Genomic DNA, 55,881 nt, shown 5'->3' on the forward strand with positions numbered 1-55,881 from the left:
GACGATCATCCTATTGCGCCCCTCCCTTCCATGGTCGCAGCGCGCGGCTGACGCTTTTTCATTGCTCATTGTGCCGGCAGTGCCACCGGATCAGCCCCGCTTACGCGCTAGGAGCCCTTGGCACGGAACTATCTGAGACTCTAAAATATTGAATTTATAGTAAACAATCCATTATTAAGAATCGAAACTGCCAATAGCTTCCGCTGCTGCCCACGATTCAGGGTTGGTGTTTAAACCATCGATAATTATAGGTTATCGATGGTAGTTGATCTCGAGTCGCAAATCAGCGAAAGTCAGGGCCAAGCACGGCCGCGACGGCCACAAAACCGCTGTTTTGGACGCAGGAACGAAGATGGATGTGACGCTTCACCGTACAAGCTATCCCGGTCTCGATGATCGCATCACCGTCCTGCGGGCAGCCGACGAGGTCGATGCCGTCTTCGTCCGCACCGAACGGTTCAACGTGCTGGTCGATACCCTGGCCACACCCGCGCTGTGCCGGCAGGCTCTCGATCTGCTCGCCGGAGAGATGGCGCGCCGCCCCTTGCTGGTGATCAACTCGCATCTGGACTGGGATCACTTCTGGGGCAATGCCGCCCTCGACCGCCAGGTGCCGATTATCGCCCATAGCAAGGCCATCGATCGGCTTCGCGATCCAGCGGCCCAGAGGATCCTGACCGAGAAACAACAGGAGCCGCGGTTTCACGCGGCCGAACTGATTGCCCCCAGCATCACCTTCGACGGCGAGACCATGGCTCTGCATGGCGGCGATCTAACCCTCGAGCTCATTCATACCCCTGGACATACCCCGGACCACATTGCCGTCTGGATCCCGGAAATCCGTACCTGCCTGGCGGTCGATGCCGTCGAGCATCCGATCCCGGAAGTCTGGAGCAGCGACCCTAACGATCTCAGCGCCCTCATCGCATCCCTGAAACGGATTCGAGCCCTGCAGGCCGACTACGTCGTCCTCGCCCATGGCCAGACGGCTGACCCGGCGATCGTCGATGCCAACCTCGACTATTTTGCCACCTTGCACGACCGCACAGCCGGTCTCACAAACACGGAACTGAACGACGCCGGTCTTGCCGACCGAGACGGCCTGCGATTGCAGGACCTGGTGACCGTGCCGAAAGAAATGTACGCCGAGACGCGCGCCTTCTACGGACGGTGTCATCAATCAAACCTTGCCGCGATGCTCGCCGCACGCGACGCCGGGATCGATCCGTTCCGCGAGCCTACCAATGACTAGGAGACCGAACGGGGTTGAGGCCCGCGCCGAGCAGCTTGACACCATTGCCGCCGTACTGCCGATCGAGCGCCGCGATGAGCTCGCCGAGCTGCTGACCGACCACGATATCGAGACGCTGCGCCATCTCGTCAACGAAGGAATGGGCGACAACACGCTGCGCGCCATCACCTCGGATCTCGCCTATCTCGAAGCCTGGGGTCTGGCGGCGACCGGCACTGCCCTCCCCTGGCCGGCGCCGGAAGCACTGCTCTTAAAATTCGTCGCCCATCACCTCTGGGACCCGCAGCGACGGACGTCCGATCCCGATCATGGCATGCCGGCCGATGTCGATCACAGCCTTCGAAGCCAAGGCTTTCTCAAGGCCGTCGGTCCGCACGCCCCGGCAACCGTGCGCCGGCGGCTGGCCAGCTGGTCGACATTGACCCACTGGCGTGGCCTGGACGGCGCCTTCACCTCCCCTCCCCTGAAGGCGGCCATTCGCCTGGCGGTGCGGGCAGCACCGCGGCAACGACGTCGCAAGAGCGCCAAGGCGGTCACCGGGGATGTACTCGCCAAGCTGCTGGCGACCTGCGAGAGCGACAGTCTGCGCGATCGGCGCGACCGGGCCATCCTGATGGTGGCCTTCGCTTCGGGCGGCCGCCGGCGCAGCGAGATTGCCGCTCTTCGTGTCGAGCAGCTGACGATGGAGGCGCCGATCGAGCAGAAGGACGGCCCTCCACTCCCCTCGCTGGCCATTCATCTCGGCCGTACGAAGACGACCTCTGGCGAGCAGGACGACGTCGTCTATCTCACCGGCCGGCCAGTGGAGGCGCTACATGCCTGGATGACAGCGGCCAAAATCGACAAAGGCAGCGTCTTCAGGGGGATCGGACGCTGGGAAACGCTGTCGCGACGTCCGCTCGACCCGCAATCGATCAACGCCATCATCAAGCACCGCGCCGCTATGGCCGGATTGGACCCCGTAGAGTTCTCTGCGCACGGACTGCGATCCGGCTATTTGACGGAGGCCGCCAATCGTCGCATTCCCCTCGTCGAAGCAATGGAGCAATCGCGCCACCGGTCGGTGCAGCAGGCGTCGAGCTACTATAACGACGCCACCCGACGCACCGGCAATGCCGCGCGAATGCTATGAGACGATTCTGGGGCGGCTTCACGACTGGAGGGCGTAACTCGGTATCTCTCGTTGCGGGGATGAGCCGGCGTTGAAAAGCTGCCTTCGCTTTGGCACCGAGGTCGTATTCTCCGTAGAAAACAAGCGTCGCATTGCGCCAATGCAAGCTAACTCATTCGAAAGCTTAAAAATCCCACGGATTCACGAGGGCGAGACCTGTCGTTTCGAAATCCCTGATATTGCGCGTGGCCAAGCGGCCGCCGTTCACCCGCGCTATTGCAGCGATCATTGCATCGGGTACTGACATCGCCTGTCCCTGACGAACCGCCTGCCCCATGATTTCGCCGTAGGCGAGCGCGGCTTCTTCTGTCAGACCAAACATCCGATCGGCAAACCGGCGACGCCATTCCGTCAGCCCTTGCTCCAAACGCTCGGCCCGCTGGTCTGGTCTGATCTTCTGAATGCCGAAAGCAATCTCGGCGACTGTCACCGTCGGCAATGCCAATTCCGCGTCGAACCGAACCAGCCAGGCCATAACAGCCTCGTTAGAGTCCTTCCGCAGTGTCTCCGAGACGACGTTCGTATCCAGAAATATCAAAGCTCGATACCCTGGTGAGGACGACGGCTTTCGCGGATGATGGAATCCAGATCGATATCTGTAGCAGCTTGAGCGTTGACGCGCCGGTAGAAGCTTGCAGCTGGTTCGCGGCCCGCCTCGCGTGTCTCGTAGGCCTCAAGCGCACGTTCGACCACCTCCGCAATCGAACGATTCTCACGTCGAGCGAGCCGGTGAGCCAGATCCCTTGCCTTGGAGCTTCGGACAGAAAGTTGTGGTGCGGCCATTGCGAGATCTCCTTCGCAGCAGATATAGGCTTATAATGGTTTGCCATCAAGATGGCAGCGGCCATCTTGCTATCTCGGTCACGTGCGGTCTGGGCGCGCTAGCTCGAGACCGACCGAATTGGCTGGACGATTGTGAGAACGCCTGCCAACGCAAGCTCGCTAGGCCGGGCCGTCGCCATTCTTTCCGAGGCAAGTTGCGAGAAGAACTACATGTTTCGCGAAAAGGGTCATCGTCGCTCCGCTGAGCAATCCCGAGACCGGCCGGTGCAGCAGGCGACGAGCTACTATAACTACGCTACCCGACGGACCGGCAATGCCGCATGCTCGGCACAACGAATGGCGGCAAGGATGGAGATCGAAAGTGACAAGTCGCTCGGCTTGCTGTAGCACGGTGTCATGTCGATCGTTTGCGCCTACGTTTCCCGATTTTATTATTTCCGTGCCTCGGTGCGGAAGCGGGAAAGTGCGTAACTAAGAAAGACGCAATTTATCCCAACAACCGCTAGTCTACCTGGCGGTTTTTTGCGCGCCCGGTATGACCTCCTGGAGACCAATACCGTGACCAACCCGACTGACGATCTGCGCATCACCAATATCGTCGAACTCTCCTCGCCTGCACGCATCATCGACGAGCTGCCGCGTGACGAGACTGTGAGTAAGACGGTGATCGGCGCTCGCAGCGCCATCCATGACATTTTGACCAAGAAAGACGACAGGCTTCTCGTCGTTGTCGGCCCCTGCTCCATCCATGATCCGGTCGCCGCGATCGACTATGCCAAGCGGCTCAAGGAACAGCGCGACCGGCTGCAGGGCGACCTTGAAATCGTCATGCGCGTCTACTTCGAAAAGCCGCGGACGACCGTCGGTTGGAAGGGCCTGATCAACGATCCCGGCCTCGATGGCAGCTTCCGGATCGAGGATGGCCTGCGCATCGCCCGCAAGCTGCTGCTCGATGTGAACGACTTCGCGCTGCCGGCGGGCTGCGAATTCCTCGACACGATCACACCGCAATACATCGCCGACCTCGTCAGCTGGGGTGCCATCGGTGCGCGCACGACCGAAAGTCAGGTCCACAGGGAACTCGCTTCCGGCCTCTCCTCTGCGATCGGCTTCAAGAACGGCACCACCGGCGATGTGCGTATCGCCCTCGACGCCATCATGGCCGCCTCGCAGCCGCATCATTTTCCGGCGGTGACGAAGGACGGACGCGCGGCGGTCGCGTCGACAAGCGGTAACGAGGATTGCCACATCATTCTGCGCGGCGGCAAACAGCCGAACTATGATCGCGAAAGCGTTGCGGCAGCGATGGCCGCCGCTCGCGACGCGAAGCTCGACCCGCGCATCATGATCGACGCCAGCCATGCCAACAGCCGCAAGAACCCGGAGAACCAGCCCGCCGTCCTGCAGGACGTCGCGCAGCAGCTCGCCGACGGCAACGATGCGATCATCGGGGCGATGGTCGAGAGCAATATTGTCGGCGGCCGGCAAGACCTGATCCCCGGAAAGCCGCTGGTTTACGGCCAGAGCGTCACCGACGGCTGTATCGACTGGCCGACGACCGTTCGGACCCTGGAGACACTGGCATCGGGTGTGAAAGCACGCCGCGCGGCCAACAGGGCAAAGGTCTGAACGAACGGCGGAGCGTAGATCGATACGCTCCGCCTGCCGATCCCGGACTGCGACCTGACGGATGCCGCCAATCGCAGCAAGCGCCTTCTCAACGGACGGCAAAACGACGGCTTTCAAAACGCCGTCGGCGATCGCGTTGATGTGAGGTCATCGCCCGCCCTCACCCATTCGAGAGAAACGCATGCAGAGCGGCGCGCACGCGCTCCTATCGAAATACAATATTAACCACGTCGATCGCCTCGCTGCACGATCCGTCAGTAGAGCAACCGCGTTCTGATCGTGCCCGGTATCGCGCGCAGCGCCTGCAAGATTTCATCGGCCGTCTCCGACACGCCTTCGACCTCGATCACCACATAGCCCGTGTCGCCGTGAGTCTGCAGGAACTCGGCGACGATATTGAGCCCGCGCGAGGAGAAGATCTCGTTGAGCTTGATGAGCGTGCCGGGGCGGTTTTCGTGAACGTGAATAAAACGCGTTCCGTTCGGGCGCTCCGGCAATTGGACCTGGGGGAAGTTGACCGCGCCCATCGTCGAGCCGATATCGGAGTATTCCACCAGCTTCCTTGAGACTTCCCCGCCAATGCGCTCCTGAGCCTCCTCGGTGGAGCCACCGATGTGGGGTGTCAAAATGACGTTGCTCACGCCCTGTAGCGGCGTTTCAAAACGATCCTTGTTCGATGCGGGCTCCACAGGGAACACGTCAACGGCGGCTCCGGCGAGATGGCCTTCCTTCAGCACCTTCGCGAGCGCGTCGAGATCGACGACGGTCCCGCGGGAATTGTTGATGAAGATGGCGCCCTTCTTCATGCGCCGCAGTTCGGTCTCTGTGATCATGTTGTAGGTCGACGCCGTCTCGGGAACGTGCATCGTCACATAATCCGAAATTTCGAGGAGCTCACCGAGCGAAGCCATCGATTCCGAATTTCCCCGGCGCAGCCGGTCGGAAAGATCGAAATAGCGCACCACCATCCCCATGCTTTCCCCAAGAGCACTCAGCTGCGAGCCGATATTGCCGTAGCCGACGATTCCAAGCGTCTTTCCGCGCACTTCGCGGCTGCCAACAGCAGACTTCTCCCATCCGCCTAGATGCGCGGACGCCGATCGCGGGAAAATCTGTCGAGTGAGCATGATGATCTCGCCGATCACAAGCTCGGCCACCGAGCGCGTGTTCGAATAAGGGGCGTTGAAGACCGGAATGCCGCGACGGCGCGCGGCATCCAGATCGACTTGGTTCGTGCCGACAGAGAAACAGCCAACAGAAATCAACTTCTTGGCAGATTCGAGAATCTCTTCCGTCAGCTGCGTTCGGGATCGAATGCCGATGATGTGCGCATCGGCGATATGGCTTTTCAGATCCTTATCATCGAGCGCTTTCGGAAGATGAACGAGATTGGTGTATCCGCATGCCGCAAAGTAATCCACGGCACTCTGGCTGATACCTTCGAGCAGAAGGACCGAAATCCGGTCGCGGGAGAGGGAAAGCTGGCGAGTCATGACGAGACCTTCAGTTTCGATTGAAATTGGCCAAAATCGCTTCGGGGCCATCGCGGCACTTTACAACACGGCTTTGCGACCATCCGACAAACAGTGCAAGCGCAAAGACGATAATTCTCAGCTCCCCTAAGACCTCCCTCCCCGATGCTGATCAACTCCCGCGCAACCTTACGATTGCATCGGAACAAGGGCACCCATGCCTTTGACCTTACCTCCTCACCGACATTTGTTGCGTGTTGCCCGTGACATTAAATTGTCTTCGTGCTGTTACTCCCGGGATCGGAGCAAGGCGAAGTAATCGATGGCGAGACCCTGGACATCCAGTCGCGGGCCAATCGTGGCAAACGAAACGGATCTTTTGAAAGCGAAAGCGATCAATGCCCTTTTGTTGCAGCCGATCGATATCCTTCCCTCCACAATCGGTGATCCAATCAAGCCATTTGCTCTGGGACTTTGGAACGAAATCCGTCCGCTTCTCAGGGCTGATGCGAACGTGACCGCGCTGCGCCGAGCGACCGGGGCCTATCTGCATTCCAAACGCTACTACCTCGCTACCGCACAACCGGAATCGATGCGCTTCGATCTTCAGGGCCGCGCGACGGAGCCGGTCTCTGCCGCCGATCGCCTGGCCGCCCAGCAGCGCTACGAAAGCCTCTTACGAAGCAACGAGACCCTACCCCCTCCGCCAGAAGCACCCGCTGCCCCGGTCGGTCTCACCAAGAGCGAGCAAATTCGAGCCGCATTGCTAAGCCGCCGACCAACGGAAAGTGCCCGCCCGCGCGCTGATCACCCCGTTCGCGCCGCTGCCGCTCCGTTTGCGCGTAGCAGCGCCATCAGCATCGGGCCAAGCGAGAATTCACCCCGCTCCGTACGTCGCGTCAAATCACGCAGATAGCCGCCGGCCGAATTGATGTGGCCGCCCCGCTCCAGGATCGAGGCTATCGCTATCGCAGCGTTTTCAGACCCCATAACATCGCAGGCATCCTGATACGCCGACGGGCTGACCCCCAACATTGATCGGACGACCACACCTGCTGCCATCAGATCGCGCCAGCTGGAAATAGCTCCACCGGGTCCGTAAGCGGCAATATCCGGGCACGCCTTCAGCACCATGCCTAATGGGAAGGCACCCGTCCCCTCGTGCTTCGGTTGGGTCTTCTCACTCGGCGTCGCGCCCCGCTCGTTTTCGGAGCGAGGTTCAAGTTCATTGATGGATTCGGTATTTGAATTCTGGATGTGACGCTCATTGTGAGCGGCATTGGCGTTATTATTTTCATCTTTCTGCTGTGTTTCCAGCGCGTTGAGGATCTCGTCGCGAAGGAGCTCCATTTCCTCCAGGATCGCAGTGACCTCGGCAATGGTCGGCGTGCGGGTGATACGGGCGACGAGGCGGATATAAACATCTTCCATCATCGTCCAGTTGCCAGATGCACCCTCCTCGACGGCTGCTGAAATCAGCTTGCGGACATCGCGCCGACAGATCGTGAGGTTCTCTTTTGCGCGACGAAACGCTGCTCGTTCGGCTGCGACCTGCCGGGCCATAGCAGCAAGCTCCTCGGAGCGCATCAACAGCGGCGAGATATCGAATCCGAACGCATTCTCGATCTCTCCCGCCTTACCCTTTCGCGCGTAGCGCTTGCCGTTGGCGCTGTCCTTGCGCACGATCAGGCCTGCCTCAACCAGAAGCGCCAGATGTCTGCGCAGCGTCGCCCCGGCGATCCCATGAGCACGAAGCGTCAATTGGACGTTCGAAGGGAAAACGATCAGTTGCGCGTCCTGGCGCAGCTCGTTGTCCGAATAAAAACTCAACAGCGCATCCAAGACCGCCAGGCTGCGATCCTGCAAGCCGAGCAATTCGCGCGCTTCAGCCGCGTCTCGAAAGATCTTCCATTTGTCCGCCGACTTCCCTGGCCTGATCTCTGCCACGGCCATTTGCCGTTTAACGAGGGCAAGCGTCATCGGCCGCCGCCCAAAAGGCGTCGTCACATGTCCACCTTGCATTTTTCCTTCACCTTCCAGAAGGCAAAAGAAACCTGCTCACCAAAAACGGTGCCAAAGACTCTTGACTGTAATTCGGGGAAATGCGATTCTCAGGCTGCTTAGACCTTTGAGAGAGGCTTCCACGACGGCAACGTTTGGGGCCTTTTTCTTTTGCGGTTCAGTCTCCTTTAGATACCTCATCGAGGAACTGCGCATAGAGCGCGTCCCAATTCCTGGACAGAAAATCGCCAAAGCGCATGGCGTTCTTTGATTTCATAGAGATCGCGTAGCTCTTGCCGGAACTCTTCATCTCGACGAGAACGCCCTTGTCTCTTGGCTCCCATTTGTCTGTCGTTGTGGCCGGCTCCTTCTTCTTCACAGAGCGAGCCGATCTGTTCAGCGCAGCGTAGAGCGCCAGAAAGCGATCATCGGATGGGAGCACGTTGAACTGCACGTCGCTCACAATCTCGCGGACCTTTTCGCTGTTCGCGGACTTACCGACCAACAAGGAAAGTTCGACCCAGCGCTCGCGTCCAATTCCAGGCGCGTCGCCGATAGTTCGGATAACATCGGCAGGGATGCGCTCGCCCACCGACAACATTTTCGATACGGAGGCCGCGTTGGAAGCCAGCGCGGCGGAGATTACCTCGCGATCATAGCCCAGATCCTCCAGCCGCTTTGCAAACAATGCGCGTTCGATGAAAGTCAAGTTGGCGCGTGCCGAGTTCTCCTGACCCTGCGCTATGACGTGGGTACGGTCATCCAGAGATTTGACGACAGCCTTGACCTTGCGACCCAACTCACGCGCCGCGCGCAGGCGGCGGTGACCGAAGACGACCTGGAATCGTCCTTCCACGCTCGCGTTGGGTCGAACCAGAATCGGGGTGTCTTGTCCGCGGGTCCGAATTGCTTCGACAAGTTCGCGGAAGTCGTCATTGTCCTGCGCCAGCCTGTCCTGGACGAAGGATGCGTCAACGACATCAGGATCGATTTCGACCACGACCTCGCCTTCGAGATACTTGTCTGCCTGCTTTGCAAGCTCATCCAGTGAGCGGACGAGGGACTTTCCAGCTCCCCGCATAGGATATGAAACTACGCTCGGCTGATCGTCCTGGACGTCAGCCAATCCTTCGAGCAGGTTCTTTCTAGCCATTTTAGTCGCTCCGATATGCTCTAAAGATTTGAAAAATCGTCACAAAATGGCGATTTTGTCAGCCGACAACTTTTAACCTTGCCATGAACGGTGAATCAGCTCTGCGATTTCACTGTTCACGGCGTCCAGAGATTCCAATGCGCGGTCATAGGTTGCCCTGTTCATCGACGACCGATCGACTTCATAGAGCGTCTGTTTCGTGATGCCCGCATCAGACACGGCCGTCGATTTGAGCATCTGGTTCTTCAACATGAACTCGTGGAACATCGTCGACATGAACCCGACCATCTGCGCCTGCGGAACGTCCGTCGGCTCGTAACGCGTAATGAGATAGCGATACCAAGACAGATTGACTTCGGCCCCGGCGGCGCGAATTGGCTTGAGGATACCGCCCAGCATCAACAGGAATTGCCCCATCGACATGACGTCGAGCATCTGGGGATGAATCGTGATGAGAACACTCGTCGCCGCCGTCAACGCGGTCAGCGTCAGGTATCCAAGCTGCGGCGGGCAGTCGATCACGACAACGTCGTACCTGTCTTCCACCTGCGAGAGTGCGCGTGAAATTCGGGTGAAAAACGTCTTGCCCTCGTTCGACGACTTGTCGGACATGGCAAGCGGCGTGTCGTATTCGTACTCCTGCAGATCGAGGTTCGCCGGCACGATATCCAGCCCGGGAAAATTTGTCGGCCGGATGATGTCGGCAAGATCTTTCTTCTCGCCATCATATCGGATGGCATCATAGATCGAGGCCACCTGATCCACTTCAGGCTGGAACCCGTGAAGCGATGACAGTGATGCCTGAGGGTCGAGGTCAACGGCAAGGACGCGATGACCCGTCAGCGCCAGGTATTGCGCAAGGTGAGCTGCGGTGGTGGTCTTGCCCGAGCCCCCTTTGAAATTGACGACTGCTAGCACATGCAGTTTCTCCCCGGGGCGGCGGTGGGGAACATACATGCGGCTGTCCGAGCGGCCGTGCTGATCCAGGTACTGGCGAAGCTCAAGCATTTGATCTGCGGTGTACGATCGGCGGCCGGACGAAGATGTCTGAGGGGAGGGGCCCTTACCTTCAAGGTGAAGCTTCTTCAGCGTGCTCTGCGAGACACCGACATAGTTCGCCACTTCCGCCAGGCTAAAGGTCCTGAGGGTCTTTCTTGCATTCGGCGGGAATCGCTGCACGCTGAGCAAATGGAGTCTCTTTGAGATGAGATCCCCTTGCTCGAGGATCTGATCCTCAAAGTGGACGGCAGCGGGTCTTTGCGACAAGGCCGATTTAGCGTTCATAGTCGAGATGCTTTCAGATAACGATTTTCGGCCAAAAACGGCCTCTTAACCGTTATTATCTGCGATTCGAGAGATCCAACAAGTGCTTTAAGGTTAACAGCGGCTTAGCCACGGGGCCGGGCCACCCGAAAACAGTGTCCGCGATTTCTCGATTCCGTCAGTCAATTCAGATAGTTATGGCGAAATTACCTGCCATCTCGTTCGAGTTCCGTTCTGGGGTGAATCCTACAAAACCAAGTGGTGCGGAACCGGCCCGTCATAGCGCAGCTTTCTTTTTGATGCCGACTCACCAGGAAGGGCATTTGTAGGATCCTACAATTGCGGCCCGATTCGCAATCGTGCTGACTAGTCGTTGCCCCAACAACGACGGAGACGTTCATGCCAGTCATCGCGATCTCGAGGCCCGCAGCACAGCCAGATATGCGAGCCGCCAGGCGCGCCGCACCGCTTCTCCAGCGCTGGTCGCTAAGGAGAAGCATGTGACCCATCTTCGCTCTCATCCCCGGCTTGTTCGAAAGCTTCGGGAGGCACTTGGCGATCAGATTTGCGCAGCCCTTGAAGACAGCAATGTTGTCGAGGTCATGCTCAATCCCGACGGAAGGCTCTTTATCGAGCGCCTCGGCCACGGTATCGCGCCTGCCGGCGAGATGTCGTATGCGGCCGCGGAAGTGATCATCGGCACGGTCGCACATGCACTTCAATCCGAGGTCGATGCAGATCGACCGATCGTCTCGGGCGAGTTGCCGATCGGCGGTCACCGCTTCGAAGGCCTGCTTCCGCCCGTTGTCGCCGGGCCTGCCTTCACGATCCGGCGGCGTGCGTCGCGTCTTATCCCGCTCGACGAGTATGTCCGAAATGGCGCCATGACAGCCGGCCAGGCCGGCACCATCAGAAGCGCGATCGATTCACGGCTCAACATCATCATCTCCGGCGGAACCGGATCGGGAAAGACAACACTCGCCAACGCGGTCATCGACGAGATCGTCAAAACTGCGCCGGAGGATCGATTGGTGGTCCTTGAAGATACGGCCGAGATTCAGTGTGCAGGCGTGAACGCGATCCTTCTCCACACCAGCGACGCAGTCAATATGGCGCGCCTGCTTAAAAGCACCATGCGGTTGCGCCCTGATCGCATTGTCGTGGGAGAGGTCCGTGATGGTGCGGCTTTAACCCTGCTGAAGGCATGGAATACCGGCCATCCAGGAGGTGTGGCGACGATCCACTCAAACACCGCAACGTCGGCATTGAGACGTCTCGAGCAACTCACCGCCGAGGCTAGCTTGCACCCGATGCATGAGGTGATCGGCGAAGCTGTCGATCTGATCGTTTCCATCGAGCGCACACCGCATGGCCGTCGGGTGCGCGACGTCATCCACGTCGAATGCTTCTCGAATGGTCGGTACGAACTTCAATCCGATGGTCCCACCGAAGAACAGGAGGCACACGATGTCGCGTAAGTGCTATCTTCTCGCCACTGCCATCGTCGCAGGCTTCAGTCTTATCTCCATTTCGCCTGCGGTTGCGAGCTCCGGCGGCAGTCTGCCATGGGAAGGTCCACTTGAGCAGATTCAACAATCGATAACGGGTCCTGTCGCCGGCTATATCGCACTGGCCGCCGTGGCGATCGCCGGCGGCATGCTGATCTTCGGCGGCGAGCTCAACGATTTCGCGCGGCGGTTAATGTACGTCGTCCTTGTTGCCGGCATTCTGCTCGGAGCGACGACAATCGTCGGGCTTTTTGGTGCAACCGGAGCAACGGTCGGCATTTCGCAGGACTTCAGCTCTTCCCGCCAATTGAACGGGGCAGGGGAGGGGGCAAATGACTAACCCTCTATCCGGGCTGCAGCGGAGCCGGATCCATCGCGCACTGTCCCGGCCAAGCCTTCTCATTGGTGCCGACCGAGAGCTGGTACTCATAACGGGACTGGCGGCAGTCATTTTGATCTTCGTCGTCCTGACCGCTTACTCTGCGGTTTTCGGCGTCCTCATCTGGATTTTCGTTGTCGGTGTGCTCCGCGTAATGGCAAAGGCCGATCCGATGATGCGTCAGGTTTATATCCGGCATGTCTTCTACAGGGCCTACTACCAGCCGACCACTTCGCCATGGCGAAGGTTCTGAGGAGGAGGCGATGGCATCTCTCAAAAACTTTCGCAATGCCGGGCCGTCGTTCGCGGACCTAGTTCCCTACGCCGGCCTCGTCGACAACGGCGTCCTGCTTCTGAAAGACGGAAGCCTGATGGCAGGGTGGTACTTTGCAGGTCCTGATACGGAAAGTGCGACCGATGGTGAACGCAATGACCTCTCCCGACAAATAAATGCGATCCTTTCGCGACTTGGTAGCGGCTGGATGATCCAGGTCGAGGCTATCAGGGTGCCAACGACCGATTATCCCGGTGAGGATCGCTGCCACTTTCCGGATCCTGTGACCCGCGCGATCGATGCCGAGCGGCGTGCGCATTTCGCCCGTACGCAGGGACATTTCGAAAGCAAGCACGCCCTCATTTTAACTCACCGGCCTTTGGAATCCAAAAAGACCGCGCTCAGCAAGTACATGTACTCCGACCAAGAAAGCCGCAAGAAATCCTATGCCGACACAGCCCTGCTCATGTTCCAAAATGCCATCCGCGAAATCGAGCAATATCTCGCGAACACACTCACGATCGTTCGAATGGAAACGTGTGATGTCTCGGAAAGGGGAGGGGCAAGAACGGCTCGCTATGACGAGCTCCTCCAGTTCGTTCGCTTCTGTATCACCGGCGAGAGTCATCCAGTCCGGTTGCCGGACGTGCCTATGTACCTCGACTGGATTGCGACGGCCGAACTCGAACATGGTCTGACGCCAAAGGTTGAAAGCCGTTTTCTCGGCGTGGTCGCGATCGATGGATTGCCGGCCGAAAGCTGGCCCGGCATCTTGAATAGCCTTGACGTGATGCCGCTCACCTATCGGTGGTCGTCGCGCTTCATCTTCATGGATGCAGAGGAGGCCCGACGGAAGCTGGAGCGCACGCGCAAGAAATGGCAGCAAAAGGTTCGTCCGTTCTTCGACCAACTGTTCCAGACACAGAGCCGATCGGTCGATCAGGACGCCATGACGATGGTCGCCGAGGCCGAGGATGCGATCGCACAGGCGTCCTCGCAACTGGTAGCCTACGGCTATTACACGCCGGTGGTCATCCTTTTCGACGAAGATCGCGACGCCTTACAGGAGAAAGCTGAAGCAATCCGGCGCCTGGTTCAGGCTGAAGGCTTCGGCGCCAGGATTGAAACGCTGAACGCGACGGATGCGTTTCTCGGCAGCCTGCCTGGAAACTGGTACGCGAATATCCGCGAGCCACTGATCAATACGAACAACCTGTCCGATCTCATCCCGCTCAACTCGGTCTGGTCCGGCAATCCGATTGCTCCTTGCCCATTCTATCCGGCCAACTCTCCGCCACTGATGCAGGTTGCCAGTGGTTCCACGCCGTTTTGTCTGAACCTTCATGTCGACGACGTCGGGCATACGTTGATCTTCGGTCCCACCGGATCGGGAAAGTCGACGCTGCTGGCGCTGATCGCAGCGCAATTCAGGCGCTACGAATTCGCGCAGATCTTCGCCTTCGACAAAGGAAACTCGCTGCTACCGCTGACGTTGGCATCTGGCGGCGATCACTACGAAATCGGCGCTGACCACGAGGACGAGGGGAGGGCGCTATCATTCTGCCCGCTGTTCGACCTTTCAAGCGATGGCGACCGGGCATGGGCGAGCGAGTGGCTCGAAATGGTAGTCGCGCTGCAGGGCGTAACGATCACGCCCGACCATCGAAACGCCATTTCCCGTCAGATCGGTCTGATGGCAACAGCGCCTGGCCGGTCGCTGTCCGATTTCGTCAGCGGCGTGCAAATGCGGGAGATCAAGGACGCCCTGCATCATTACACCGTCGACGGACCAATGGGACAGTTACTCGACGCAGAAGAGGATGGCCTGACGCTCCGCGCATTTCAGTGCTTCGAGATTGAGCATCTTATGAACCTTGGTGAGCGCAGTCTGGTGCCGATACTGACCTATCTGTTCCGCCGGATCGAAAAGCGGCTCGACGGGTCTCCCAGCCTGATCCTTCTCGACGAGGCGTGGTTGATGCTCGGGCACCCTGTGTTTCGGAGCAAGATCCGCGAATGGCTTAAGGTCTTGCGTAAGGCAAACTGCGCCGTCGTGCTGGCGACCCAATCGATTTCAGACGCCGAGCGGTCAGGTATCATCGATGTTCTGAAGGAATCGTGCCCGACGAAGATCTGTCTGCCGAATGGTGCCGCGCATGAGACCGGAACTCGGGAGTTCTATGAGCGGATCGGATTCAACGAACGCCAGATCGAAATCGTCTCAAACGCCATCCCGAAGCGGGAGTACTACGTTGCAACCCCGGATGGCCGTCGCTTGTTCGACATGTCGCTCGGACCACTTGCGCTGAGCTTCGTTGGTGCGTCGGGGAAGGAAGATCTGAAACGCGTTCGAGCGCTGAAGGCGGAGCACGGTCATGAATGGCCGATCAGATGGCTTGAAACGAGAGGAGTTCCTGATGCCCGATCACTCAAGGATTTCGTCTAGGCTTGTCCTCGCTCTGATGGTGAGCGCAACGGCGGTGGCACCACCAACGCACGGTAGGGCTGGGGCGGCGACGGGGGCGGCAACCGAGTGGACGCAACTCGCCAACAACGCGCAGCTCATCGACCTCCTGAAGAGCTCAGGCCTCCAGGTCGACAATCAGCTAACGCAAATCAGCCAGCTCGCCGAGCAGATCGAAAACCAGCTGAGGATTTACGAGAACATGCTGCAGAACACGGCGCAGCTTCCCGATCACATCTGGGGGCAGGTTGAAGGTGACCTCAATCGCCTTCGTGACATCGTTGCTCAAGGTAAGAGCATTTCTTTCTCCATGGGAAATGCCGATGACATCCTGCAGCAGCGATTCAAGAGCTACGCCGATCTGGAGACCAAGCTTCCGAACGCCGAGAGCTACGCGTCGAGCTACCAGAACTGGTCAGACACGAACCGTGACACCATTGCCGGCACGCTAAGGGCCGCAAGCCTGACCGCCGATCAATTCGACAGCGAGGAAACGACCATGAGTTCCTTGCGAAGCATGTCGGAAACGTCGGACGGCCAGATGAAGGCACTGCAGGTCGGTCACGAGATCGCTGCCCAGCAAGTAGCCCAAATGCAGAAGCTGCGCGGGCTCGTGTCGCAGCAAATGACGATGGTGGGTACCTGGCTGCAATCGGAACAAACGGACAAGGATCTGGCGCAAAGACGGCGCGAAGAGTTCTTCAAGGCAACCGCCCCGTCGACCTCTGGCGGTGACAAGATGAAGGTCGAGTGGTGAGCTGGATGATACCACACCGCCCAACTCTGCAAACGCTTGCGGCGCTTACGGCCATTGTTGCCGTTGCGGCCCGGCCGGCCCTCGCCCAAGAGGGCTCAATACTGACCTCTCTACAAACTCAGATAACAAACACGGCGAAAGGGTGGGAAGAGACTGTCATGGACGCAGCGAAATCGCTGTTCTGGATCCTGGCGACGATCGAGATCGGCATTGCAGCAGTCTGGCTTGCCCTACAGGCTGCGTCTCTGGAAAGCTGGTTTTCGGAGCTGGTCAGGCGGATCATGTTCGTCGGCTTTTTTGCCTTCGTCCTGACGACGGGGCCCGCCTTCGCCAAGTCCGTTGTAGACAGCCTATTTGAGATCGGCGCAGGCGGCGGCACGGCGTCACCCGCGGACGTGTTCAACGCCGGGCTCGCAGTTGCAACGAAGATGTCCGAAAAGGTGAAGTTCGGCTTGTTCGAGGACAACGCGCTGGCCATATCGGCGGCCTTCGCGATGGTCGTGACCGTTATTGCTTTCTCCCTCGTCGCCGCAATCTTTGTATCGGTAATGGTTGAAATGTACCTGGGCTTGCTTGCCGGGATGATCATGCTCGGACTGGGCGGCTCGTCATTCACCAAGGATTTCGCAATCAGATATCTGGTCTACGCTTTTTCCGTGGGCATGAAACTCATGGCCCTCGTCATGATTTCCCGTATCGGCTCCGAGGTGTTGATCGGATTGGCCAATCAGCCCGATATCGGGGAGCAGTTTCAGACGGCGCTCGCAATTGCCGGCATAGCCGTCGTCGTATTCATCATTGCCATGTACGTCCCCAATATCATCCAGGGTGTCGTCCAGGGCGCGTCGGTCACCGGCGGCATGGAAACGATCCGCCATGCCTCACAAGCGGCGTCGTTTGCCGCGGGCGGCGCTGCGCTCTCAGTCGGCGCCGCTGGCGCCGGGGCAACAACTGCCCAGTCGGCTCGGGCCGGCGGTTCCTCCCCAGTCGGCGCCATGCTCCGCGGACTTGGAACGGCGGTTGGAAAAACAGCGGCGGCGGCGGGCTCGGCCGCCAAGGAAAAGGCGATTGGTTCGCCGGGCGCCTATTCCGGATCGCTTCTTGGCCTGGCCAACGCAAAGCTGGACGAAGCCCACGGGCGCGGGACTGCAAAAGCACCGCCTCCCGAACGCAATGACAATATCTAATGAGGGGAAAATCGAATGGCAGCCAATCGCGTGCCTGAAAATCCATACCTTGCCGCGCGCCAGGAATGGACCGAGAGATACGGCTCATATGTCCAGGCCGCTCGAGCATGGCGCATTGTCGGGATCATGGGTCTCGCCATGGCCGTCATCGGCTTCAGCTATGCCTTGTACGTGAGCACGCAGGTAAAGCTCGTACCCTATATCGTCGAGGTCGATAAGCTGGGCAGCTCTGTGACGGCAGGTTTCCCGCAGCGGATCGAGTATGCCGATCCACGAGTAATCAGGGCGACACTTGGCAACTTCGTCACGAGTTTCCGTTCGATCACCCCGGATGCGGTGGTCCAGAAGCAATACATCGATCGAACCTACGCTCTGCTTCGTAACTCCGATCCATCGACACAGAAGATCAATTCCTGGTTTCGCGCAAACTCCCCCTTCGAAAAGGCGAAGTCTTCCACGGTCGCCGTCGAGGTCAACAACATCGTGGCACTCTCCAACCAGACCTATCAGCTCGACTGGACGGAGTTCGAGCGTGATCGCAAAGGAAAGGAAACGGCAACACGCCGGTACCGGGGTATCGCGACAGTGGCGCTCATCGCTCCACAGGATGAGGCGACCATCCGCGTTAATCCTATCGGTCTCTACATCCAGGACCTCGATTGGACCGCACAGCTTTAACGGCAGGGGAGTTTACATGCACAGACTTGCATTCATCGCGGCCGCCGGCTGCCTAGGCGGACTCATGCTCGCAGATGTCGCGAGAGCGCAGACCATGACGGCAAACGAGGCAAAAGGGACCAGCATCTCGAGGAAATGGCGAGGCGCGGCTGGATTGGTGACAACCGGTTCCGACGGAAGAGTCATTTTTCTGTTCGGAGAAACACAGCCGTCCGTTGTTTGCTCACCGCTGCAAGTCTGCGATATCGAGCTCCAGGGCGGAGAGATCGTGCGTGACGTGCTGGTCGGCGATACCGTGAGGTGGAAGGTCGAACCCGCGACGTCCGGCGCCACCGCTGGCCAAGCGATCCATCTTGTTGTCAAACCTTCCGAAGCTGGCCTCGTGACCTCGATGGTCGTGACGACGTCGCGTCGTACCTATCACATCCAGCTTAAATCGCACCCAAGCCAATACATGGCGCGGGTGGGCTTCGAGTACCCAGAGGAAACGTCGGCTAAGCTTGCCGACATCAACGCGCGGCTAGAGACCGGCGGGATTCCCGGAAGCTCCCCCGACAAGCTCGACTTTTCGTACACCATGACCGGCAGCGCGCGCTGGAGGCCCAAGCGGGTCTACTCAGACGGGACCAAGACCTACATCCAGTTCGCGAGATCGATAGCCAGCCAGGACGCGCCAGTGCTCTTCGTCGTTAGCGGCGGACAGAACCGCATTGTCAATTATCGAATGAAGAACGACACGATGATCGTCGACTACGCCGTCGACAAAGCGATCCTGGTATCGGGGGTCGGCTGGCGCCAGCAGAAGATTACAATCCGACGGGGAGGGTGATCGATGCTCAAGATAATTGCCTTTGGTTTCATTTTAACACTGGTAGGCGCCTGTCAGAGCAGAGAGGACACGGTGACCGCGGTCTTGACGCCAGCCGCCGTGACCAAACCCACCGCCAGCGCTATTGCGGGCGACATGGCAGCCCGCCTTGCCGAAACGATCGGGCCGGCAGGAACCACGTTCATCCAGATGCAACGGGAAAAAACCGACTATTCGACGGCCCTTGAAGCTGCATTGAAGGGATGGGGCTACGAGGTCATGGCCGACGGGAAGCCTGCAGGAAAACAGAGGCCAGTCGAGCTCTCCTATTCCCTGGATAGTCTCGACGGCCAACTTCTGGCCCAGGTCGCAACACCATCAATCGCTCTCGCGCGCACATATGTGAGCACGAACACGGGCGCCACCGCGTCCAGCCCCCTTTCAATCATGCAGCGAAATTGAGGGTAACAAGAGATGACCCAATCGCTCCAACTCGGTGGCCCTCCCAACGCGGATAGCCGGCCGGGAATGCGCCGCTTGAACCGCCTGCCGATCATCATTGCGATCAGCATCGTCATTGTTTTCCTCGCCATCGTCGTGGTCGGTCTCTCCTGGCGTGGGTTGTCCTTCAATCGCGCCGATGATTTCGAGGGTGTGCCAGGCAAGTCGGCGGCGACCTTTGCAGACCAGCTCAAACGGGGTGTCACTGACGGAATCATCGGAGAGCCCGAAAAGCAGGATATTTTCCAGCCCACTCCAATCATTGTCCATCAGAACGAAAAGCGCGAGCCAGAAATTAGCCGCCAAGACACGCGACAGGATAGCCGCCCCAAGCTTGAGCCTGAGGACGCATGGAGAGCCAGACTGAAGCGAGAACAGGAAGAACAATATATCCGCGAAGCGCAGCGCCAGAGAATGGCGCGGCTGCAAGCTCGTTCGACTGCTTTGGACTCGCCATTGAAGGTTGATGTTTCCGAAGTCGCGGTATCGACGAAGGCCACGGGAAGTGCGCAACAACCTAACACCACGCCAAACAGCACCTCCGATCTTTATGCCGCTGCGATCAAGTCTGGCCTTGCAGGTGATCCGAACGGCCAGTCTTCAAAGGAAGATTTCTTCAATCAGGACATCAAGGATCTCGGCTATCTGCCCAATCGCGTCGTATCACAACTATCACCATTCGAGCTGAAACGTGGTTCTGTCATATCAGCGACCCTGATCACCGGCCTGAATTCCGATCTGCCGGGCAGAATAACCGCGCAGATCAGCCAGAACGTTTACGACAGCGCGACGGGACACCGCCTTCTGGTGCCGCAGGGCGCGAAGTTGTTCGGGCGCTACGATTCCAAGGTCTCGTTCGGCCAAGACCGTGTCCTCGTGGTATGGACCGACTTGATTTTCCCAAACGGTTCGACGCTGCAAATCGGCGGCATGGCAGGTTCCGACGCGCAGGGGTATGGGGGCTTTAAAGACAGGGTCGACCGCCATCTTTGGCGGACATTCGGCTCAGCAGCACTTGTCGCAGTGATCGGCACGGGGATCGATATGTCCATGCCGGAGAGTTCCACGCTCGCCACACAAGACACCGCATCCGATGCAGCGCGGCGAAACTTCGCGGAATCATTCGGTCGCGTTGCCGAACAGACGATCTCCAAAAACCTCCAGGTTCAGCCTACGATCAAGATCCGGCCCGGCTACAATTTCAACGTTCTTGTCGATCAGGATATCATTTTCCCTGCTGAATATCGTTGACCCCATTGCGCACAAGCGCGCGCTCCCTACTCACGACCTTTCCGGAACTCGCATCGAGCCCCCCGAACGCACACGGATCGAGAGATTAGTGCAATCGATATGTTACTTAAGGTTGATATTATTTCGATAGCCTGCTAATCAAGTAGCTATCCTGACAAATGGACAGGAAACGAGGTTCCTAAGTCAAGAATTAGGGGAATTGGCCATGGATGCAGACCTCCGCTCTCTCATAGATGCATTGGAAGCCGCTCAAAACGAACACTCGATCAAAACGGCGCTTCGAAGCTTTGCGGAAGCTTGGGGATATGATCGTTTTGCCTATGTGCAGACACAAGGTCTCGACATCAGGACGTTCAATTCATACCCCCAATCCTGGGAGCTTGCCTATCTCCGTCACCAATACTCTTGCATCGATCCTGTCATAACAGAGGCGAAGCGTAGAGGGGAGATGTTCTCCTGGAATGCGGACGACTGGTCGGCTCGTGGTTCTTCCCCGCTCCGGCGCTTCCGGGATGAGGCGATCGGCCACGGAATTCGCTGTGGCACTACAATCCCGGTGGCAGGCAGTTTTGACACGACGATGATGCTGACCTTTGCATCGCCTGAGAGAAAGCTCGGCAATTCAGGTGCGCTGGAGATTGCGAAAGCACTGCAAATCGTGCTGGCGGTGCACTATCGGCTGAAGATGATTTCCGCACCAACTGCGGTGACGCCGAGCCAGGCGCTTTCCCCTCGCGAAATGATATGCCTGATGTGGGCGATCAAGGGCAAGACGGCCGCCGAGACTTCGATGCTCACCGGCATCAATGCCCGAACGGTGCAGCACTATCTTGATAGCGCCAGGCGAAAGCTCAACGCCCGAACGATCCCGCAACTCGTGGCCATCGCCAAGGACGGTGGCCTGGTCTAGTCGTCGCGGTCCACTGCTGGGATGAAGCCCAGTGCATCCACTATGTCCGAAAGCGTTTGTTGTTGAAGAGCGGATTTCGCCTGCCGCGCCATGTACTCGTTCTTTAGCGCCTGTCGGATTGAGCCGGATACAAACGGATCGCTTTCCGCACGGGTCCACTCCTCGTAAACGAGCTGATCCGCTGCCAGGAGCTGCCGGTGCTCGAGGAGCGCTGACACAGCCATCGCCTCGAGCTCTGACCTGTCCATCGTCTCGAAGCGAGCGCTCGTCTCACTGCGGTTTTGCTCGGATCCCGAATCCGCGATCAATTTTTGCTCCGCTTCATTCATTGCCCCACCGACAGGGATCGTTCGCACACCCAGTGCGCGCATATCACAAGGCAGGTGGAATCAGTACTCGCATTTATCAAAGGATTATTCTTGACGGCCTATCAAATCCATTCTTGGCCGCTTCGTCTCGTCTCGCGCGCCGGCCAAGGTTCACCCATTGGCCACCCCACGTTAGCCGCCGAACGACTCGCAGATCTGCGGGTAGACCCCTGTCGGCGTGCCATGCAGGGTCTTGGCGACATTGATCCGCGAGAAGGGATTGAACCATGCAGGTGATTGCCATTCGCAGGCCCAGTACTTCCGGCGGCCTTCGTCTCCTCGAACAAATGCATCGCCTGCGTGCGCGCATCTTCGCGGGACGCCTCGGCTGGGCCGTGGATTGCACGGATGGCGAGGAACGCGACGAGTTTGACCAGCTGGAACCCACATACATTCTTGCGCTCGACGCTAACGGCGATGTCGTGGGGTGCGCGCGCCTTTTGCCTGCGACGGGCCCCACCATGCTTCAAAGCGTATTCCCACAATTGCTTCATGAAAGCCCGCTACGATCTCATTCGCACATGATCGAGAGTTCCCGCTTTTGTGTAGACACAGCAGCCAATCCAGAGCGTCGAGGGCGCCTGGTTCACGAGGCAACGCTCACGTTGTTCGCCGGGATTATCGAATGGTGTATTGTCAATCGATATACTGAAATCGCAACGGCAACGGACATCCGGCTCGAACGGCTCCTCAATCGCTCGGGCTGGCCATTCCGCCGGCTTGGCACCCCCGTCCTCATCAACGAGACACTCAGTGTAGGAGGTTTACTGGCGGCCGACCCATCGGTACTGGAGCGATTACGCTCGCCCGGATACATATCAGACTTCTATTGCAGCACGACACGCGCAGGGTGACCAGCCGCGCACCTTCGGGTATCTTACAGCTACGCGCACTACCAGCCTCAAGGCGAGCCATTCGAGGTCACGCGCGCCCCTCTGACTGCAAACCCGCGTCATATCAAACGCAGTTCCACGGCAAGGGCAAGTGCCTGCTTGATATTGCATACGTTCAGCTTGGCGCGTACGTTATCGAGGTCCCAACGGACCGTGTGGTATGTCAACCCTGCAATCTGCGCGACGTCGCGCATCGACTTTCCGGCCGCGATCCAGCGGAGACAAAGTACTTCCCGATCGGTGAGGCCAGGGCGCCTGCGCGTCGCTACCGATCCGCCTGCGGTGCCAAGGCGTGTGTGGAGGTAAGCAACCGCTGTCACGGCAATAGCGCATTCGCAATCTCGCAAGGCATTGGGACGCAAATTGTGTTCGGATGCAAAGGTCAACATCGCCACTTGCCCGCATGAGCCCCACACGGGGACAGTCAGGCCGGCCCTGATGCCAAAGGCGGACGCGGCATCCCAGAAGCCGCGTTCACTCGCCGTGCTGCGTCGCCTCTGCTCCTCTACGCTCCATTGGAATGACCGCATGACCCGCTTGGCCATGGTAACCACAGGATCAACTACCATGTAGGAACGACCGAAATATATGGACTGCCATTCGGCCGGATAGTTGGAAACTGCAAACGTCCTGGCGCTACTGCCGTCCAGACTTAAGTAGGCAAAGTGGTCGAATTCGTGCCTCGTGCCGGCGTCTGCAAGCGCATGCGTCAGCGTGTCTTCTGTGGAGATGGAAAGCGCCAAGTCAATGATTTCACCAAACAGGGTTCGTAAATGCATCAGCGCGTGCTCCCCCAAGCAAGTTCCACAGCTGTCCGGCAGCCATGGCGGCCTTTCGCGATTGGTTCGTCCTTGGCGATCGCCCTCGCAATCAAAGCTCGCAACCCGGCGGCGAGAACCAAAACCACTTAAGTATTCTAGGTTGGCGACATTCACGCCGCAATTGAAAGGGTGCGCCAGCAACAAAACTTAACAATGCCGAGCTCTGTCTAATCGACTAGGGTGCCGTCATGCCAAGGCGGGGACGGAATTCAGCGTGTGGTGACTTTTGCGGTCAACAGATATCCGCCGAGCCTTACGGTCTTGAGCAGCTTTGGCCGTTGCGGATCAATCTCGATTTTTCGACGAAGACGACTGATGTGGACGTCGATGCTTCGGGCGACTGGCCCCGCAACACCGACGTAGGTTGACGCCAGCAATTCATCTCGGCGCATGAGACGCCCGGGGTTGCGACAAAATGTAAGCATAAGATCAAACTCTGCAGCAGTGAGATTGATGATCTGGCCGTCGGGCCCCCGTAGCACGCGCTCGCCAGGATTGAGACGAAAACCCGAAAATCCAATCTCGGTGACCTGCTGAAGCAGCGCGTTGGCATATCCACTGCGCCGCAACAGGCTTTTTATCCGGGCTATGAACTCAGGAAGGGACACGGGTGCAGGCATGCAATCATCTGCGCCGACACTGAGGGCAGAGACCACGAGGTCGGGGCGATTTGGTGGAAGAAGCAGTAGTATCGGAACTGTTTCGGTGCTGCGGACCTGGCCGCAAAAACAGATGGCGTCTTCGGACGACAGAACGGCATCGACAACCAGGAGATTGTAACGTTGCCGGTAGAGCCGTCGGCGCAGCTGGAGCCGCGAGCTTGCAATCGTTGCGCTCATTCCTGCCTGCACTATGGCCTCGTGCAAAGCAAGCACATCGACACCACGCAGATCTGCTATGATCACTCGAGGACGAAAGACATCTTCTCTTCTATCAGGCAGCAAATCTGAATCGGACATTTAGTTAGCACGCTACTCATATTGGCAACCCATCTATAGTTGCAACGAATATGCTTCGTGCCAACTGTCATATCTGTTGGTTGGCCCACTATTCTGCCCTTCATCAATCAAACCGCGAGTTGGCAGAGATTTCCACTGGGGCCCCGTGTGCCCTTGACTGCCTACTGCGTTGTCCCTGGCTCGAGAAGCAACGTGCAAAATCGCAAGTCGCTCCCTCTGTTCGATTAGAACCCCGCCTGAGACGTCTCATTCGCGGATAGCTTTGTATCCTCGACGCCGACGTCCCCCGCCAGACGACGCGGGCAGGAGACACTACGGCATCTTAGGCAAACCGAGGGGATTGATGCCGCGTCGGCCGCGCCGTTGCGGGTCGCCGGGGCGACAGCCAGCGGGTTCGATGTTGTGAATTCTTGTGGCTTCGCGCACATGACGATCTCCAGATGGTGGACGGCTCGTCTGATGATTGCTGGAGGCGTAAGCGAATTGCCAATCCCATGACGGGTCCATTCATTCACGGTCGATATCAATGGACCGCCCCCGCGATGTCATCTCAATCATCGCCGGCGGTGTCGATCGCCGATGAAACATTTCTTAACCGTAGTACGCGATCGATCGCTTGATACGACGCGTTATGCGTGTAAGTGTAAGATCGAAAACACAACAAGAGCGGCATTTTCAACCATGAGACCGACGATCGTTATCGGATGCGGGGACGCGGACCTGTGCTTTATCTCGCGTCATATTGTTGAACACGCGGGATTCTCGGCAAGCCTGCAAGTACAACCCGATGACATTGTTTCCGGCTGCCGCGCGGAAGATGTCTGTGCCTTGCTGATCGACGGCAGAACACCCGCAGCACTTGCAATATGCGAACAGATCAATGGATTCCGATCGCACCGCGAAATTCGGATCGTCGCGTTGGTGGATGCGAAGGCTCACCGCCAGGCGCTGGCGCTTCTCAACGCCGGAGCCGATGAGGTCCTGATCCGGCCCGTGCCGCCCGTTCTCTTGCTGCATGCCTTGACATTTACAGGGGCCGCGGAGCGGCTCGTGCATGGAGACATCGAAATGGACGTGTCGGCGCGGCGCGTCTGGCGGGCCGGTTGCCCGATTTATCTTCCAAGGATTGAATTCGCGATCCTTCAGCAGCTCCTGTCAAACGTGGACAGGGTGTTCGGCCGTCGCGACATCATCAAGTGCTCTTGGCCCGCGGGCGTCTTCGTGGACATCAAGACAGTCAACGTCCATGTTGGACGACTACGACGGTTCCTTGCCATGGATGGAGCTACCGATCCCATCCGATGCGTTCGCGGCATCGGTTATGGCTTGCGCTCCGAAGATGAGCGGGAACCTGAAAATAGAACGCCATGAATCCGGACATTCTGATCACCAATGGACGCGTCGTGCCCGGCGACGGCGCGACCGTCCTTGACCCCGGCAGTGTGAGGATCCGTGGCGATCAGATCATCGAAGTCGGGGAAGGGCGCACGGAAAGCAGGGCCGAGACTTTCGTCATCGATGCGGCGGGGCACACTGTCATCCCAGGTATCATCAACGCGCATGCCCATGGTTGCGTCTTCGGTCCAAGCATGCCGAGCGGATCACCTCCGTTTACCGCCAATGATATTGAGTATTTTCGTAACCGCCATCTCATTTCCGGCACCACAACACTTCTGAACGTGTGCGGACTGGCTCTTCCTGCCGAGATCGATCGAAACCCGCCGGTCGGACATCCACTCGATATCCATGTCACGACCGCGCACACGCCGAGCAACATACAGGCGGCATTGGCGATTGACGGTAAAGGGTTGAGACAAAAGCACCGCTCCGCGGCGATGGAGACGATGATCGATCGCGGCGCCAAGGCACTCGGCGAGGCCGGTGGTGGTCAGACCCTTGGCGGAGGTGCCCAGGATTATCGTTTCATCCCGGAGGCCGTGTTTGCAGCGACCGGTACCAATCTCCCACCGAAATATGCTCGCGCGCTGAAAGAAGCCATCCTCGGAAGATCATTGACCGGAGAGGGGGCTAGACCCGACGACATACCCGCTTTGCTGGCCGATTGTGGACTGGCGGCAAGCATCCGCCCAGAAGAGATCATGCACCTGATTAAGAGGACGGTCATGCCGCCCGTCAAGTTGTCCTTGCAAGGTTTGGAGGAAATTGCCGCAGCCAGCGAGCGATATGACTTGCCTGGGATATTTCATCATGCGCTGCCGACTGCTCAGACCCTGATACGGTTGGCCGAAACCTATCCCAGAGCACGGATGGTGGCCGCGCATGCCAACCACCCGTCATTCGAACCAGAGGAGTGCGCTTCTTATGCCCGTCAACTGCGCGAGCACGGCACATTCATCGATGTCTCGACACTGGACTGCATTTCGACGCGTTGGCGCAACGACCCGACAAACTTCGATCGCCTGATCGAGGAAGGACTTGTTGACACGCTCTCGACAGACTTCGCCGGCGGTGACTGGGACAGCATCCTGGATGCGATCCAACGCATCGTGAAACGGCGAATGCTGGTACTCCCGCAGGCAATCGCGCTCGCAACGGGCAATGTTGCGCGAGTCTTTCCAGAACTCGCAGGCGATCGAGGGCGGTTAGAAAACGGGAAGCGAGCCGACCTTGCCATTGTCGAGAACCACAATCTGGCGCGAGTTCGGCACGTACTCATCCGAGGGCGGGTCGTCGTATTCAATGGTGCTAGAATAGGATCTTCGCACTTATCTGATTGTTCACAGACGGGTTGCGCCAACTAGATCTAAGCAGTGTGTTGGCCGCACCGAAACGGCGAAGCTCCGTTCAGCTATTGGCCCATCTCCGTTGCCGGGCACCCGACCAACTAGGTCGACGCGCCGTTGCGTTCGTCATACCACGCGGATAAAGTACTTTCGTAACACCAAGAGCGGGTATGCCATGACCGAGAAGAACATGTTTTGGGAACAGGATGGTATCGACCGTGGCTGGTACTATGCAAGGAACATCGGTTCCGTCCGCAGCGCTGTGAGCTGGAAACCCGGTGGGTGGTGGTTCCTCGCGGAATGGCTGCCCGACACCGAGGAACACGACATCGGGCCATTCAAGACAAAAGCTGCCGCGATGGCTGAAGCAGAACGCCTTGCTGCCCAGCACTGAGCAATGAAACCCTTCAAGCGCTGACAGCCGTAGAGTCAAAACGCCGCTAACAACTAGACTGAACCACCGGTATGCTTTGCCTGTTGTTGGCAAGTTCGCAAAAGAGGGGCTTCTCGTCTCCGGCTGCCAGCGTCAGGATGGCATCAAGCCACGCCTGTTGGTCGGAAACCGTCATTGTGGTTCTCGTCAGGCGCCGAAACTTGGCTTCGAGCCCATGCCAAAGTAACGGCATTCTGGGATCCCCGAGGGCACCACCCAAGTCGGACACGAGCGTGGTCTTTCTGGTTTCAATGACCACACGCGCTAGCGTCTCGGAGGGGAAGAGGTGATCAGCGTCACCGTGGACCGACAGCCTCACCTTAGCTGCGAGGTCAATCAGATCTGGTCGACGCAGGCAAGCGGTGGTTATCGGCAACAGCGCGTCGGCGCCATCAACGATGGCGATCGCGACGCAATAGGGAAGGCTATATTGGACCTCCACCAGGTTTTCGGGTTCAAGCCGATTTCCCAATCTCAGGGCCCACCCGAAGGTTTGAATGTCGATCGAGACAATATGACCAGGTTTGACGTGATGCCGTTCGACCAATTCCAGCAGGCGGTCGAGGGCGGGGTGAATATAACGGCAGCACGCGTAAGGCTTGAAGTAGGTTTCCGAGATTTCCCATCGCTGCCCCAGTCCAGCGAGGATACGATGAGGATCGTAGAAACCTGAATGGTCGAGCAGGTCCAGCGGCCCGGTATGACCGTACCGCGCGAGCTCGATTGCCATCACTCCGGCTGCGCTGCTCCAGGCAATGCCTTCCTTGACGTCGTTGCCGGTGAGCGTCGAATAGCCGGAACTACCATTTGCCTGTTGGTTGGGTGCAAGGACACCGGCGATCGAGAGTGCCTCTGCCACGGCAGGCGGCTCCAATTTGAAGAGGGCAGCCGCCGTCGCCGCCGTCGCCATTGATATCCAACGGCCTGACTGCCGTGTTGGAATGCCTGACGGATTTTGAGCTGCGGCCACTCGGACGCCGACGTCATAGCCGGCGACGATCGCCGCAATGACGTCATCGGCGCCAGAACCACTCGCAGCACCAAGGGTAAGTGCCGTCGTCACCACACCGGAACCTGGATGACCGCGGGCGGCGCGGTGCCCGTCGTCGATGTCGAGAGCGCAGGCTGCAGCCGCATTGCAGAAGATCGCGCCCGCCGACGTGGATGTCTGCCCGGCAAGCCAGATCGGTGCGCGTCCACTTCCGAATATTTTCGGGGCTGCCTGGCGCGCCGCCGCCGGTCCATTCGATCTGTGTCCGGCGAGCGCAGCACCGATTAGATCGAGAATACAGCGCATAACGACATCGCGAACCTCCGGGGGAGGCTTGCGCCCGGCAATGGTCGCAATGTGTTCCGCTAGAACCTCGGTGAGATACATTGAACTTCCCTCAGGCAGATCCAGAGCCGTGAGCTTGTTGCCGAGTGACCTCGGTACACCTGATGTACTTTTCATAAGACGCCTGAGCCACATAAAGGTCGAGCATTGGCAGGCCGACGCATGTCACGCAGGTAGGATGATCTTTGGCAGCATCCCAGCTTCCAGGTGACGAGAGCTCGCGGATACCGACAAGCCGTCCAATCTGCTCAAGTGACAGGCCCTGCCTGGAAAAGTGCAAGGCGATGCTCTGCGAGTTTCGGCGAGAAACGGTTCCCACATCATCGCAAACGACCAGACCTGTCCGCAGCACACGCTGCAGATAAGGCGCCGGCGCCTCGTCGCCGCCCAGGTGCAGTGTCAATGCATGCGGATCAAGTTCGCGGTCCTCGAACAGCGGTTGTCTTGCATTGGTAGCCGTAATGACGAACCGGCATGAACTCAAAGCCGTGTTGTCGTAAACAGGCCTCAGCGGGACAGCGACATGATCCGCCAACTCTTCGAGAATCCGGTCGACACCTTCGTTCGACCGGCCGCGGATGACGATCTCCTCGATCCTGTCCCTGAAACGAAAATCGAGGCATTGGATGATGCTCCGGGCAATCGGACCGGTGCCAAACAGAAAGACGGATAGCCTGTCGGTTTCGCGAGTGAATTCGCCCATGACGGTTGTCGCGTAACTACCTGTACGGCGTGCTGACAGGAGCGTCCCGTCTAGCACGCTCAAGAGACGCAGGGTTCGCTTCTCCAGAAGCAGGATCGTCGAAGTCGACCTTGGGAGGCCCAGGTTGCGATTGAAAGCATTGGCACCAATGACTTTTACCCCGCCGTAGCGATCGTTGACACTATAGAGGCAGGAGAGCTTCCAACCGAGCCGTTCGCTTTCGAACTGTCGTCTGAAAGGCGCAACGCTTTCGGTTTCCCAGAAGCTCTGCTCCGGCAACGACAGGACTGATTTCCCCCCGAATGCGGCTCCTTTGCGGATATCATGCCAGGCCGCGTCCGTTGCACCCAGCAATTCCTCCATGGTGAGATCCGCCCCTGCAGCGGTGATCTCCTCGAGACTGAGAAATCTCACATCGTCAGTCGTCCACACAGCAACGTCGGGCATTTGCCAATCCTCCTCCTGCTCACCGAGGAGTCTATCGGCTTGCTGGGAACGGAGGGGTGAAGCTTTGATAAAACTTTGGCCAAGTGATGCCGCGCCTAAAGGCGGGCCAACTTTATGTGGAGCGCCTTGTCATCCAGAGATCGGCGATGCTCTGACATCGGAATGAGACGCCTGACTTCGTTCAGCCGATGTGGGTTGATATGTGCATGCAAGACTGTCGGATATTGCCCGGCCCTCGCGATGACCGTACCCCATGGATCGCAGACAAGCGATCTGCCAAATGTTTCACGACGAGGACCGTTGGGCATCTTGTAGCTGCCGCATTGCCCGCACGCCAGAAAGTAGACCTGATATTCGATCGCTCGTGCCCTGCACAGAACTTCCCAATGCGCGCGACCTGTCTGCCGGGTAAAGGCCGCGGGAAGGACGAAGAGATCGACTTGTTCATCCGACAGTCGATCGAAGAGTCGCGAGAAGCGAAGATCGTAGCATATAGCGCACGCAATCCTGTAGCCGTTCAGCTCGTAGATCAGCAGATCGTCACCCGGTGTTACGATCGCGGATTCCGCGTAAACCGCTCCGTTGGGCGCCGTGATGTCGAAGAGATGAATCTTGCGATAGAGCCCGACATGTTCGCCGCGAGAATTGAAAACGACCGTTGTGTTGTACACCGTGCCGTCGGCCCTGCTTCGCTCCATGAGGCTGCCAGCATGCACCCAGACACCGTGGTCCCGAGAGAACCGCTGGACCATCCGATAAGCGTCCCCGCCCGGAACGAAATCCGCGGCGCGGCGTTTGTCGTCCGGCGTGCCACCCATCCAGTCAAAATGCTCGGGTAGGATGATGAGGTCGGGCGCACCGGCCATGGCCTCGCCCATCAAGCGCTCCGCCTGGCGAAGGTTCTGCTCGCGGTCGGGCTGCGAGTTCATCTGAATTAGCGAGACCTTCAAGACATGCTCTCCTGACGAAAATCAAAGATGGATCGGCCCGCCGCCAGATGCAGGCGAACGGCGTTTGAACGATCCTGCCGGACGCGCGCGGCGTCCGCGATGGTAGACATGCGGTGCGTCTCGGCGACAAAGACGCCTTCACTGTCGGCAAGCACGGCATATCCAGGCAGAACGGCAGCACGACCGCAGGCGATGGGAACATTCAGCGAGCCGCCAATGCAAAACTGTCGGTTCGTTGTTGTGGCGGAAACGCCGCGGCACCAGACTGGCAGGCCGATGCCCACGATCTCATGGACATCGGTACAGGGACCGTCGATCACGATGCCCGCCGCCCCCTTCGCCTTGGCCGCAGTGGCGACGCCACCCCCGACGCAGGCGATGTCATCACCATCGACGCGAGAAATCACCAGCACGTCGCCGGACATCAATTGATCAATCGCCTTGTAGATAATCACGCCGTCGCGACTGGGCGCCGCAACGGTCACGGCGACCCCGGCCACGCGAGCGGGGAAAAGCGGAAGGATATTGTTTCCGACAAATCCAAGATGCTCGACATGGCCGATGGTCGCCGTTTCTACCGATGACAGGCGTTCGACAAGATCTGGATGCAGGGGTGGATGGCGCTCCATCACGTGGTAGGACGTTGTCATCAGATAGCTCTTCATTGGTTTGTGCTTCAGACCGGCCGTTCGCCCGATGTTGTCGTTCGATGCATGATGCGCACGTAAGCCGGGTCGAAGGAGTCGCGCCGGTGCATGGTGCAACGATTGTCCCACATCATGATATCGCCTTCGTCCCACTGCTGCACGAAGACATGCTTGGTGTTGGTGGTGTGATCCCACAGCTCGGACAGAAGCGCATCGCTCTCGTCTCGGCTCATTCCGACGATCCAGGCGCCCTCAATGGTGCCGCCAAGATAGAGCGCCTTGCGGCCCGTCTCGCCATGACTGCGAACGAGCGGATGTACGATCCCGCTCCATTCGCGGAAGTCCTGGCTCTTCGGCGCGGTCTTGCCGAGGCGCAACTTTCCGGTCTTGTCATAGACATTCTGGAAGAAGATCTGTCGTCCCTCGACGGCGGTTTTCAATACCGCGGGAAGCGTTTCATAGGCTATGTAGGTCGACAGGAAATATGTGTCGCCACCGGATGGCGGGATCTTCACGGCGCGCAGAATCGCGCCGGCCGGCGGCTTTTCGTAGAACCAGGTGTCGGTGTGCCAGGTGGCCTCGCTGTTGCCCATCGCACCGCTTGGCTTGCCGTCCTTCATCGCATTGCTGATCACGAGGATCTCGGGATGCAAGGGATGGCCACCCTCCTGAAGTTGTTTCGGGTGAATGACAAACTCTCCGAAATGGCGGGAGAACTTGACCTGCTGCTCGTCGGTAATGTGGGTCTGTTTGAAGCGGATGACGCCGTACTGGAGCCAGTACTTTCGGATATCGTCGATGTCCCGGCTGTCGTACTGATCGAAGTCAAACCCTTCAATGTCCGCGCAAACATTGCTCGCATGCTGGATGGCCTTAAGCCGTTCTTTCATAAGCATTTTCAATCTCCTGTCATGACCTCGTCCTCGAGGTCATGATCACGGTAGCTGGGCAGGGCTGGACGACTCCAATATCAATTCAGCGACATTGATAGGCGCGCCCTATCGATCCCCGTTTAGTCGGAAAGGAGCTTCACTGATTGTGGTGCAATGGCAAAGCTTGCGACGTCGCCAACGCTCGGCAGCGCGTCCGCATTCGCCGAACCGACCAGGACCGTTAGAACCGAGCTTGGACCAACCGCGACGTGAGCCTCCAACGAGGCCCCGAGATTGACGATCCGTCTCAAGGTGCCGGATATCACATTTGACCCTGCGGGAGCCGAAGCGTCCCCCGACAGCAGCAGGATGTCCTCCGGTCGGACAACACAGTAGCGCGCAATGTCGCCGTCGCATTCTCGAGCGGCACGCAAAGTGACACTACCGCCAGCAACCACGACCTCCGACCAGGCGCTGCATCTAGTCGATTTCTCGATTTGCAGGATGTTCGACTTGCCGATGAAATCAGCAACGAATGTCGATGCCGGATCGTGGTAAATCCTTGCCGGGTCGCCTTGCTGGGCGATGGCACCCTTCCACATGACGACGATACGATCAGACATAGCCATCGCCTCCTCCTGGTCATGGGTAACATAGACAAAGGTCATGCCGAGCTGCTGCTGGATATCCTTGAGCTCAGCGCGCATTGCCTCACGCAGCTTGAGATCGAGGTTCGACAACGGTTCGTCCAACAGCAGAACGGAAGGCCTTGGCGCCAGAGCGCGAGCCAGCGCAACACGTTGCTGCTGACCGCCGGAAAGCGCCTTGGGGTAACGGTCCGCAAGCGCCTCTAGATGAACGCTTTGCAGGGCGGACGTCACGATCGGCGCAAAATCGGCTTTCGCCATGCCTTTCATCTTGAGGCCAAAGGCAACGTTCTCCGCCACCGTCATGTGCGGGAAGAGGGCGTAGTTTTGAAACACGAGTCCGAGGTCTCGTCTTTCAGGCGGGACATGCACCTGGCTTCGCCCGCGGATCCTGATGTCGCCGTGGGATGGCCGGTTGAAACCCGCCATCATATTGAGCGTCGTCGTCTTTCCGCATCCGGAAGGTCCAAGGATGCTGACAAACTCACCCTTGGGAATTTGCAGATCGATATCCTTGACGACTGAGACAGGGCCGAAGGATTTGCTGACGGAGAGTAGTTCCACGTCGAAATTGGTCATTTGCTGCCACCATGCAGTTGGGCGGAAAAACCACCTAGTTTTTCGAATGTGAGGATCACGGCCAGAATGAAGGCCATCGATGCGACGTTCACCGCCGCCATGACGGGATCCAGGCTGTACTCGAGATAGTTGATGACCGTAATCGGAAGGGTCGTATCGACTGGTCTCACCAGAAAGACGGAGAGCGGGATATTGTTGAACGAGATGATGAAGGCGAACGTCATGCCGGACAGGAGGCCAGGTTTCACTGCCGGCAGCAGGATGAAACGGGCGCATTGCCATCGGTTCGCGCCGAGGATCTGGCCGGCGCGATAGAGATTGCCGTCGAAATTGGCAATCGACGTTGCAACCATGCGAACGACGAAGGGCAGCGCCAGGACCGAGTGGGCAGCGATCAGCGCTTGTGTGCCCAGCACCGATTGCAGGCCGATCATCGAGATGAAGAGCACGATCGCCACGCCCTTGACGATCTGCGGGACTGACAGCGGCGAGAGGATCGCCGCCATCAACGCATCGCTGCCTGGTATCTTCTCATAAACAACGAAATAGGCGGCAAGCATGCCGATAACGCCGCTGATGGCCGAAACCGCAAGGGCAATTCTGACGCTCAGCCAGAATGGCTGCAGCCAGCGCTGAGCGACAATCTCGCCATACCACTTGGCGGTCCATTCCCATGGCAGGAAGGTTATGTCGGCTGTCGGACTGAGAGATGCGGCAACGACCACAAGCAGTGGCAGTGTTATGAACGCTAGCACCGTAGCCAGGGCGACCCAATAGGATGCAGAGATCAATCTGTTCATGGCTGCGCTCCCGTTTGCCCATTGCGCCTGGCGCGTTGGGCCGCCTCGAAACGAATGCCCGCGTAGGAGATGCCAAGCATGAGGATCAGGAGCGCATTCGCCATGACGGCCGCGAATGGCCAGTCGATATAGAACAGCACCTGCTCCGAGATCATTGTTGCAAGGACCTTGAAGCCTGCACCGCCGAGCAAGGCAGGAGTGGCGTAGGCGCTTGCCGCCATGGTGAAAGACAAGAGAAACGAGCTGACGAGACCTGGCACCGATAGCGGGAGCAGGATGTAGCGCAGCACGGCATGCCGAGGCGCCCCAAGCATCTGCGCGGCACGCTCGAGATTGTCATCGATACCCTGGATGCTTGTTGTGAGGGACAGGATGGCGAAGGGCAGCACGACGTGAGTCAGACCGACGACGACGGCGAACAGGTTCTTCGACAGCGGCAATGGCGACGAAATCAATCCGAGCTGGATGAGCGTATCGTTGATAAACCCCCGATCCTCGAGAATGATGAGCCATCCGTAGGTCCTGAGCACGACGCCGGCGAGCTCCGGGGCAAGCGCCAGGGCGAAGATCATCGAACGCCACCGACTTGTGGAGCGTGCCAGATAATAGGCCACCGGATATGCAAGCAAAGTCGCCGACAGCGCGACCAAGCCAGACATCAGGGCCGTTCGCCAGAAGCCTCGCAACGACAGTCCGTCGGTCAGAAATCGTGCGTAGTTGTGCAGCCCAACGCCACCAGTCTCCGTGTCGTGGAAACTGATTGCGATCATCATTCCCATCGGCAGCGCAAAGAAGATGACCAGCAGGCACATCGCCGGCGACAAGCCGAGGATTGCCGTGAAATTTCTGCGGTGGGCCGTCGGCGAAAGAGAAAGATCCAATGAAACGGTGCTCATGTTCCCCCCTCAGTCCGCATGCGCGACGACATCGCGCTCCCACTGATCTGCCCACTTGGGCAGACGCTTCGTGACGACCGACAGGTCAGGCAACATCAGGGATGCGAGATCGGCCTCCGATGTGATCTGGCGGGCCCTGATGTCCGCGGGGACATCTATGTCTGTGCGAGCACTGCCCACCTTGTATCCGCGCACCCACGCTTCCTGGCTCGTCTTCTCGAGGAAAAAATCGATGAACTTTTCGGCCGCTTCCTTGTGGTCCGCCCCGGCTGGGATGTTCAGCGTCGCGACGAGGGGGATCGTGCCCTCCTTCGGTTTCACGTAGTCGACCGGGAGACCACTATCGACGAGCAGTTGCGCGCGGCCATTCCAGAACGGCATGGCCCAGACGGTTCCATCCTTGATGTAACTCTCGAGGATGGCCGAGCTCTGCTCGAAGCCTATCGACTGCTTGGCAACCCCGGACATTGCCTTGAAGCCGGGATCGAGATTGTCGACGAGATCGCCGCCATTCATCACCGAGAAAACTTCCACCAGGTACAGCGCCATGATGTTTTGGAAGTTCGGAAGCACGATCTTGCCCTTGAGCTCGGGAGACGCCAGTGCTGACCATGAGACTGGTGCTGCCGGCATTTTGTCCTTTCGATAGAGAAGCGACATGTACTGAACTTCGTGCACGGCACCGCATGGTCCCGCCGTGGCTGAAATCCGTGGCGACAGATGCGTGAGGTTTGGAATGGTCTCGGTGTCGAGCTTTGCAAGGACACCATCCTGACAGCCCTGGAGGGATTGCGATGCCGTCATCACCACGACGTCGAAACCAGGGTGGCCTTTCGTCGCCTTGATCTTGGCATAATCTTGGGAAGCGGAGCCTACCGCATCGTAGACCACCGTGATCCCGGTCTTTGCCTCGAAAGGTTCAATGATCGCCTTGCGGATGATGTCCTCGTAAGGCCCGCCGTAGCTGTTGACTACCAGTGTCTCGGCGCGCAGTGGACCGGCAAGAGCGGAGAGGGCGAAAGCTGACGACAGCGCAAGAAGGCGGCTGGTTTTTCCCATGAGTGAAATCTCGCTGTTGGTGTTGTTCCCTCCAGCATGGTCCTTCGGGCGGCGAAGGATGGTCCAATATCGAATTGCAAGGATTCATGCCTGCTGCCTATCAATCGGCGGGCCAAGCAGGATCCGATGACACTCCCGGTCATCGTGATGCGCGTGTCGATCCCCACGGGGCCCGCGCGTAACGCTCATTCAGTTTCCTTATAAATGCTCGTAAAATCGAATTGGTAAGCGGCCTCGTTCCGTAACAGACAATTCCCGTCGCTTGGGGAACATGCCGATCAAAGGCCACGACTGGTACTGACAGAACGCGTTCGCCTTGGAGGAAGGCGACGGACAGGGCATACCGCTTCGCGACCGGGCACTCCCGAATCTTCACAAAACAGGCACGCGTCGCCGGCTTCCGGCCACGAGAACTCGTGCCCTCTCGAACCAGTTGGATAACAAGAATGAAATCAGCACTATTGATAATGGGGATCAGCGCGTTGCTGGGAACGGCCAGCGGCGCGGTGGCTGCCGATGCGATATTGGCAGCCGAACCAGAGGGCGTCGAATACGTCCGGGTCTGCGACGCCTTTGGAACCGGATATTTCTACATCCCGGGAACCGAGACCTGCCTTTCCGTTGGGGGCTATATTCGAACCGAGGCCCGGTTCGGTCGCAATCGATCGGGGACATCCGACTACTCGCTCTGGACCCGCGCTCAGACGACATTTTCAGCAAAGAGCGACACGGAATTCGGCCCGCTGACCGGTGTCATCACGCTGAGAGCCAATGCCGAGAATGCCACGTCGAATGTTACCCTTCTCCAGGAAGGCTTCATCGACATCGCAGGCCTACGGGCGGGAATGCAATATTCCTTCTGGGACGACAGTCCCTCCGGTGATACAGATGTGGTTTCCTCCAACAGTACGATCCACAACTCGCTGCGTTACCTCTTCACTGGCATCGGCGTCAGTGCAGGGATATCGCTCGATGAGCTGGAAGAGCGATATGACACGAAGCCAGGCGAGGGGCCGAACAACCTCGGGGTGACGGCCCAGCTCTTTGCAGAATCCGGCCCCGTCAGCGGCTATCTGCTGGCCGGCTACGATACGGACACGCAAGAGGCTGCGATCAGAGCCTTCGCCTATGCCGATATCGGCCCAGGAGAGATTGGCATATATGGCGTATGGGCAAGCGGAGCCAATTACTACTACGAAGAGTCCGCATGGACCGTTGGTGCACAGTACGCGGTCAAGGTAACGGACAAGCTTTCACTGACACCCGGCTATCAGTATTTCAGGAAGACAGAGATGGACAGCAGCGGGTCATTCGGCGGTGCCAACGCTTGGAAAGCCGGTCTCACGACAGACTACAAGATCGCGACAAACCTCGCCACCAAGCTGTCTGTTCAGTACTACGATGTTGATGACGCAGACGGCCAGGTGCTTGGTTTCCTGCGTTTGCAGCGAACGTTCTGAACCTTCATCGGTTGCGGGAATACGGCTTGTCTCCTTTGCGAGATTTGTGCATTCGAGAGGCCGGCTCCAAGACCATCGCGAGCCGGCCTTTCTGCGAGAAGATCGCACATCCAGTCCGGACCAACGAGTGTCCATTTGCTGCACCTAAGACCTAAGTCCGTGTCGGAAGCCTGTGACTTGTGATTGAGTGTATGAGGTTGATCACGAGGAAGTCGGATGTCGTTAGAGATGATCGTTCAGCTTCAAGAGGCACGCCTGGCATTGCCATTGCTTGATCGGGAGCAGCGGAAGGTGCTTATGTCGCGGGTAGTTTGCGAACTGGATGCCTTGCGAGAAGATGTGCTGTGGAAGGTCAAGCCCGGCAAGTGCTTTTGGCTAGACAATCTGGTCGCCATCGTATCCGCGTCAACCCACGAGATTGCTTCAATGAGTGACGGTGAGTTCCAGCACCTGCTGACGGAGCTTGAGAAGCTGGTTGCAACGCTGGATGGCCTGGGGCCGAAACCCAAGCTTACAACGCAAACCTTTCACTAGGAGCTGCCATGCGTGTCCTCATTGTGGAAAATGAACCAGCTCTCGCGCAATTGGTCGAAGACGTCGCGCTGGCAGAAGGATTCGAGATTGCCGGCATCGCAAGGAATGCCACAGAGGCGTTGGAGTTGGCGCCGGAGACTGACATTGCCATTCTGGATGTGTCTCCGGCCGACCAACTGACAGGGCGAGAGCTTGCCAGGGAACTAGTCAACAGATTTGAGATCGGTGTCATTCAGCTGGCCGGCGACTCTCACAGTATTGCGAACCAAACGGCGGCCGATGAAGCCAAGGGGCCACCAAATGCCCAAAAGATCGTGGAAGGTCTGAGGCTGGCAGCAATGTGGCGGCGCAAGATCCGCTCGCACCCTCGTCCAGACAAGGCACGGGATAAATACTCAGGAAACCTGCAGTGACAGCGGAAATGCCACGCTGGGCCTTTATGTCAAGCTTCGGTTCCCGACGCTTTGCTGCAAAGCCCGCGTATCTGCCTGAGCCGATCCTCGGCTTCAATCAGCCGTCGAAGAATGTCGGCATCGCCGGCTCCATCATCGTTCTCGAAGAACTGACCGAGCAGGGTCATTGGACTGACTTTCAGCTCCTTGCAGATCAGGACCAGAACGGACGCCGACATGCGGTTACTGCCACGCTCGTATTTCTGGATCTGTTGAAACGAAACGCCAAGACTGTCCCCAAGCTCTGCTTGAGAGATGCCACGCGCCAGTCGAATGTTCAGAAGTCTGTCGCCAATCTCTTCGTCTATCTCAGCCGTGCTGTCTGTGTTGATCCGAGGCATCGATGCTCCGTTCAATCGAGGGTCAATGAATCGTCGATGAGCCACAAACGTCATATCAGCAGCCGATCTGAAGTCGAGGCTTTATGCCGTCGGCCCGGCGAACCAGCTTCAATGTGCATGGAGATCTCAAGCCGCCTGCTGTACAATTGTGACCTGCCAGAATTAGGATTCGAGCAATGGACCTCTCAAAGCGAAACCTCGTGAAAACGATCGTTGTCGGCACTTTCGCTGCCGCGCTCTTTCCTGTTGGCCTGCTCGATGCTCTTGCCAATAGCGGAAATGGGAATGGGAATGGCAATGGCAATGGTGGCGGGAACGGCAACGGGAACGGGAACGGGAACGGGAACGGGAACGGGAACGGGAACGGGAACGGGAGTAGCAACGGGAATGGCAATGGCAATGGGAATGGGAATGGGAACGGAAATAACGGCAACGGCCAGGGAAATGGCGGATCGGCCGGGTCTGCTGCGACGACCTCCGCCCAGCCTGATGATGCCTCGACCACTTCATCTCGTTCGGTAGCCGAGGCGACCAGAAGTGCTGACGGATCGATACGCGTGCGGCACCGCAATGGCATAACCGAGTCCATCGTCAACGGCCGCTACACGATAAAGGATCAAAAGGGGCGAACAATAAACGATCGGCTAGCCACAAAAGCGGATGCCAGCCGTCTCAGCAGATATTTGCGCTAGGCTCGCTTGCTCCACCTGATTGCCGCTTCCGTCCTGTTGGTTACATCCAGTTTCAGAAAAATTTGAGTCAGGTGATGCTTCACGGTCTTTTCCTGAAGATCGAGGCGCCGGGCAATATGCTTGTTTGACAGTCCTTCGGCCACAAGATCCATAACCTCCCGTTCACGCGGTGTCAGTTTACCCTGCAACGCCCCCTCGAGCGTGTTTTCATGAACCTTGGCAGACATGGAAGGGGAGACAACCTTGGACCCTGAGTATACCTTCCGGATGGCGTCGGCCAATCCTCGCGACCCGACTCCCTTCAAAACATAACCGACAGCGCCACGCTGCAGCGCTGACGCGAGTGTGTCGACTTCCTCATCGGCGGTTAGCATAATGATGCGGGTAGATGGGCTAAGAGCGAGAATCTCGCTGATTGCGTTGAGGCCGCCCCCGGGCATCGAAACGTCCACCAGAAGAATGTCGGGACGATCAGAAAGCGCCAACTTAGCGGCGTCCTGCGCGGTCGAACCCTCGCCGATGATGATGAAGCCCTCAACTTCCGAGAGGCTGCGCACGACACCTTCGCGAAAAAGCGGGTGATCGTCGATGACGCCGACGGTAATCGCATTCATAGTTGCTCCACATCAGTTGCCTGAAGCGACATGGACACGGTCGTCCCGCCGTGGCCCGTATTTATTTCGAAAACGCCCCCGAGGCTGTCTATGCGTTCTCGTAATCCAGCGAGACCTATGCTGGTGGGCCTGACCGTGTCCTGATCGAAACCCTCCCCTTGATCGCGGACCTCGATATGAACCATTCCCTCACACAGCCTGGCAGTCACAGACTGACGCACTCCGCCCCCATGGCGATAGGCGTTGTTGAGCGCTTCCTGCGTGAAGCGGTAAACACATATCTTTATTGCCGCCGCAAGACTTGATCCATCGTCTTCGACGTTCACCTGGACCGTACTCGATGTCCTGGTGGCATGGGCATCGACGACGCGCTTGAGGATTTCACTGTACGAGGCGTTTTCGATTTGTGGAAGCACCAGGCCACGACAGATGGCGCGGATTTCCGCCATCGCTTCCGCAAGGCTCGATCGTATCCAGGACAGTTCCTTTTCGCGCGTTTCCGTGCTCGTTCGGGGATGTGTCAGCAGTTCGCTGTCGAGCCTCATTGAAGCGTAAGCGATATGTTGCGCAGGGCCGTCATGCAAGTCTGCCCCGACGCTGCGAAGATACCGTTCATTAAGCTCTGCAGCGCGCTGCGATGCGCGTTTAAGGCGCCGCTGGAGTGCCTGGTTTTCCGAAAGCAGCGCCGACAATTCCGAGATCTTGCTCCTGAGCTCCGTCCGCTGTTTCTCAATCAGATTGCTGCCCCGGAATACGATGGCTGACAAAGCGAGGAAAAAAACTGCTGTGAGCCCAGCTACCGAAGCCCACGTCGAGACGCGAGCACTGAGGAGACTGTCGCTGAGACCTTCAGCGGTCTCGTAGAATTCAAGCACTGCGACCGGCTGCCCAGACCAGGGCTGCAGGACTGGGTTGTAAATTTCCATGAGCGGCTTTCCAAGCCTTCGTTCCTCCTGGCTTTCCGGATCTTCCGCGACCTCGTAATGCGCGACAAGCGCTCCCTCGAAGGCTTGGCCCAGTTTTTCGTTGACCGGGAAGCGCCGCCCCACGAGATTTTTGTCATTTGAATAGAGTACCGTTCCATCGCCGCGCCACAACTTGAACGAAACGAGACGCTTTCCAAGTGCTCCCTGCATAAGCGCTTCATCTAGGGCTTGTGCGCTGCCTTCGTCCAGGACCCTTTCCGTCTGCATGTCGGGAAGGATGGGAGCGACGACACTATCCACAAAGAGTGCCGTCGTCGCACCCGTGTGTCGGATGACAGCTGCTTCGATGACGTGCGTCAGAATGGTCCCGATGACAAACATTGTCACGATCGAGACCACACCTCCGGTAACAAAGAACTGTGTCGCAAGGGAATAGGGGCGTCGGCTTAACCGGGGCATCTGCTTCTTGTGGGACTGATACCCGACAGACATGGCACTACCTCGGAAAAAGTCCACAAGAAGCGGTTATATGATCAGTCATCAAAGTCATGGGCCGACCATCGGGACGCGCAGCCGCTCGTCGGTGGAAATGAAGGGGCGAGGAGCGTCTTTGCTCGGGCGGGGACACCATTCCTTCGTAACGAGCTACGTGCAATGTCGTTCCGTTTCATCGCTCCGAGGCCCGACCAGAACAAACAGCGCGGCGTTGAGCTGCCTACAAGGCGATAGTCGCAGGTATCGGCGATTTGGGACTTCAGTCGGATACCATGGCGAGATTGTTCCGTTATTTTAGCACTGGACCTTGCACGGAAAACTCCGGTGACCGTCGAGGTCGGAGGGTTCGCATGTATCGAGTAGCGAGCCCTCCTGTCACTGGGAATGATCAGACTTCCACATCCGATCTCCTAGGTCATCTCGAACTTTTCGTAACGGCAAAGGCCGCGACAACTCTGCCAGCCGGTAAACCCCGATTACGGTGCTGTTGCTTTGTTTAAGCCCATGCGAGCGGCCACCGCACCTCGTTTATTTATTGAGGGAATCCTTGAGCGCCTTGGCAGGGGCGAAAGCGAGTTTTTTTGCGGCCGCAACCTTGATGGCCGCACCGGTGGCCGGGTTACGCGCTTCTCTTTCAGGCGTTGCCTTAACCTTGAACTTCCCAAATCCCGGGATCGAACTTTCCGCACCCGAGAGAGCCGCTGCCGTAATAGCTGCAAATACTCCTTCGACAACGGCTTTGCCTTGCGCCTTCGTCAGGCCATGTTCGGCAGCGATTTTGTCGGCGATTTCGTTTGTGGTCGTCATAGTTCAGCTCCTGTTGCCGCTAGATTGATGTCTTGAGATTCCAGCCTTGTCACTCAGCGTTGCGTTGCCTGGTCCCGTTTCGCCGCCTTTTCCACAATTTCCGCCGACAAGCGACCTCTCAGTCGCAAGATACGCGTGTGTCCGGAGAGCGGGATCGGCGCGCTTATTGACTCCTTCCGCTGCACGTCCGAAAAGAAATGCTGACCACAGAGGGAGATACACAATGGCCGATGAAAATAACGCAAGCCCGGCTGAGGATGAGCAGGTGAGCGGACCGGTTGAGACGCCGACCTTGAAGAAGCAGCGAGCGCCACGTCGGCCTCGGACGGCCACTGCCGGAGCGGACTCGGCCCCGGTTGTTGCTGCAGCGCCCGTCAAGGGCAAGCGCGGAAGGCGTAGCAAACAGCTTGACGGCGCATCAATATCTTCCGCAGAGGCGCATCCAGCCAGCAAAATCAAGGCGAAAACGGCCGCGAAAGCTCCCAAAACGGTGAAATCGACTGAGCTATCGGCAAAGCAGTTTGCTTCTAGTCCGGTTCGTGATGAGATCGCCGATCTCATTCAGCTCGAGGAAGAAAATCAACGGCTGCGCAAGTTGTTGGCAGAGAAGTTGCGGGCGGAGAACGCAGATCTGCGTAAACGACTTGGGCTGGATCGATAAAAGATCGGTCAGAGATCGGTTTACCTGCGGCATTCCCATTGAAGGATATCATCGGGTTCTTGTCGCGAGCCCCGAGACACCGCGTCCCCACATTCGGTGACGCTTGCCGGAGGTAAGAGCGCTATGAAGTCACCCTGGAAATTCCTTGCTGAGTTGACGTCCCGCAAAAAGAGGGCCGACGACCTTCGGGAGGATAACGCGGATGACGGCACGGCCGATCGGGAACCTGTTCCAGCTGACGCGGTCCACGCGGCGAAAGCGTCCGACGATATCCCCGAGCCTGGTCGCATAGACCGCGTCAGTCCCCCCGCCGGGGAGATGGCGCATGGCGGCGTTCGCGAGGATTCTGGTCGGAAAGCGATCCCGCCGTCTGAGCAGATCGTGACAGGGCAAGCTGCGGAGCAATGGGCCGTGAGCAAGCTGCCGACCACCGATCGCGCAGCGGCACAGCCAGCGCAACGAGCACGCATTCGGCAAGGCCACAAGGCGAAGACCCTCAGATCGCGAGAAACCGTCAAAGGCGCTGTTCCAATCAGTGAGGGTGAACAGCCGCAAACGCCAACAAGAAACCGGAGCTTCGTCCAGGAAATGGCGGAGCTGGACCAAGAAATCATGGACTTGCGGCGCCAGTTGTCCCAGAAGCTGCATAAACAGAATGCCGAGCTTAGAGCGATGCTCGATCGCTTCAACCAATCGTGAGTCAAACTCGTAGCCGTAGAGATCCGTTTTTATGAAGAAACCAGTTCGACCATTCGTCGTCGAGATCAAGTCCGGTCGCCGGCGCACGAACGCCACACAGAATGCGGTTTGGGGAACAACTGATTTCAAGGCGATGCTGAAGGAGGCGGCGGCTGATGCGCCACATCTGTTTACGCCCATTGATGGGCCAGAGATAATTAGCGTCAAGGAAAAACAGTCGCTGGAGATTGCGACCGGTGCGACGACTGAAGAGCTATCTGCCGCGACCATCGGTCCAACTGAAAAGGCCGAACGGGTGCCTCCCTCAAATGCGCAACAAACCGTTGGCCGCCAGCACTCCGAGGGAGCGATCCTGCGCAAGAAAACCCCCAGGAACCAGAGGCGCGCCGAGAGCGGATCATCTCGAGACGACCATCCGTCGCAAAGCAGCGATCAAAACGATCTCTTCATTCTTGAAGAAGAAAATCGACGTCTAAAATGGCTTTTGGCAAACCACCTTCGTCAGCAAAACTCGCAGCTAAGGGCAATGCTCGAACGATTTCGCGATGGTTGACGCAGGCCACGAACAAGCCCGCAGCGCTGGGAGAATGTTTCATAGTTGTTGTAGGCTGAAGCGTTTCAAATGAACTGCCCCGCGTCACCATTACATGGGATCTGAGTACTCGCGCAGACCTTGCGCCGGACGCCTGTACGCTATCGTACCGCATCCATCCGTCCTCTCGCGCGTTTTAAGGGAGGGAGGAATTTCATATGATGAACGACAATGTCCCGGCAAGGGATTCACGTAATGCCGCCAAGAGGGAACTTGATTTCGAGCGCACCAGTCAAACGGCAAGAGAAGTGACTGACGCAGAGCGGCGACATCGTGCGGCGAAGACGGAACGCCTCCGGGTGGCGCGGATGCAAGCGGAGGAACAGGGTCGGCAGCTTTGACCGAGGCCCACTGGGAGCGCTACCGACCGCCACGGCATTTCAGCGCAGGAGACCGTCGCTACCGAACTCTTCCCATCCGCTCAACCCGGTCATGAGTTCGTCGGCGTTCTGTTCAGTCCGTTTGGACTTCTCTTTCTTCTTCAGTGATTGCGTCAGCTTTGCTTGATACGCAGCGCGCCTTCGGTTTTCTGCTTTCGCTGCCGCGTCATGCTCCCGCCACGAGTGGCAGCTGCGCGTCGGAGCAAGACATTGCCAAGCTTGTGAAGCGGCCTATTTTGATCGCGACTATCCTTGATACGGGATCTCGGCAGGGCGGCTTCTGTTCGGCCGCCCTATTTTGGCGAGTGGTGGGACCGGGGTGGCGCCGATGCTGCTGGAAGATTTGTATCGCCTGATGAAAACTGGGCCTGTGCAAGCTCAGAGTGTGGTGGACACCATGACCCAGCCGGTTGTCGTCCTAGATCAGCACTATTGCGTCACCACAGCGAACAACGCGTTCATCAACGCCTTCGAAGTCGATCGGGAGGACATCCTCTCACAGAATTTCTTCGGGCTTGGAAACGGGCAATGGGATATTCCCGAGCTACGACAGCTCATATCTTTCGTCATACCGCGAGCAGCCGCAGTCATCGGCCTTTGAAGTGAAGCACGATTTCCCGACGACCGCCGTCGCTCTGGAACTACAACGATTGAACGTCCCGTTCGTGCTTACGACTGCATTTTCCGGCCATGAACTGGCGTCAAATCCAGTCCTCTGCGACGCGATCAACCTGGGAAGCCGACAAATTCGGGCCACCTCATAGAGACCGTGCGGAAGCTGGCTATCTAGCATCTTCCCTGCTGATGCCAACTCGCTGTTGTGAATACGGATTTTGGAAAGTCGTCTCCCTTCCGTAACGTACGGTTGGCGCGGCAGCACATGTCACGCTTGGCGTCCGGTTTCGATCGCCCCCGCCAGTGTGGTCGCGAGATTGCGACTCGCCATCAAGAGCTTGCCAAATTTTGGGGGACCCAGACTCGCGTGGATGTCGCGTGACCAGTCGTAAATATCAGACTGCAGACAATAGAGCGGGATTGTTTTAAGTCCGTTCATATCCAGCCTCGCTGAAGTAGTTTTGACACTCCTGCGGGGTGACTGTTTGGAGGATGATTGCGAGTGCGTCGGAGACGGCGTTTCTGGTTCTGGCCTGCGCCTGGCGGAGCCTGTGCTTGATCTTGGCGAAGAGCATTTCGATGGGATTGAGATCGGGAGAATACTGCGGCAGGAAGAACAGTCGGGCGCCGGCTTTGCGGATGGCTGCCCGGATCGCTCCAGCTTTGTGTGAGCCGAGATTGTCCATCACCACGATGTCGCCGGGCCTGAGCTCGGGCACCAGCACCTTTTCGACATAGATCAGGAAGCTTTCCCCATTGATCGGGCCGTCGATGATCCATGGGGCGCTGACACGGTCGACGCGCAAGGCGGCGACAAAGGTCATGGTGTTCCAGTGACCGAAGGGGGCCCGACCGAGCAGTCGTTCGCCGCGCGGTGCCCAGCCTCTGAGCGGGGCCATATTCGTCTTCGTCCAGGTTTCGTCGATGAAGACGAGACGGGCAGGATCGATGCGATGGCGATGCTTCAGCCAGCGCGTTCGTCGCGCGACGACATCGGGCCGCTCGCGTTCGCTGGCGACCAACGTCTTTTTTTATAACTCAGCCCCTCCTCATGCACGAAGGTCCGGACGGCGCTGTAGTCGACTTTTAGGCCTCGCTCCGCCAGTTCTGCAACCAGCCCACGCAAGGTGAAAGCCTGCGCGCGGCAGCGCTCGATCAGCCAGACCCGCTGTTCCCCGCAAATCGTCCGTCGTTTGTGCCCGCCCATCTGGCCGGAGGCTGGGCTGCCTGTCTCGCGCAACCGCCGCACCCAGTCGATCGCCGTGCTGACGCCAATGCCGAAACGCTTTGCCGCGGCGCGGCACGACAGCCCTTCGCGCGTCACCGCGCAAACAACTCGCTCACGAAGATCATCTGAAAAAGGTCTCGCCATCCAGGCCGGCCTCCTTCACCGGCCAGAATGGTGAATCTGATTTGCACCAGAAAGGGAATCCACTTCCCGACTCCGCCTAAAACAATCCCGCTCTAGCAGCGATCGCGATCAGAATGGCGATCGACACAAAACCGATTCCAGAAGGTTTTCCTTCGTTATAAATCATGAAATACTCCAAAGGGGGCACCCGACGGTGCAACAAGGCACCGCCGGATGTTCCCGTCACGCTTCGATGATGTAGACAATGGTAAGAACATGGGGATCGACGATAACGATCCTGCCATCCGCAAGGATGAAGAACCGGTAGCCTTCATACGCGGGGACGATCTTCACGATCCGCGGCGGCAGCCGGACAAGGTGAACCCGTTTGGGAATCCTGGTCCCGACGGAGACGGTGAAGTCGACCTCCTTCACCGGCTCTACATGAACCTCTTTCACCACCTGACGAATTTCGGTCCTCTGCTCGACAGTCACGTTGACGTTGGTCTTGGTGTTGGTTGTCGCGGAGCCCTGATCGCTCGATTGCTTCTGCGATCCATTGTTCTGCGTGATGGTGTTGCCGGACTTGGAATCCTGCGTGCCGCTTTTCGACCCCGTGGCGACCGAGCCATCGTTATCGGGCGCTCCCGTTTTGGCATTGGACTTCTGCTCGGTCGTGGAACCGCCGTCTTGCGAGCCGCCATTCGGCTTCGCCTCTGCCGAAGACTTCTCGGAGCCGGTTCCGCCGGTCGACGAATTGTCACTGGATGGCTGTTTGGCGTTCTTCTGCATACCGGCGCCTCCACCACCCTTCGGTTCGGCAGATTGTGGCTTACCCTGCCGACATGCACCGGAAGCATCCGGCGTACAGTCGGTGCCAGATGCACTGGATCCGGACTGGGACTGGACGGTCTGCGAGCTTGACTGGGCATCCGCCTGCCCACCGGAACCCGATTGCATTTCCATTTGTGACTGCGTCTTGCTGCTCTGAGCTGCTGCCGGCAGCGTTGCAAGTGGCGACACGCTGAGTGACAGCGCTGCCAGGATCATTGTGAGATGGCTTTTTCGCATGGCTAATCTCCGGTTTGTAGGGACGCACGACATGTAACCCGCAATTCGCTGCGGTGCCTGCATCCCCATGATCTTTGGAAAGGGGCGGCTCGCGCCGCCTGTCGGTCAGGCAAGGGCCTGGAAGTCACTGAATGACTTGAATGACCTTCCGAGACGAAGGCTCGACGATGACACGTTCGTCGTTGACGATTGCATAGGCATACTTCGGATCGTCCGGCACGGGCGTCACTATCACCGTCGTTGGAAGCGGCTGCCCGACGACTACCTTCTCCTTGACGACAACACGGTCCGTAGGAGCGGGAGCTTGTTGAACGTAGGTGACGAGTTTTTGCGGGGGCGGATCAAGCACTGTGCCGGCGACGCCGCCTACAATGCCCCCTACAGCCGCTCCAACGGGCCCGCCGACAATCGCCCCAGTTGCGGCACCTCCAACCGCTCCCGTCACCGTCGACGACTGCGCAAAGGCGGAAGTCGACACCATCAGGCTCGCGACTACCATTCCTACTGTTTTGATATTCATTTTGCTTTCCTCCTTGATAGCGGTCTGTTCCGCTGCGGAATCAAACAGCCAAGGGAGGGGTGGGTTCCAGACCCCGGACTTCAGTCCGGGGTCTGCTGGACCATGGCCCTATCCCGCCTATTGGGTCGGAAAGCGGCTCAACATCCGGTCCTGGACGTTCTCGAACCCGACAATCGATGCGGCTATCGCAATCGACTTGTCACGGTCACATAGGTCTGTGATGTAACCTTCGAGCAAAGCTATCGGACCAAGCATGCGGACCGTAATGGCGCTGCTGTCGATGTCTGGATCAGCCGACAGCGCGGACTGGATCGTCGCGATCGTCGATGCGGAACCGTGGCCTTGTGAACAGCACTCCTCGTGGCTGAAGCTGTCAGAGCCGAATTTCATTGTCACTCCTTCCGCTCCTCCCCTCAAAGGAACCTCGTATGTTGCGTCCTTCTAAAGTAAGAACGCCGCTAAGCTTTGCCAGTCAGACTTAGGTCCCACCTCCACTTGATATCCTTCGGGTCGCTTCGCCCCATCCTTTGTTCACAGATGCAGCATTATCACTCGCCGCCGCCGATCCTCGAAAGATCGATGCGTATTTCCGAAGGCTCAGCAACGCCCCGAGCGACCGCTGGACGGCCGTTGTCCTCCACGCGGCCCCAGGAGTTCGGCTGCGTGCCTCCATCATTCTGGCGAGCTGTTGGGACAGCATTTGCGCGCAGGAACGTGGCACCTCCCGGGTCATCCGCATAAAATACCTTGGCACCGTCGAATTCCCCTGTCTTCCAGGCATGAACAGCATCCTCAAACAGGTGAGGGACCACTTCCGGGTTCGTTGGACTGCCATACCATTTCGTCACGATGCGGGCGATTTTTGCGAACATGGTTGTACCCCGCTTCAAGTTCTCACAGGCATCCACCACACCGCCATCCAGCTGATTGATGTCGGTAATCCCGATGCCTGCCGGAAACTGTGTTAGGCCGATGCGCACGCTGGCCTTCCCGACATGCTGCTTGATGATCTCGAGCGCCTCTTCGGGCGTCGTCGGTTTCGGGACGAGTACAAGCCGGCCGCCGGATTTAATGGTGACTGCAAGCGGATCGTCGGACCCCGCTGCCGCGACGAACTGCTCGACGATCGCCGGCGTCAGGGACGGATCGGCGCATTTTTCGATAAGGCCTGCATCAAGCATTGTGTCTATCCCGTCAGCTGTTGAAGGAAGTAACGAGGGGTTTGTCAAAGAGGCGAGCCCAGGCCAGGGTACTTGCGCGCTGGATATCGACAATCGAGGTGCCGGCGGTCCACCAGCCGTTGCCGACCGCGATGACGACGTCGGGATCATGAAGCATTGATTGGAGAATGGGCCAGACGATGAGTTGCTCGTAGCAAATCAACGGCGCAATACTGGTGTCGGCGATCCTGACGACCGGATTTGCGAAGACATGCGCTCGCGCACTACCACCGTCTGACATCCGGCTGCTCCACGGTTGCCACATCGATCCGGGGACGGGCATTCGCTCTCGATAAACGATGTCGCTGCCATCCGGCGAGATGCTCACCAGGACATTGTCGTATCCGCCCTTTTCGATGATCGCCGCGCCAGCGATGACAGTGGTGCGGGTCCCGGCTAGCCTTGCCTGCCAAAGTCGAGCGAGCGTCGGCGTCCAGAAACCGAGTGCGCTTTCCGGAAGGACGACAATCGCTCCAGGCGCCTGGCGCGCGACGAGCTGGATGAGCGCCTCTTGTCGCTCCAGGCTCGCGTCGCGGCCCAGAGAGGAACCCATGTCCAAATCGACGCCCTGCCACGATGCAGGCAGGATCGGTTCCGCCCACTCGGCGGCGGACCAGAGCCAGAAGCCTGTCATCACAATGGCGACAAGCGGCGAATGGCGCGTCGTCATGAGCACCAGCCCGGTTGTCATCGCCAACAGCCCCCACCACCCCCAAGCCGGAAACAAGACCCCGGCCGCCGTGACCGGATGCGCCCATCCCGTGATCCCGAAGGGAGGGAGGGCGATGACGACACATGCGACCAGATAGCGAAGAGGTTTTCGCCATTTGGCTCTGGCTGTCCAGAGCACTGAATGGACGATCACGAACCCGGCTGACGCCATCAACCACAGCAGCAGACCGGGCCAGATATCGGATGAGTAGAAGTTCGCGACACCCTGCGGCAAACCGCGCGACGCGGCCAGGAAGTATGCAGCCGAAACCACCACGGCGTGCCCGCGGGTTCTCGAAAGCGACCAGACTGCCGGAAACAGAGCAGCAGTGGGAAGAGACAAGACGTTGCCACTCCAACCGATCCAACCTACCGTCGCCGATGCCGCAATCAGTGACGCCGCGCGAAGATGATCACGGCGCATAGGTCCAAACCTCCTGCGCCAATCCGAGCACGCTCTCCACCGGCAGCGGCCCGAAGTACCGCGAGTCGAACGACCCGGGGAAGTCGGAATGCAGATAGATTTCTCCTGGTGGGACCGCACCCCCGGCAAAGGCGACCATCCGCCGTCCCTGACCGTCCCTGGGCATGAGCCCTGAGTGGGGAAGTGGTCGTCCATCGATGCGGACCAGACCGCCGATCTCGATGCGCTGACCGGAGTTCGCAGCCACCGTTTTAATCAGCGGGGCGAAACCGCCGGTGCAAAGCCCGGGGCGAAGGTAGCCGCGCATGAGCGCTTCGCGCATGACATCGGTGACGGGCGGGCAGACGAAGACGAGATCGCCATTTTGCAACACTCGATCGACACCGACAATCCGCCATAGGCCCAGGGGTTCACTCGGCGTGACGTTGACACGGAAGCCGGTCGCACCCAGCCCGATGATCCCAAAGAGCGCAGCAATGGCCGAGACGCCCAGACGCCAGAGTGCGACCCTGCGACCGTGCCCAAGGCGCCCTCCCTTTTCGACCGGAACCGTCATTTGAGAGCCAGTCCCTGGCCCGTCGTCAGTCGCATTGCATCGGATGCCTTGAGCGCAGTCACGGTTCGCTCATGGGCCTGCAGTTGCTGCACGGTGCGCATCGTGTTCCACGCCCGCTCGACTTCGCTCCTCTGCGTGGCGTTCATGCCCGATGTAACCCGTTGGAAGGTTTCGCCGTTCGTGTCCTTGGCTGCAAGCGACAAGAACATCCGTTCTCCAAAACGCTCGGAGACCACCTTGGCAAGACCATCGAGTTCGGCCTTCACGTTTCTGTCCGCCAGTGCGAATTCCAGGCCAGACGGCAGATCGTTTCGATCGATGGCATCGCGAACGCGTTCTAGGATGCTTTTCGCATGGGCCGAGAGAGCAGGGATCTCCAGCGCGAGCTGTTTGCGCGCCGCCAGCTCATCAGCATGATTTCGCCGTGCGGCCTCGCAGCGTTGGCGCAGGTAGTCGCCGATACTGTCGGCGAGCGGCTTGACATTCCTGAGCGCGCGATCCCGGTCGAATCTGTCGGCCCGGCTTGCGAGCAAGCCTGTCTTTCCCTTGAGAGCGCCGAAGGTTTCAGGCTCCCCGGCCATTCTTGCGATCGTCTTCGCCGCTGCTTCCTGATCGCTCAGCATTGCGTCGACATTGGCCGCCTTGAACGCTGCTTCAGGCTGCGCGTAGACATGATGGAACCGCATCGAGACTTCCTCCCATTGTCTTTTGAGCGCAGGGTCTGCCGCGAGCTTGTCTTCGACAGACTGATCGATGGATTTCGGGAAGGTGGTGATACCAGCCACCATAGGCTTGACCTCCTCTGCTGCAGTGGGAATTGGTTTGCCTGTCGACAAAGCGAAGCCGAGCTTGGTGCCTATGGCCGTGAGCCGGCCGGCGAGATCGACGAGCTTCTGTTTTTGCCGAATCGTCCATTCGAGACGATCGCGCGCGACGGTCCTTGCAACGCTGGCGATATGGAGCCCGCGCGCTTCGGCGAAGCGAAGTGCCTGCCGGTAAATGCTTCCGCCGGCGTAATCGAGCGATGTTTCCTTGGAATTCTTGCGAGACAGGATTTCAGCCAGGCCGCCCGCCTTGGCGAACGATCGGCCTCCGTAGTAGACGCCAAGATCCTCACGATGACGGGTCATCGCCACGTATGTCAGGTGCCGGTCGAGCGAGAGCGAGGCCAGCACCTTGACCCGGTCGACCGTGGTGCCCTGGCTCTTATGCACGGTCGTGGCGTAACCATTATCGATATTGTTGTAGAACCGCTGCTCGACCACGATCCGGCGACAATGTCCGCCCTCGCCAGTCACAGCCATGAGGCGCCCGGGAGAGGCCTCTACCACCTTTCCCAACATGCCGTTCTTGGCGCCGATCGAGCCGTCATTTTTCAGGAAGACTATCTGGTCGCCGGCGGCGAAATTGCGATTGCCGTCGGCCGTCTCGAAGGTCGAACCGGCCCCGATAATCCCGCGCTCGAGGAGCTTCATGCGTGCCAGCTCGTTCAGCATTCGGACATCGCGGCGCAGATGTGCGAGGATCAAGGTGGACTTTGCCGGATCATAGTCACGGTTCCAGTCGGTGATGAGGCTCGAGATCGCGTCGGACTTCAGCTCGGTCCTGATCACCTTGTCCCTGGCCTGATAGGCTTCGACAGCCTTTACGACATTGCCGCGCGCCAGATCGAGCGACGCGTCACGCATCCACTGCTCCTGCTGCCGGTGGATTGTCTTGAGTTCCACATAACCGATGCGATCAGCGATCGCCCGGAAGGCGGCACCGGCCTCGATGGGCTGCAACTGCTCCGGGTCGCCAACGAGAACGAGCTTGGCACCTGCCCTGGTAACGGCCTCGACGAACAGCGCCATCTGACGAGATGAAACCATGCCCGCTTCATCGAGAACGAAGACGCATCTGTCGTCGAGTTGTCCATGGCCCTGGGTCCAGCGATGCTGCCAGGATGAAAGCGTGCGGGAGGCGATGCCCGCTTCCTTCTCGAGACCTTCTGCCGCCTTACCGGCAAGCGCGCCGCCAACCACGCGATAGCCAGCCACTTGCCACGCCTCGCGCGCCGCCTTCATCATCGTTGTCTTGCCAGCGCCGGCGAGACCGATCACAGCGGCAATGCGCTCATCACCCACGACATGCTCGATCGCGGACTTCTGCTCGTTCGAAAGGTGTTCATGACGGGCGAAGGTTGCCTCAAGCACAGGCCGGCGAACGCCATGCGATGATCGGTTGAAGAGCCAGGTCGCCCGATTGGCCATCTCGGCTTCGAGCCGGATGAGTTCTCGTGTCGTGTACTTTGCTGGCGCCCTCATGCCGGTCGCGAAGTCAAGACGTTCGCGATCAAGACGAAGGGTCTCAGGGCCCTGCAGGATGCGTGCCATCAGGCTTTGGAAGAGAGCGGCATCATCTATATAGCGGTGCAGGATCTTCGCTATGTCGTGCTCGTCGAAGACGCTCTTTTCCCGCGTGATCATCGCGAGCACGATTTCCGGATTGCGTTGGATCCTGCGGGTATTCTCCGCGCGCAGCGCCTCCTGCAACTCCAACCGCTCAAGTGCAGCTTTTTCCTCCGCACGGCCTGCCTTCCGCTCGATCGCTTTCGTGCCGACACCAAGATGGATCGTCGGCGTGAGCCCGATGCCCTGCTTTTCGAAGGAACGGCCATCAATACGAATGTCGAGCCCGGCAAGCGCCAGATGGCGGTTCTGGCAGGCAAACCAGCCATCGCGAAACGTGTTGAAATCTTCGGCACCACCAGCCCATAGCTCGTAGACGATCTTGCCGGCGTCGTTGCGGACCGGCTTGCCATCAGCGCCAAGGACGGCAACTCTCTTCGGCCCGAACCCGTCTTCGGTCAGCGGCCGTAACGTGGTCATCAAATGGATGTGCGGATTGCCCGGCGCATCGTGGAACACCCAATCGGCAACCATGCCCTGTGCCGTGATGTGCCCTGCCACGAAATCCCGCACAAGTTCGATATTCTGCTCCGCTGAAAGCTCGATCGGCAGAGCGATGGTCACGTCCTTGGCAAGCTGCGCATCCGAGCGTTTCTCGAAATCCTCGACCTTGTTCCAGAAGGCTTCCGAGGCGCCGGATATGGAGCGATCCGCACTCATGGTCCGCAGCCATTGCGGGGCATCGGCCGGAATGGAGAACTCCTCGTGCAGCAGGCCCGGCTTGCGGGAATAGTCGATTGAGCGCGCCTCCCGCTCATAGTCCATCTTGGCGCAATGCCTGTAGGCAGCCGACAGCACGGCGCTGCGGCCGGAGCCGCGGGCGACGATGCTGACTGAAAAATGCGGGACGGCCATGCGCGTCGCAACTCCTTCGATCGAACAGATCCAACAGGTTCGTCGGGCGTGGCGGCCTCGGCCCAAGGGCCAAGCAAGGCGTCGCATCAGCGACGTATAATTGCGCACTTGGATGCCGCTCCTTTGGAACGGCCGTGATCATCCACCAAGGCATCGCCCTTGGCGATTGTAGGATTAACAGTAGTGCGCTGCGCCCTCCCTGCTGAAAATCTCTGCTCCCAGCATCGGATTTTCAGCAAAGGGAGACAGACGGAATGAAAAAGCCATCCTCGAAAATCCGCGAAGAAATCGCGAAACTGCAAGACGCGCTCAAGGCCGCGGAAACACGCGACGCCGAGCGGATTGGACGGATCGCGCTCAAGGCCGGTGTTGGCGACATCGAGATCGACGAGAGCGCGCTCCAGACCGCGTTCGAGGATGTGGCGAACCGGTTTCGCGCAGCCAAAGGCCGATCGAGCGGGAATGAAAGGGGCGGCGCAAGCAGCCGGGGTATATCGACGATCCCGCCTGGCGCGCTTGCACGCAGCAGTGACGAGGCTTGAGCGGATGGCAAGGACCTCGACATCTGCCGCTCGCAAGAAGGACACGCGCGAGAAGATCGAGCTTGGAGGCTTGATCGTTAAGGCTGGGCTCCGCTTCGAAAAGCGGGCGATGTTGCTCGGCGCGCTCATTGAGCTCGCTGATCGTCTCAGAGAGGATCCCGGCGAGCGGGCACGGCTGACAGCAGTCGGCGCGGAGACCTTCGGCAATGACAGTGGCTAGAATACTTCTTTCCATCGCCGTCGCCCTGCTGATGATCGGCGCTGCCATTGGATTGGCCGGAGTTGATCAATGGTTCGCAACCTTCGGCAAGACCGAGG

General features: G+C 58.6%; 62 protein-coding genes (1 of these 62 only partly in view). 32 read left to right on the top strand and 30 right to left on the bottom strand.

All coding sequences use genetic code 11. The annotated features are described in order from the left end of the window. Nucleotides 1-352: 352 nt before the first annotated feature. Nucleotides 353-1,252 (top strand): MBL fold metallo-hydrolase, encoded by a 900-nt coding sequence (locus QTL94_RS16065; protein ID WP_065690295.1) that lies wholly within the window; start codon nt 353-355, stop codon nt 1,250-1,252. Then, nucleotides 1,245-2,384: a tyrosine-type recombinase/integrase gene (locus QTL94_RS16070; protein ID WP_065690296.1), complete on the top strand. Its 1,140-nt coding sequence runs from the start codon at nt 1,245-1,247 to the stop codon at nt 2,382-2,384. The genes QTL94_RS16065 and QTL94_RS16070 overlap by 8 nt, the downstream gene beginning before the upstream one ends. A gap of 163 nt (nt 2,385-2,547) precedes the next feature. Here the strand turns inward: QTL94_RS16070 and QTL94_RS16075 are convergent, their stop codons facing one another. Together QTL94_RS16075 and QTL94_RS16080 are read right to left on the bottom strand one after the other, a co-directional pair. Next, nucleotides 2,548-2,961, bottom strand: a complete 414-nt coding sequence (locus QTL94_RS16075) for a type II toxin-antitoxin system VapC family toxin (protein ID WP_065690297.1) — start codon at nt 2,959-2,961, stop codon at nt 2,548-2,550. Then, on the bottom strand, nt 2,958-3,206 hold the full coding sequence (locus tag QTL94_RS16080) for a type II toxin-antitoxin system VapB family antitoxin (protein WP_025662876.1): 249 nt from the start codon (nt 3,204-3,206) through the stop codon (nt 2,958-2,960). Before QTL94_RS16080 ends, QTL94_RS16075 begins: the two co-directional genes overlap by 4 nt. 210 nt (nt 3,207-3,416) lie before the next feature. Between QTL94_RS16080 and QTL94_RS16085 the strand changes: the two genes are divergently transcribed. Both QTL94_RS16085 and QTL94_RS16090 read left to right on the top strand, forming a co-directional pair. Continuing rightward, nucleotides 3,417-3,593 (top strand): hypothetical protein, encoded by a 177-nt coding sequence (locus tag QTL94_RS16085; protein ID WP_158007256.1) that lies wholly within the window; start codon nt 3,417-3,419, stop codon nt 3,591-3,593. Nucleotides 3,594-3,764: 171 nt separating this feature from the next. Continuing rightward, nucleotides 3,765-4,835 (top strand): 3-deoxy-7-phosphoheptulonate synthase, encoded by a 1,071-nt coding sequence (locus QTL94_RS16090; protein ID WP_065690298.1) that lies wholly within the window; start codon nt 3,765-3,767, stop codon nt 4,833-4,835. A 254-nt stretch (nt 4,836-5,089) separates the two neighbouring features. Here QTL94_RS16090 and serA read toward each other — a convergent pair whose 3' ends face one another. Next, nucleotides 5,090-6,328: a phosphoglycerate dehydrogenase gene (gene serA / locus QTL94_RS16095; RefSeq protein WP_289802548.1), complete on the bottom strand. Its 1,239-nt coding sequence runs from the start codon at nt 6,326-6,328 to the stop codon at nt 5,090-5,092. A gap of 301 nt (nt 6,329-6,629) precedes the next feature. On the opposite strand from serA, the gene QTL94_RS16100 reads away from it, so the two are divergent. Beyond that, complete coding sequence (locus QTL94_RS16100; protein ID WP_083199279.1) at nt 6,630-7,223, top strand: ProQ/FINO family protein; 594 nt, start codon at nt 6,630-6,632, stop codon at nt 7,221-7,223. Here QTL94_RS16100 and repC read toward each other — a convergent pair. The 3 genes from repC to repA form a co-directional block, all read right to left on the bottom strand. Next, nucleotides 7,115-8,329 carry a plasmid replication protein RepC gene (gene repC / locus QTL94_RS16105; protein ID WP_065690299.1) on the bottom strand — a complete coding sequence of 405 codons (1,215 nt, stop codon included), beginning with the start codon at nt 8,327-8,329 and terminating at the stop codon, nt 7,115-7,117. The two genes, QTL94_RS16100 and repC, sit on opposite strands and share 109 nt — an antisense overlap. A gap of 157 nt (nt 8,330-8,486) precedes the next feature. Beyond that, complete coding sequence (gene repB, locus QTL94_RS16110; protein ID WP_065690300.1) at nt 8,487-9,461, bottom strand: plasmid partitioning protein RepB; 975 nt, start codon at nt 9,459-9,461, stop codon at nt 8,487-8,489. Between the two features lie 72 nt (nt 9,462-9,533). Continuing rightward, nucleotides 9,534-10,745, bottom strand: a complete 1,212-nt coding sequence (gene repA, locus QTL94_RS16115) for a plasmid partitioning protein RepA (RefSeq protein WP_065690301.1) — start codon at nt 10,743-10,745, stop codon at nt 9,534-9,536. 479 nt (nt 10,746-11,224) lie between these two features. Here repA and trbB point away from each other — a divergent pair, with 479 nt between their 5' ends. The 11 genes from trbB (at nt 11,225) to QTL94_RS16170 (ending at nt 21,441) form a co-directional block, all read left to right on the top strand. Beyond that, nucleotides 11,225-12,202, top strand: coding sequence for a P-type conjugative transfer ATPase TrbB (gene trbB / locus QTL94_RS16120; RefSeq protein ID WP_065690303.1), 978 nt, complete (start codon nt 11,225-11,227; stop codon nt 12,200-12,202). Next, nucleotides 12,192-12,572, top strand: a complete 381-nt coding sequence (locus QTL94_RS16125; protein WP_065690304.1) for a TrbC/VirB2 family protein — start codon at nt 12,192-12,194, stop codon at nt 12,570-12,572. Before trbB ends, QTL94_RS16125 begins: the two co-directional genes overlap by 11 nt. Beyond that, on the top strand, nt 12,565-12,864 hold the full coding sequence (locus tag QTL94_RS16130; RefSeq protein WP_065690305.1) for a conjugal transfer protein TrbD: 300 nt from the start codon (nt 12,565-12,567) through the stop codon (nt 12,862-12,864). Before QTL94_RS16125 ends, QTL94_RS16130 begins: the two co-directional genes overlap by 8 nt. A 10-nt stretch (nt 12,865-12,874) precedes the next feature. Further along, nucleotides 12,875-15,331: a conjugal transfer protein TrbE gene (locus QTL94_RS16135; protein ID WP_289802549.1), complete on the top strand. Its 2,457-nt coding sequence runs from the start codon at nt 12,875-12,877 to the stop codon at nt 15,329-15,331. 16 nt (nt 15,332-15,347) lie between these two features. After that, nucleotides 15,348-16,106, top strand: coding sequence for a P-type conjugative transfer protein TrbJ (trbJ, locus tag QTL94_RS16140; protein WP_065690307.1), 759 nt, complete (start codon nt 15,348-15,350; stop codon nt 16,104-16,106). 5 nt (nt 16,107-16,111) lie between these two features. After that, the gene (trbL, locus tag QTL94_RS16145) at nt 16,112-17,293 is read left to right on the top strand and encodes a P-type conjugative transfer protein TrbL (RefSeq protein ID WP_065690465.1); all 1,182 of its coding nucleotides are present in this window, start codon (nt 16,112-16,114) and stop codon (nt 17,291-17,293) included. 15 nt (nt 17,294-17,308) lie between these two features. Then, nucleotides 17,309-17,971, top strand: coding sequence for a conjugal transfer protein TrbF (locus QTL94_RS16150; RefSeq protein WP_065690308.1), 663 nt, complete (start codon nt 17,309-17,311; stop codon nt 17,969-17,971). 16 nt (nt 17,972-17,987) lie between these two features. After that, nucleotides 17,988-18,800, top strand: a complete 813-nt coding sequence (gene trbG / locus QTL94_RS16155; protein WP_065690309.1) for a P-type conjugative transfer protein TrbG — start codon at nt 17,988-17,990, stop codon at nt 18,798-18,800. A gap of 3 nt (nt 18,801-18,803) precedes the next feature. Next, nucleotides 18,804-19,241, top strand: a complete 438-nt coding sequence (gene trbH / locus QTL94_RS16160; protein WP_065690310.1) for a conjugal transfer protein TrbH — start codon at nt 18,804-18,806, stop codon at nt 19,239-19,241. A 12-nt stretch (nt 19,242-19,253) separates the two neighbouring features. Then, the gene (trbI, locus tag QTL94_RS16165) at nt 19,254-20,531 is read left to right on the top strand and encodes an IncP-type conjugal transfer protein TrbI (RefSeq protein ID WP_065690311.1); all 1,278 of its coding nucleotides are present in this window, start codon (nt 19,254-19,256) and stop codon (nt 20,529-20,531) included. A 205-nt stretch (nt 20,532-20,736) separates the two neighbouring features. Further along, complete coding sequence (locus tag QTL94_RS16170) at nt 20,737-21,441, top strand: autoinducer binding domain-containing protein (RefSeq protein WP_065690312.1); 705 nt, start codon at nt 20,737-20,739, stop codon at nt 21,439-21,441. Here QTL94_RS16170 and QTL94_RS16175 read toward each other — a convergent pair. Further along, nucleotides 21,438-21,770, bottom strand: a complete 333-nt coding sequence (locus QTL94_RS16175) for a transcriptional repressor TraM (RefSeq protein ID WP_065690466.1) — start codon at nt 21,768-21,770, stop codon at nt 21,438-21,440. The two genes, QTL94_RS16170 and QTL94_RS16175, sit on opposite strands and share 4 nt — an antisense overlap. A 266-nt stretch (nt 21,771-22,036) precedes the next feature. Between QTL94_RS16175 and traI the strand changes: the two genes are divergently transcribed. Further along, the gene (gene traI / locus QTL94_RS16180) at nt 22,037-22,663 is read left to right on the top strand and encodes an acyl-homoserine-lactone synthase (RefSeq protein WP_065690313.1); all 627 of its coding nucleotides are present in this window, start codon (nt 22,037-22,039) and stop codon (nt 22,661-22,663) included. A 98-nt stretch (nt 22,664-22,761) separates the two neighbouring features. On the opposite strand, the gene QTL94_RS16185 is transcribed toward traI, so the two are convergent. Together QTL94_RS16185 and QTL94_RS16190 are read right to left on the bottom strand one after the other, a co-directional pair. Then, nucleotides 22,762-23,499, bottom strand: coding sequence for an autoinducer binding domain-containing protein (locus QTL94_RS16185; protein ID WP_244499426.1), 738 nt, complete (start codon nt 23,497-23,499; stop codon nt 22,762-22,764). Between the two features lie 233 nt (nt 23,500-23,732). Next, nucleotides 23,733-24,482, bottom strand: coding sequence for a response regulator transcription factor (locus QTL94_RS16190; RefSeq protein WP_083199281.1), 750 nt, complete (start codon nt 24,480-24,482; stop codon nt 23,733-23,735). Between the two features lie 681 nt (nt 24,483-25,163). Between QTL94_RS16190 and QTL94_RS16195 the strand changes: the two genes are divergently transcribed. From QTL94_RS16195 to QTL94_RS16205, 3 genes are all read left to right on the top strand, one after another. Continuing rightward, nucleotides 25,164-25,853 carry a response regulator transcription factor gene (locus QTL94_RS16195; protein WP_065690316.1) on the top strand — a complete coding sequence of 230 codons (690 nt, stop codon included), beginning with the start codon at nt 25,164-25,166 and terminating at the stop codon, nt 25,851-25,853. Continuing rightward, nucleotides 25,850-27,244: an amidohydrolase family protein gene (locus tag QTL94_RS16200; RefSeq protein WP_065690317.1), complete on the top strand. Its 1,395-nt coding sequence runs from the start codon at nt 25,850-25,852 to the stop codon at nt 27,242-27,244. The genes QTL94_RS16195 and QTL94_RS16200 overlap by 4 nt, the downstream gene beginning before the upstream one ends. Nucleotides 27,245-27,401: 157 nt before the next feature. Further along, nucleotides 27,402-27,620, top strand: coding sequence for a hypothetical protein (locus QTL94_RS16205; protein ID WP_065690318.1), 219 nt, complete (start codon nt 27,402-27,404; stop codon nt 27,618-27,620). A gap of 46 nt (nt 27,621-27,666) precedes the next feature. Here the strand turns inward: QTL94_RS16205 and QTL94_RS16210 are convergent, their stop codons facing one another. From QTL94_RS16210 to QTL94_RS16250, 9 genes are all read right to left on the bottom strand, one after another. After that, complete coding sequence (locus QTL94_RS16210; protein WP_289802550.1) at nt 27,667-29,037, bottom strand: MmgE/PrpD family protein; 1,371 nt, start codon at nt 29,035-29,037, stop codon at nt 27,667-27,669. Between the two features lie 10 nt (nt 29,038-29,047). After that, a complete protein-coding gene (locus QTL94_RS16215; RefSeq protein ID WP_065690319.1) occupies nt 29,048-30,145 on the bottom strand; it encodes an ornithine cyclodeaminase in 1,098 nt (365 codons plus the stop codon). A gap of 95 nt (nt 30,146-30,240) precedes the next feature. Beyond that, nucleotides 30,241-31,095, bottom strand: a complete 855-nt coding sequence (locus QTL94_RS16220) for a carbon-nitrogen hydrolase family protein (RefSeq protein WP_083199282.1) — start codon at nt 31,093-31,095, stop codon at nt 30,241-30,243. After that, nucleotides 31,092-31,745, bottom strand: coding sequence for an RraA family protein (locus QTL94_RS16225; RefSeq protein WP_065690467.1), 654 nt, complete (start codon nt 31,743-31,745; stop codon nt 31,092-31,094). The genes QTL94_RS16220 and QTL94_RS16225 overlap by 4 nt, the downstream gene beginning before the upstream one ends. Before the next feature lie 26 nt (nt 31,746-31,771). After that, a complete protein-coding gene (locus QTL94_RS16230; RefSeq protein ID WP_289802551.1) occupies nt 31,772-32,638 on the bottom strand; it encodes a TauD/TfdA dioxygenase family protein in 867 nt (288 codons plus the stop codon). Nucleotides 32,639-32,754: 116 nt separating this feature from the next. After that, nucleotides 32,755-33,840 (bottom strand): ABC transporter ATP-binding protein, encoded by a 1,086-nt coding sequence (locus QTL94_RS16235; protein WP_289802552.1) that lies wholly within the window; start codon nt 33,838-33,840, stop codon nt 32,755-32,757. Beyond that, a complete protein-coding gene (locus tag QTL94_RS16240) occupies nt 33,837-34,640 on the bottom strand; it encodes an ABC transporter permease (RefSeq protein WP_289802553.1) in 804 nt (267 codons plus the stop codon). The genes QTL94_RS16235 and QTL94_RS16240 overlap by 4 nt, the downstream gene beginning before the upstream one ends. Beyond that, a complete protein-coding gene (locus QTL94_RS16245; RefSeq protein ID WP_065690323.1) occupies nt 34,637-35,536 on the bottom strand; it encodes an ABC transporter permease in 900 nt (299 codons plus the stop codon). Before QTL94_RS16245 ends, QTL94_RS16240 begins: the two co-directional genes overlap by 4 nt. Before the next feature lie 9 nt (nt 35,537-35,545). After that, a complete protein-coding gene (locus QTL94_RS16250; protein WP_065690324.1) occupies nt 35,546-36,595 on the bottom strand; it encodes an ABC transporter substrate-binding protein in 1,050 nt (349 codons plus the stop codon). Between the two features lie 446 nt (nt 36,596-37,041). Between QTL94_RS16250 and QTL94_RS16255 the strand changes: the two genes are divergently transcribed. The 5 genes from QTL94_RS16255 to QTL94_RS16275 all read left to right on the top strand — a co-directional run bounded on the left by QTL94_RS16255 (nt 37,042) and on the right by QTL94_RS16275 (nt 40,074). Beyond that, nucleotides 37,042-38,055, top strand: a complete 1,014-nt coding sequence (locus tag QTL94_RS16255; protein WP_065690325.1) for a porin — start codon at nt 37,042-37,044, stop codon at nt 38,053-38,055. A 216-nt stretch (nt 38,056-38,271) separates the two neighbouring features. Next, entirely contained in the window at nt 38,272-38,589 is a 318-nt protein-coding gene (locus QTL94_RS16260) for a hypothetical protein (RefSeq protein ID WP_065690326.1), read from the top strand. Nucleotides 38,590-38,597: 8 nt separating this feature from the next. After that, complete coding sequence (locus tag QTL94_RS16265) at nt 38,598-39,002, top strand: response regulator (protein ID WP_065690327.1); 405 nt, start codon at nt 38,598-38,600, stop codon at nt 39,000-39,002. Continuing rightward, nucleotides 38,999-39,586 carry a hypothetical protein gene (locus QTL94_RS28460; RefSeq protein WP_502944144.1) on the top strand — a complete coding sequence of 196 codons (588 nt, stop codon included), beginning with the start codon at nt 38,999-39,001 and terminating at the stop codon, nt 39,584-39,586. Before QTL94_RS16265 ends, QTL94_RS28460 begins: the two co-directional genes overlap by 4 nt. Beyond that, nucleotides 39,559-40,074, top strand: coding sequence for a hypothetical protein (locus QTL94_RS16275; RefSeq protein ID WP_289802554.1), 516 nt, complete (start codon nt 39,559-39,561; stop codon nt 40,072-40,074). The genes QTL94_RS28460 and QTL94_RS16275 overlap by 28 nt, the downstream gene beginning before the upstream one ends. On the opposite strand, the gene QTL94_RS16280 is transcribed toward QTL94_RS16275, so the two are convergent. From QTL94_RS16280 to QTL94_RS16290, 3 genes are all read right to left on the bottom strand, one after another. Next, a complete protein-coding gene (locus QTL94_RS16280) occupies nt 40,071-40,688 on the bottom strand; it encodes a LuxR C-terminal-related transcriptional regulator (protein WP_065690330.1) in 618 nt (205 codons plus the stop codon). The genes QTL94_RS16275 and QTL94_RS16280 overlap by 4 nt on opposite strands. Further along, on the bottom strand, nt 40,685-42,073 hold the full coding sequence (locus tag QTL94_RS16285) for a sensor histidine kinase (RefSeq protein WP_065690469.1): 1,389 nt from the start codon (nt 42,071-42,073) through the stop codon (nt 40,685-40,687). The genes QTL94_RS16280 and QTL94_RS16285 overlap by 4 nt, the downstream gene beginning before the upstream one ends. Before the next feature lie 564 nt (nt 42,074-42,637). Then, nucleotides 42,638-42,916: an HU family DNA-binding protein gene (locus QTL94_RS16290; protein ID WP_065690331.1), complete on the bottom strand. Its 279-nt coding sequence runs from the start codon at nt 42,914-42,916 to the stop codon at nt 42,638-42,640. A 223-nt stretch (nt 42,917-43,139) separates the two neighbouring features. Between QTL94_RS16290 and QTL94_RS16295 the strand changes: the two genes are divergently transcribed. Beyond that, nucleotides 43,140-43,577: a hypothetical protein gene (locus QTL94_RS16295; RefSeq protein WP_065690332.1), complete on the top strand. Its 438-nt coding sequence runs from the start codon at nt 43,140-43,142 to the stop codon at nt 43,575-43,577. A gap of 129 nt (nt 43,578-43,706) precedes the next feature. Here the strand turns inward: QTL94_RS16295 and QTL94_RS16300 are convergent, their stop codons facing one another. Next, entirely contained in the window at nt 43,707-44,345 is a 639-nt protein-coding gene (locus tag QTL94_RS16300; RefSeq protein WP_141683909.1) for a hypothetical protein, read from the bottom strand. Here QTL94_RS16300 and QTL94_RS16305 point away from each other — a divergent pair. From QTL94_RS16305 to QTL94_RS16320, 3 genes are all read left to right on the top strand, one after another. Beyond that, nucleotides 44,308-44,829 (top strand): hypothetical protein, encoded by a 522-nt coding sequence (locus tag QTL94_RS16305; protein WP_065690334.1) that lies wholly within the window; start codon nt 44,308-44,310, stop codon nt 44,827-44,829. The genes QTL94_RS16300 and QTL94_RS16305 overlap by 38 nt on opposite strands. A gap of 197 nt (nt 44,830-45,026) precedes the next feature. Continuing rightward, nucleotides 45,027-45,209: a hypothetical protein gene (locus tag QTL94_RS16310; protein ID WP_244499429.1), complete on the top strand. Its 183-nt coding sequence runs from the start codon at nt 45,027-45,029 to the stop codon at nt 45,207-45,209. Nucleotides 45,210-45,576: 367 nt separating this feature from the next. Then, entirely contained in the window at nt 45,577-45,849 is a 273-nt protein-coding gene (locus QTL94_RS16320; protein WP_244499430.1) for a PAS domain-containing protein, read from the top strand. 439 nt (nt 45,850-46,288) lie between these two features. Here the strand turns inward: QTL94_RS16320 and QTL94_RS16325 are convergent. The 8 genes from QTL94_RS16325 to traA all read right to left on the bottom strand — a co-directional run bounded on the left by QTL94_RS16325 (nt 46,289) and on the right by traA (nt 55,021). Next, a protein-coding gene (locus QTL94_RS16325) for an IS630 family transposase (protein WP_289802555.1) occupies nt 46,289-47,235 on the bottom strand; the annotation gives its coding sequence in 2 pieces (ribosomal slippage) (nt 46,289-46,894 and nt 46,897-47,235; 945 coding nt in all). Nucleotides 47,236-47,457: 222 nt separating this feature from the next. Continuing rightward, nucleotides 47,458-48,285, bottom strand: coding sequence for a DUF1236 domain-containing protein (locus QTL94_RS16330; protein WP_065690335.1), 828 nt, complete (start codon nt 48,283-48,285; stop codon nt 47,458-47,460). 124 nt (nt 48,286-48,409) lie between these two features. After that, nucleotides 48,410-48,805, bottom strand: coding sequence for a DUF1236 domain-containing protein (locus QTL94_RS16335; RefSeq protein WP_065690336.1), 396 nt, complete (start codon nt 48,803-48,805; stop codon nt 48,410-48,412). 117 nt (nt 48,806-48,922) lie between these two features. Next, on the bottom strand, nt 48,923-49,195 hold the full coding sequence (locus QTL94_RS16340; protein ID WP_065690337.1) for a BON domain-containing protein: 273 nt from the start codon (nt 49,193-49,195) through the stop codon (nt 48,923-48,925). A 158-nt stretch (nt 49,196-49,353) separates the two neighbouring features. Further along, nucleotides 49,354-49,986, bottom strand: a complete 633-nt coding sequence (locus QTL94_RS16345) for a TraH family protein (RefSeq protein ID WP_065690338.1) — start codon at nt 49,984-49,986, stop codon at nt 49,354-49,356. A gap of 13 nt (nt 49,987-49,999) precedes the next feature. Next, nucleotides 50,000-51,160: a conjugal transfer protein TraB gene (locus QTL94_RS16350; RefSeq protein ID WP_065690339.1), complete on the bottom strand. Its 1,161-nt coding sequence runs from the start codon at nt 51,158-51,160 to the stop codon at nt 50,000-50,002. Then, complete coding sequence (traF, locus tag QTL94_RS16355) at nt 51,150-51,716, bottom strand: conjugative transfer signal peptidase TraF (protein ID WP_065690340.1); 567 nt, start codon at nt 51,714-51,716, stop codon at nt 51,150-51,152. The genes QTL94_RS16350 and traF overlap by 11 nt, the downstream gene beginning before the upstream one ends. Beyond that, on the bottom strand, nt 51,713-55,021 hold the full coding sequence (gene traA, locus QTL94_RS16360) for a Ti-type conjugative transfer relaxase TraA (protein WP_065690341.1): 3,309 nt from the start codon (nt 55,019-55,021) through the stop codon (nt 51,713-51,715). Before traA ends, traF begins: the two co-directional genes overlap by 4 nt. Nucleotides 55,022-55,275: 254 nt before the next feature. Between traA and traC the strand changes: the two genes are divergently transcribed. The 3 genes in view from traC to traG are tightly spaced (at most 4 nt apart) and all read left to right on the top strand, a layout consistent with a single transcriptional unit that may run on beyond the window. After that, nucleotides 55,276-55,563 carry a conjugal transfer protein TraC gene (traC, locus tag QTL94_RS16365; protein WP_065690342.1) on the top strand — a complete coding sequence of 96 codons (288 nt, stop codon included), beginning with the start codon at nt 55,276-55,278 and terminating at the stop codon, nt 55,561-55,563. A gap of 4 nt (nt 55,564-55,567) precedes the next feature. Continuing rightward, nucleotides 55,568-55,783 carry a type IV conjugative transfer system coupling protein TraD gene (gene traD, locus QTL94_RS16370; RefSeq protein WP_065690343.1) on the top strand — a complete coding sequence of 72 codons (216 nt, stop codon included), beginning with the start codon at nt 55,568-55,570 and terminating at the stop codon, nt 55,781-55,783. Then, nucleotides 55,770-55,881, top strand: the beginning of a protein-coding gene (gene traG / locus QTL94_RS16375; RefSeq protein WP_065690344.1) for a Ti-type conjugative transfer system protein TraG. Its footprint extends 1,835 nt past the window's final position; the window shows 112 of its 1,947 coding nt (coding positions 1-112); its start codon is at nt 55,770-55,772; its stop codon lies off the right edge, out of view. Before traD ends, traG begins: the two co-directional genes overlap by 14 nt.

The organism is Rhizobium sp. S96, from assembly GCF_030382195.1.
GTDB lineage: Bacteria > Pseudomonadota > Alphaproteobacteria > Rhizobiales > Rhizobiaceae > Rhizobium.

Coding starts and splice junctions, on each gene's coding strand:
- QTL94_RS16230 (WP_289802551.1), bottom strand. CDS start 32,638: ATGCTTATGAAAGAACGGCTTAAGGCCATCCAGCATGCGAGCAATGTT.
- QTL94_RS16100 (WP_083199279.1), top strand. CDS start 6,630: ATGGCGAGACCCTGGACATCCAGTCGCGGGCCAATCGTGGCAAACGAA.
- repB (WP_065690300.1), bottom strand. CDS start 9,461: ATGGCTAGAAAGAACCTGCTCGAAGGATTGGCTGACGTCCAGGACGAT.
- QTL94_RS16125 (WP_065690304.1), top strand. CDS start 12,192: ATGTCGCGTAAGTGCTATCTTCTCGCCACTGCCATCGTCGCAGGCTTC.
- QTL94_RS16295 (WP_065690332.1), top strand. CDS start 43,140: ATGGCCGATGAAAATAACGCAAGCCCGGCTGAGGATGAGCAGGTGAGC.
- trbJ (WP_065690307.1), top strand. CDS start 15,348: ATGGTGAGCGCAACGGCGGTGGCACCACCAACGCACGGTAGGGCTGGG.
- trbH (WP_065690310.1), top strand. CDS start 18,804: ATGCTCAAGATAATTGCCTTTGGTTTCATTTTAACACTGGTAGGCGCC.
- traF (WP_065690340.1), bottom strand. CDS start 51,716: ATGACGGTTCCGGTCGAAAAGGGAGGGCGCCTTGGGCACGGTCGCAGG.
- repA (WP_065690301.1), bottom strand. CDS start 10,745: ATGAACGCTAAATCGGCCTTGTCGCAAAGACCCGCTGCCGTCCACTTT.
- QTL94_RS16225 (WP_065690467.1), bottom strand. CDS start 31,745: ATGACAACGTCCTACCACGTGATGGAGCGCCATCCACCCCTGCATCCA.
- QTL94_RS16250 (WP_065690324.1), bottom strand. CDS start 36,595: ATGGGAAAAACCAGCCGCCTTCTTGCGCTGTCGTCAGCTTTCGCCCTC.
- QTL94_RS16085 (WP_158007256.1), top strand. CDS start 3,417: ATGTTTCGCGAAAAGGGTCATCGTCGCTCCGCTGAGCAATCCCGAGAC.
- trbL (WP_065690465.1), top strand. CDS start 16,112: ATGATACCACACCGCCCAACTCTGCAAACGCTTGCGGCGCTTACGGCC.
- traC (WP_065690342.1), top strand. CDS start 55,276: ATGAAAAAGCCATCCTCGAAAATCCGCGAAGAAATCGCGAAACTGCAA.
- QTL94_RS16175 (WP_065690466.1), bottom strand. CDS start 21,770: ATGAATGAAGCGGAGCAAAAATTGATCGCGGATTCGGGATCCGAGCAA.
- QTL94_RS16190 (WP_083199281.1), bottom strand. CDS start 24,482: ATGTCCGATTCAGATTTGCTGCCTGATAGAAGAGAAGATGTCTTTCGT.
- QTL94_RS16275 (WP_289802554.1), top strand. CDS start 39,559: ATGGACCTCTCAAAGCGAAACCTCGTGAAAACGATCGTTGTCGGCACT.
- QTL94_RS16215 (WP_065690319.1), bottom strand. CDS start 30,145: ATGCCCGACGTTGCTGTGTGGACGACTGACGATGTGAGATTTCTCAGT.
- QTL94_RS16200 (WP_065690317.1), top strand. CDS start 25,850: ATGAATCCGGACATTCTGATCACCAATGGACGCGTCGTGCCCGGCGAC.
- QTL94_RS16285 (WP_065690469.1), bottom strand. CDS start 42,073: ATGCCCCGGTTAAGCCGACGCCCCTATTCCCTTGCGACACAGTTCTTT.
- QTL94_RS16350 (WP_065690339.1), bottom strand. CDS start 51,160: ATGCGCCGTGATCATCTTCGCGCGGCGTCACTGATTGCGGCATCGGCG.
- QTL94_RS16280 (WP_065690330.1), bottom strand. CDS start 40,688: ATGAATGCGATTACCGTCGGCGTCATCGACGATCACCCGCTTTTTCGC.
- QTL94_RS16320 (WP_244499430.1), top strand. CDS start 45,577: ATGCTGCTGGAAGATTTGTATCGCCTGATGAAAACTGGGCCTGTGCAA.
- QTL94_RS16150 (WP_065690308.1), top strand. CDS start 17,309: ATGGCAGCCAATCGCGTGCCTGAAAATCCATACCTTGCCGCGCGCCAG.
- QTL94_RS16265 (WP_065690327.1), top strand. CDS start 38,598: ATGCGTGTCCTCATTGTGGAAAATGAACCAGCTCTCGCGCAATTGGTC.
- traI (WP_065690313.1), top strand. CDS start 22,037: ATGCAGGTGATTGCCATTCGCAGGCCCAGTACTTCCGGCGGCCTTCGT.
- QTL94_RS16195 (WP_065690316.1), top strand. CDS start 25,164: ATGAGACCGACGATCGTTATCGGATGCGGGGACGCGGACCTGTGCTTT.
- QTL94_RS16135 (WP_289802549.1), top strand. CDS start 12,875: ATGGCATCTCTCAAAAACTTTCGCAATGCCGGGCCGTCGTTCGCGGAC.
- QTL94_RS16205 (WP_065690318.1), top strand. CDS start 27,402: ATGACCGAGAAGAACATGTTTTGGGAACAGGATGGTATCGACCGTGGC.
- QTL94_RS16080 (WP_025662876.1), bottom strand. CDS start 3,206: ATGGCCGCACCACAACTTTCTGTCCGAAGCTCCAAGGCAAGGGATCTG.
- QTL94_RS16235 (WP_289802552.1), bottom strand. CDS start 33,840: ATGACCAATTTCGACGTGGAACTACTCTCCGTCAGCAAATCCTTCGGC.
- QTL94_RS16310 (WP_244499429.1), top strand. CDS start 45,027: ATGATGAACGACAATGTCCCGGCAAGGGATTCACGTAATGCCGCCAAG.
- QTL94_RS16335 (WP_065690336.1), bottom strand. CDS start 48,805: ATGAATATCAAAACAGTAGGAATGGTAGTCGCGAGCCTGATGGTGTCG.
- serA (WP_289802548.1), bottom strand. CDS start 6,328: ATGACTCGCCAGCTTTCCCTCTCCCGCGACCGGATTTCGGTCCTTCTG.
- QTL94_RS16330 (WP_065690335.1), bottom strand. CDS start 48,285: ATGCGAAAAAGCCATCTCACAATGATCCTGGCAGCGCTGTCACTCAGC.
- QTL94_RS16245 (WP_065690323.1), bottom strand. CDS start 35,536: ATGAGCACCGTTTCATTGGATCTTTCTCTTTCGCCGACGGCCCACCGC.
- QTL94_RS16260 (WP_065690326.1), top strand. CDS start 38,272: ATGTCGTTAGAGATGATCGTTCAGCTTCAAGAGGCACGCCTGGCATTG.
- repC (WP_065690299.1), bottom strand. CDS start 8,329: ATGCAAGGTGGACATGTGACGACGCCTTTTGGGCGGCGGCCGATGACG.
- trbG (WP_065690309.1), top strand. CDS start 17,988: ATGCACAGACTTGCATTCATCGCGGCCGCCGGCTGCCTAGGCGGACTC.
- traD (WP_065690343.1), top strand. CDS start 55,568: ATGGCAAGGACCTCGACATCTGCCGCTCGCAAGAAGGACACGCGCGAG.
- QTL94_RS16290 (WP_065690331.1), bottom strand. CDS start 42,916: ATGACGACCACAAACGAAATCGCCGACAAAATCGCTGCCGAACATGGC.
- QTL94_RS16255 (WP_065690325.1), top strand. CDS start 37,042: ATGAAATCAGCACTATTGATAATGGGGATCAGCGCGTTGCTGGGAACG.
- QTL94_RS16305 (WP_065690334.1), top strand. CDS start 44,308: ATGAAGAAACCAGTTCGACCATTCGTCGTCGAGATCAAGTCCGGTCGC.
- QTL94_RS16345 (WP_065690338.1), bottom strand. CDS start 49,986: ATGCTTGATGCAGGCCTTATCGAAAAATGCGCCGATCCGTCCCTGACG.
- QTL94_RS16130 (WP_065690305.1), top strand. CDS start 12,565: ATGACTAACCCTCTATCCGGGCTGCAGCGGAGCCGGATCCATCGCGCA.
- trbI (WP_065690311.1), top strand. CDS start 19,254: ATGACCCAATCGCTCCAACTCGGTGGCCCTCCCAACGCGGATAGCCGG.
- QTL94_RS16340 (WP_065690337.1), bottom strand. CDS start 49,195: ATGAAATTCGGCTCTGACAGCTTCAGCCACGAGGAGTGCTGTTCACAA.
- QTL94_RS16170 (WP_065690312.1), top strand. CDS start 20,737: ATGGATGCAGACCTCCGCTCTCTCATAGATGCATTGGAAGCCGCTCAA.
- QTL94_RS16210 (WP_289802550.1), bottom strand. CDS start 29,037: ATGTATCTCACCGAGGTTCTAGCGGAACACATTGCGACCATTGCCGGG.
- QTL94_RS16240 (WP_289802553.1), bottom strand. CDS start 34,640: ATGAACAGATTGATCTCTGCATCCTATTGGGTCGCCCTGGCTACGGTG.
- QTL94_RS16065 (WP_065690295.1), top strand. CDS start 353: ATGGATGTGACGCTTCACCGTACAAGCTATCCCGGTCTCGATGATCGC.
- QTL94_RS16070 (WP_065690296.1), top strand. CDS start 1,245: ATGACTAGGAGACCGAACGGGGTTGAGGCCCGCGCCGAGCAGCTTGAC.
- traA (WP_065690341.1), bottom strand. CDS start 55,021: ATGGCCGTCCCGCATTTTTCAGTCAGCATCGTCGCCCGCGGCTCCGGC.